Origin of the sequence: Delftia sp. WSY_7 (assembly GCF_043104845.1) — a bacterium.
Taxonomy (GTDB): domain Bacteria; phylum Pseudomonadota; class Gammaproteobacteria; order Burkholderiales; family Burkholderiaceae_C; genus Comamonas; species Comamonas tsuruhatensis.
In genome coordinates, this window is the sequence record NZ_JBICLB010000021.1 from 167,453 (window position 1) to 225,123 (window position 57,671).

Genomic DNA, 57,671 nt, shown 5'->3' on the forward strand with positions numbered 1-57,671 from the left:
CCACCAGCGGCTCCTTGTCCATGAAGGCGATGCAGCTCTTCTTGCCGTACAGCTCCATGCGAAACGGCTTGCTGAACTGCGACAGGAAGATGCTGCGGTTGATCAGGCCGATGGGGCGGTCGCCCTCCACCACGGGCAGGCTGGCCAGATCGCGGTGGCGCGTGAAGACCTCGAGCACCTTCTCGTTGGTCTCGTCGGCGGTCATGCAGGGGACGGGGGTGCACAGGTCCGCGGCGCTGGGTGGGCGGAAACGGGGCCGGGAATCGCTCAGGTAGGCGCGGGACTCATCCATGGAATGCACATCGCAAAATTGTTAGGGAATGTTACGATTTCCCTGTTTCAGTTTTGTGACGCGGATGGGCCTGAGGGGCAGGCACCTCTTTGGAGGACTGTGAGCCGACAGCCTTCGTCCTGGCGCGGCATGGCCGTTCGCGGCCTGGGGCTGCCGTCCATGCAGGCCATCGGGGTGGACAGGCAGCCTCGCTTCAGCTCAGGCCTTCGGCGCGCCGCCTGACCGCGTCCTCGTGCAGCGACTCGCTGAGCTGGTCGACCACGATGGACCACGACGCATCGGCCTTGAGCTGCTCGGCCAGGAACTGGCGCTGCGCATCGCTCCAGTAGGGCGCATCCACCACATCCACATCGGCGGCCAGCTGGTGCGCGCGGATGAAGTCGGCAATGGCCTGGTCGCTGGCATCCAGGCCCAGTTGCAGGAAGAGATTGGACATGCGGACGACGGAGTTGTTCATGGAGGCGTGTTCGGTGCGTGTGGGATCAAAGGGAGCCGGCGGGCCGGCTGCAGGAAGGGGCCAGGGCGCTATCTTCCCCGATTTGCAGGGCGCCGCAGGCCAGTTGCGGCAGCATGGCAGCGCGGGTAGGTGCAGGCTGACAGCCTGCCGCGCTCCGGGCCAGCGCGCGTCCGTCGACTGCCCCACTAGCATGGGGACATGAGCACTGCTTTCCCCGATCCCGCATGCCCGCCGACCTGATCGTGGCCCGCCCCGAAGGCCTGTACTGCGCGGCCGGCGACTTCTACATCGACCCCTGGCGGCCCGTGGACCGGGCCGTGATCACGCATGGCCACTCCGACCATGCGCGCGCCGGCCACGCCCATTACCTGGCCCATGACGACAGCGCAGGCGTGCTGCGCGCACGGGTGGGCGCGGACATCACGCTGCAGACCCTGCCGTATGGCGAAGCCATCGATCACCACGGCGTGCGCATCTCCCTGCACCCGGCCGGCCATGTGCTCGGATCGGCCCAGGTGCGGCTGGAGCATGGCGGCCGGGTCTGGGTGGCCTCGGGCGACTACAAGACCGAGGCCGACGGCACCTGCACCCCCTTCGAGCCCGTGCGCTGCGACACCTTCATCACCGAATCCACCTTCGGCCTGCCCATCTACCGCTGGCCCCGCCAGCCCGAGCTCATGGCCGACGTCAACGCCTGGTGGCAGGCCAACGCCGCCCAGGGCCGGCCCTCGGTGCTGCTGTGCTATGCCTTCGGCAAGGCCCAGCGCATCCTGCACGGCGTGGACCGCCGCATCGGCCCCATCGTCGTGCACGGCGCGGTGGAGCCGCTCAATGCCGTGTACCGCGCCGCGGGCGTGGACCTGCCGCCCACGCTGCGCGTGACCGACCCCGGCGTGGATGCACAACGGCTCAAGACCGCCCTGGTGCTGGCGCCGCCTTCGGCGCAGGGCACGCCGTGGATGCGCCGGTTTCCCGGCCATGCCGATGCCTTTGCCAGCGGCTGGATGCAGCTGCGCGGCACGCGCCGCCGCCGTGGCGTGGACCGGGGCTTCGTCATGTCCGACCATGCCGACTGGCCCGGCCTGCAGTACGCCATTGGCGCCACGGGCGCCGAGCGGGTCTTCGTCACCCACGGCAGCGTGGCCGTGCTGGTGCGCTGGCTGCGCGAGCAGGGCCTGGACGCCCAAGCCTTCCAGACCGAATACGGCGATGAGGACGAGGCTGCCGCCGCCCAGGCTGCACCGGACGAGGCGCCCGCCCCATGAAGGACTTCGCCGCCCTCTACCGCGCGCTGGACGCCAGCACCGCCAGCCGCGACAAGCAGGCCGCGCTGCAGGCCTATCTGCGCGCCGCCGCGCCTGCCGATGCGGCCTGGGCCGTCTATTTCCTGGCCGGCGGCAAGCCGCGCCAGCTGGTGCCCACCAAGGTCTTGAAGGAGCTGGCGCGCGAGGCGGCCGGCCTGCCCGAATGGCTGTTCGACGAAAGCTACGAGGCCGTGGGCGACCTGGCCGAAACCATTGCGCTGCTGCTGCCGCCACCCGGTGACGCGCACGACCTGGGCCTGGCCGCCTGGGTCACGGACCACCTGCTGCCGCTGCGCGGCATGGCGCCCGAGGCGCTGGCGGACACGCTGCGCATGCAATGGGCGCGGCTGGCGGCCGATGAGCGGCTGGTCTACTTCAAGCTGATCACCGGCGCCTTCCGGGTCGGCGTGTCGCGGCTGCAGGTCACGCAGGCGCTGGCGGCCGTCAGCGGCGTGGATGCCAAGCGCATCGCCCAGCGGCTCATGGGCTACACCCACATCGGCGCGCGGCCCGGGGCGGCCGACTACCTGCGGCTGGTGGCAGGCGAGGAAGAGGGCGATGACGCGCATTCGGGCGAAGCCCGTGGCCACCCCTATCCCTTCTTCCTGGCCCATCCGCTGCAGTTGCCGCTGGAGCAGTTCGACGCCGTGCTCGGCCCGCCGTCCCAATGGGTGGTGGAGTGGAAATGGGACGGCATACGCGCCCAGATCGTGCGGCGCGGCAGCGGTGACGCGCTGGGCACCTGGATCTGGTCGCGCGGCGAGGAACTGGTGAGCGAGCGCTTCCCCGAGCTGCAGGCCATGGGCGATGCCTTGCCTGCGGGCACCGTGATCGACGGCGAGATCGTCGTCTGGGCCGCGCAGCAGGGCGAGGCGCCCGCCCATGTGCGCCCCTTTGCCGACCTGCAAAAGCGCATAGGCCGCAAGACCCTGGGCCCCAAACTGCTGCGCGAGCTGCCCGTGGTGCTGCTGGCCTATGACCTGCTGGAGGAGGGCGGCCAGGACCTGCGCGCCTTGCCCCAGCATGAACGGCGCGCGCGGTTGGAGCAGCTGGTGGCCCTGGTGGCGCACCCGGCGCTGCTGCCCAGCCCCGTGCTGGCAGGCGACAGCTGGCAGGCCCTGGCCGAACTTCGCGAACAGGCCCGCTCCCTGGGTGTGGAGGGCATGATGCTCAAGGCCCGCGATGCCGCCTATGGCGTGGGCCGCACCAAGGACAGCGGCGTGTGGTGGAAGTGGAAGATCGATCCGCTGAGCGTGGACGCCGTGCTCATCTACGCACAGCGCGGCCACGGCCGTCGCGCCAGCCTCTACAGCGACTACACCTTTGCCGTCTGGAACGCGCCGCCCGGCACCGAGGGCCGCGCCCTCGTGCCCTTCGCCAAGGCCTATTCGGGCCTGACCGATGCCGAAATGGCGCGCGTGGACGCCATCATCCGCAAGACCACGGTGGAGAGCTTCGGCCCCGTGCGCAGCGTGCGGCCCACCCTGGTGTTCGAGCTGGGCTTCGAGGGCATTGCGCGCAGCGCGCGCCACAAGAGCGGCATCGCCGTGCGCTTTCCGCGCATGCTGCGCTGGCGCGAGGACAAGCCTGTGCAGGAGGCCGACTCCATCGATACGCTGGCGGCCCTGCTGCCGCACTCCGACCCGTGACCCACCCTTGACGCACCGCGCCATGGCCACCCGTTCCCCCCATCCCCTCGCCACCGCCTGGCTTGCCGCACGGGGCTGGAAGCCCTTTGCCTTCCAGCGCGCCGTGTGGAAGGCGCTGGTCCAGGGCCACAGCGGCCTGCTGCACGCCACCACGGGCGCGGGCAAGACCTATGCGGTCTGGCTGGGCGCGCTGCAGGCCTTTGCGGGCCCGCCGCAAACCCCGATGCCGGCGCACACCGGAAAACGAAAACCGGCCTCCGCACCGCTCACCGTGCTGTGGATCACGCCCATGCGCGCCCTGGCGGCCGACACGCTCAAGGCCCTGCAGACGCCCTTGCAGGCGCTGGCCCAGGGCCATCCCGCGCTGGCGCGCTGGACCGTGGGCGCACGCACGGGCGATACGGGAAGCGCCGAGCGCAGCGCGCAGTCGCGCCAGCTGCCCACCGTGCTGGTCACTACGCCCGAGAGCCTGTCCCTGCTGCTGGCGCGCGCCGATGCGCGCGAGCTGCTGGGCTCCGTGCGCCTGGTGGTGGCCGATGAATGGCACGAGCTGCTGGGCAACAAGCGCGGCGTGCAACTGCAACTGGCCCTGGCACGGTTGCGCGGCTGGAGCCCGCAGCTGTGCGTCTGGGGCATGTCGGCCACGCTGGGCAATCTGGACGAGGCCATGCAGACCCTGCTGGGCCTGGACGACCATGGCCAGCCGCGGCCCGGCGTATTGGTCCAGGGCCAGGTGGACAAGCGCCTGGTGGTGGACACCCTGCTGCCCGACCGGCCCGAGCGCTTTTCCTGGGCCGGCCACCTGGGCCTGGCCATGCTGCCGGCGGTGGTGCGCGAGCTGGAGGCGACGGCCGGCTCCACCCTGGTCTTTGTGAATGTGCGCTCGCAGGCCGAGCTTTGGTACAAGGCGCTGCTGGAGGCCCGGCCCGACTGGGCCGGCCTGCTGGCCATACACCATGGCTCTTTGGACCGGGGTGTGCGCGAATGGGTGGAGGCCGGGCTCAAGGCCGGCACGCTCAAGGCCGTGGTCTGCACCAGCAGCCTGGACCTGGGCGTGGACTTCCTGCCCGTGGAGCGCGTGCTGCAGATCGGCTCGGCCAAGGGCATCGCGCGCCTGCTGCAGCGCGCGGGCCGCTCGGGCCATGCGCCGGGCCGGCCCTCGCGCATCACCCTGGTGCCCACGCACAGCCTGGAGCTGGTGGAGGCCGCCGCCGCCCGCGCCGCCGTGCGCGCGCAGCAGGTGGAAATGCGCGCCAGCCCCCGCCAGCCCGCCGACGTGCTGGTGCAGCACCTGGCCACCGTGGCCCTGGGCGGCGGCTTCGTGCCCGATGAGCTGTATGCCGAAGTGCGCCGCACCGTCGCCTATGCCGGGCTGGCGCCTGCGGTCTGGCAGTGGTGCCTGGACTTCGTGCACCGCGGCGGCCCCTCGCTGGCCGCCTATCCCGACTACCAGCGTGTGCGGCCCGACGGGGAGGGCATCTGGCGCATGCCCGACGCGCGGCTGGCGCGCAGGCACCGCGCCAACATCGGCACCATCGTCAGCGACGCCAGCATGAGCGTGCAGATCCTGCACGGCGCGCGGCTGGGCAGCATGGAAGAGAGCTTTCTGTCGCGCCTGTCGCCCGGCGATGCCTTTGTCTTCGCGGGCCAGGTGCTGGAGCTGGTGCGCATCGAGGACATGACCGCCTACGTGCGCCGCGCCGCCAGAACGCGGCCCACCGTGCCGCGCTGGGCGGGCGCGCGCATGCCGCTGTCCACCGTGCTGGCCGACTTCGTGGTGCAGCAATTGGCGCTGGCGGCAGCGGGCGACTACCACTCGCCCGAGCTGCGCTGCGTGCGCCCCCTGCTGGAGGTGCAGCAGCGCTGGTCGGCCCTGCCCACGCCCGGCACGCTGCTGGCCGAAACCCTGCGCACGCGCGAAGGCTGGCATCTCTTCCTCTACCCGTTTGCGGGCCGCCATGCCCATACGGGGCTGGCCAGCCTGCTGGCCTGGCGTGCCGCGCAGGGCGAGACGGGTACCTTCTCCATCGCCGTCAACGACTACGGGCTGGAGCTGCTGAGCGCCACCGAGCGCGACTGGGCCGCCATGCTGCCCGAACTGCTGCGCGCCGAGCCGGCCCAGGCCGTGGCAGTGCCCGGGCGCGTGTCCGCCAGCCAGGCGGTCGCCACGCGCAACACCGCCAATGCGGACCGCCACTTGGACCAGGCCGCCGACGATGCCCACCTGGCGGGCGAGGACGCCCATCACGCCCGCCATGCCCTGCTGCACGAAGTGCTGGCCAGTCTCAACGCCACCGAGATGGCGCGGCGGCGCTTCCGCGAGATAGCGCGGGTGTCCGGCCTGATCTTCCAGAGCCACCCGGGCGAGCGCCGCAGCGCGCGCCAGCTGCAGGCCTCGGCCCAGCTGTTCTTCGAGGTGTTTCGCAAGTACGACGACAGCAACCTGCTGCTGCGCCAGGCCGACGAGGAAGTGCTGAGCCAGGAACTCGATGTCGCCCAGCTGCTGGCCGCGCTGCGCCGCATGCAGGCCCAGCAGCTGGTGGTGAGCGCGCTGCGCCGGCCCAGCCCGTTTGCCTTCCCGCTCATGGTGGAGCGCTTTCGCGAAAAGCTCACCAACGAGCATCTGGCCGACCGCATCGCGCGCATGCTGGCCCAGCTGCACGAGGCGGCAGATGCCGGCGGTGCAGCCAGCGAGCCGCGCACGCAGGACCTGGTCCCGCCCGATCCGCCGCTGCGTCCACGGAAAAAACCCAAGGCAGACCAGCCCCCCGCCGTGGACGAGGATACGGCCGCCGTGCGCCGCACGCTGGATTTCTCGCTGCAGGCCACCGACGGCCCCGAGGCCGATGCCGCCAGCCGCCGCCCGCGCCGCGTGCGCAAGCCCTCGCGGCCCTTGCCGCTGCTGTAGAACCATTGCACCGCTGATGAAAGGCCACGCACCGTTGCCAAGTCCTGTTTCCCCCGACGCCCTGGCCGGCAGCCTGGGCATGTTCCTGGCCGGCGAGCCCGTGCACCTGCTGGCCCAGCATGCGCTGTGGTGGCCCGCCCAGGGCACGCTGTTCATTGCCGACCTGCACCTGGGCAAGGCCGCCACCTTCCGCGCGCGCGGCATTCCCGTGCCGGCGGGCACCACGCAGGGCAACCTGGAGCGGCTATCGGCCCTTCTTCTGGGCCTGCCCGTGCGGCGGCTCGTGGTGCTGGGCGACTTCCTGCACGCGGCCGAGGCACGCAATCCTGCCGTACTGGCTGCACTGGCCCACTGGCGCAGCCGCCATGCGGCCGTGGAACTGGTGCTGGTGCGCGGCAACCATGACAGCCACGCAGGCGATCCACCGCCCGCGCTGGGCTTTGCCATCGTGGACGAGCCCTGGCACCTGGGGCCGTTCGCCGCCTGCCATCACCCCCCGCCGCCAACGCAGGACCTGCAGGCGCAGCAGGCCCGGCCCTGGCATGTGCTGGCCGGCCATGTCCATCCCGCCATCGTGCTGCGCGGCACCGGCCGCGACGCCTTGCGCCTGCCGTGCTTTGCCGTGCACGCTGGCTTTACCCTGCTGCCCGCCTTCGGCCTGTTCACCGGCATGGCCAGCCTGCCGCCCGAGCCAGGCCGCCAGCTCTTTGCCGTGGGCGCGGACCGGGTCTGGGCCGTGCCTGGGTGAGCCCAGGGATGTAATCGGGCGTAATTCTCCGCAAGGCCGTTGTTCCCTACAGTGACTCCCGCAGCAAGCGTGGCGGGACAGCAGGCAGTGCCCGGGGATGCCGCAGCGCTTTTCGTTCCACCAGGAGGAATGCATGGGCGTTCAACTCAATTTCTTCAACCAATCGAACGACGCGAACCACCCGCAGATCGTCATCTTCCAGAAGAACGTCGCCAGCGACCTCGATGCGCCTGCCGTGGCCTGGCGCGTCATCAAGTACTGCGGACAGGGCGACAACCATCCGTTCACCTTTCCGCTGGGCCTGCAGGTCGGCGCCAGCGACAGCCATGGCAACTGCACGCCGCAGCTGGAGGCGCAGTACGGCCAGCAGTTCCAGATGGCACCGTCCACCGCCGGCGATCGCCTGGCGCCCGCAGGCTACGGCGCCAGCTCCAAGGAAGTGCAGGTGCTCAACGCGCTGCCCCAAGGCGCCATCAACGCCAGCTGCTACAAGGACGGCAGGCTGCTGGCCGTCAAGACCGCGATTGCCCCCCGGCAAAAGGCCGTCTTCGAATTCAAGCCCAGCATCTGGATCGGCGTGGCCTCGCACATCCAGCAGGGCCAGATCATGAACTCGGCCATCGTCTCCCAGATGAACACCGAAATCTCCCTGCTGGGCATCTCCCGTGCCGACATCGTGATGCGCGGCGGCGGCTCGGGGGCGAATTCCCGCCCCTTCTCGTTCTCGCTGGAGAACGTCGTGATGTGCTGATGCAGGGTCGCGGCAAGGGGAGGGGGCGGAGAAGGGGTGGTGAGGGGGCGGAAGGGGACGGAAGGGGACGCAAGGGCCTGAGCATGACACCCTGATGACGGCTGTCACATCCCTGTCATGGACGCAGCCAAGAATCCCGCACTTGCCCGGCCCGCGCAGGCCACTTCCGCAGGTGCTTCCTCCTTCCCATGACCGATGCAGCCTCCCCCCTGGCACAGGCCCACGAAGACGCAGGCCTGATCTGCGGCTGGCGCTTCTTCAGTGACACACGGCAGTGCGTGCAGGCCGTGACGGCGCCATCCGCCGCGCAGTGGCTGGCCGATGCCGCAGCCCGGTCCGATGCGGGCCGGCGCGATTTCCTGTGGCTGCACTTCAACCTGACCCACACCCAGTCCCTGCGCTGGCTGCAGCGCCATGCGGGCCTGCCCGACGTGTTCTATGCCGCCCTGCGCGAGGGCCTGACCTCCACGCGCATCGAGCGCGCCGACGACAGCCTGGTCGCCGTGCTCAACGATGTGAACTTCGAGTTCAACTTCGATTCGGCCGACATCGCCACGCTGTGGATCTGCCTGGACGAGCGCCTGGTCATCACCGCGCGCACCCAGCCGCTGCGCTCTGTCGATGCCCTGCGCGACGCCGTGCGCCGCGGCGACAGCCCCGCCAGCACGGCCGAGCTGCTGGAGCACCTGATGCGCACCCAGGCCGATGTGCTGGTCAAGGTGGTGCGCGAGACCACGGCGCGCGTGGATGATATCGAGGACGCCATCCTGGCCCAGCGCTACCACCATCCGCGCGCCCACCTGGGCCGGCTGCGCCGCCTGCTGGTGCGCCTTCAGCGCCTGCTGGCGCCCGAGCCCGCCGCGCTGTTCCGCCTGCTGCAGCAGCCCCCCGGCTGGATGGGCGAGGAAGACCGGCGCGGCCTGGCCGCAGCGAGCGAGGAGTTCTCGCTCATGCTGCGCGACATGCAGACCCTGCAGGACCGCATCAAGCTGCTGCAGGAAGAGGTGGCCGCCGCCGTGAACGAGGACAACAGCAACAGCCTCTTCGTGCTGACCGTGGTCACCGTGCTGGCCCTGCCCATCAACATCCTGGCCGGCCTGTTCGGCATGAACGTGGGCGGCATACCGCTGGCCGAGCACGAGCACGGCTTCTGGATCGTGGTGTCCATCGTCGTCGCCTTCACCGTCATCGCCGCCTGGCTGGCGTTTCGCAAGAAGCGATACAGGGATTAGGGGACGTGTCAGGGAATCTTGCAGAAGAACTCGCAAAATATCTCGCACAAAACGGATTTCATCTATATAAATCAGCTGCTTATATAGGTGATCAATGTCGCAAGAATTCCTGCTCTACGACCATCCTGCCCAGATGGAGCCGCTGCTGCCGGGGGAACACAAGCTGGGCCCTTTGCTGGAGCTCTCCCATGACCTGATCAGGTTGGGTGAGCGGCTGGCCGGCCGCTACCGACCAGACACATTGCCAGGCCTGCGCCGGCTGCTTCGGGCGATGAACTCGTATTACTCGAACAGGATCGAGGGGCAGCACACCTTTCCGCTGGATATCGAGCGCGCCCTGCACAACGACTATGCGCAGGACGAAGACCAGGCCCGCCGTCAGCGATTGGCGCTGGCGCACATGGCCACTGAAGAGCAACTGGAGTACAGGTCCACGCAATGGACGAATGCGCAGGTCTGGACCCCCCAGATGCTGGCCGATATCCACCAGGACCTCTTCGCCCGTCTGCCCCAGGCCGATCTGGAGGCCGGCGCCCTTGGCGACGATGCCATCGAGCCGGGTCGATGGCGCACGCGGGAGGTTAGCGTGGGCAGGCATGCGGCGCCTGCAGCGGGGCAGTTGCCATTTTTTCTGGACCGCTGGTCGAGCTTCTACTCAGGCGTGCGCCGTGGCGAGTTGCAGTTGGTGGCCATGGCCGCTGCGCACCAGCGCCTGGCCTGGATCCATCCGTTCCGGGACGGCAACGGGCGCGTGGCCCGGCTGCATTCACATCTCGTACTAACCCACATGGGCCTGAGCAATGGTCTGTGGTCCCCCCTGAGGGGGTTCGCACGGTCGCAGGAGCGCTATTACGCCTTGCTTGCCGCCGCAGACGAGCCGCGCCGTGGTGACCTTGATGGCCGTGGCAATCTGACCGAACTGGGGTTGATCGACTGGATCGCATACGTGCTGGAACTGTGCATGGACCAAGTGAGCTTCATGGAGGGACTTCTGTCGCTGGACGGCATGAAGGAACGCATGGCGGCATGCCTTGCCTATGAGGAACGGGTGGTGCGCCAAGGCGTGCGCAGCGAGGCATTGCGCGCATTGCACTATCTTTTTGCGGCCCAGGCGGAGATGGATCGGGCCGACTTCAAGGCCATGCTGGGGTTGGGTGACCGGCTGGCCACCGCCCAGGTATCGGCACTGCTCAAGCGCGGCCTGCTGGAGACGGATTCACCGTATGGAAGAGTGCGCCTGGGCGTGCCGCTGCACGCCCTGCGTTTTTACTTCCCCCGCCTCTGGCCGGAAGCGGAGGCTGACTCGCTGTAGACGGCTCCTCTCAGGCCGCCACAGCCCTCGCCCCGAACGCCATCGCCCGCAGCCTGCCCAGCAGCGGCCACACCAGCATCAGCAGGGCCAGCGTGGTGATGGTGCCGGACAGGCCGTTGTGCCAGAAGATGCCCAGCTCGCCCTGGCTGGAGAGCATGCTCTGGCGGAAGGCGTCTTCCATGCGGTCGCCCAGCACGATGGCCAGGACCATGGGCGCCAGCGGATAGTCCAGCTTCTTGAACACGTAGCCGACCACGCCGAAGACCAGCATGAGCCAGATGTCCGTGGCATTGCCGTGCACGGTGAAGGCGCCGATGGCGCAGACCATGAGGATCATGGGCGCGACGATGGAAAACGGCACGCGCAGGATGGCGGCGAACAGCGGCACGGTGGCCATGACGATGACCAGGCCGGCGATGTTGCCCAGGTACATGCTGGCGATCAGGCCCCAGACGAAGTCCTTTTGCTCGGTGAACAGCAGCGGGCCGGGCTGCAGGCCCCAGATCATCAGCCCGCCCAGCAGCACGGCCGCCGTGGCCGAGCCCGGAATGCCCAGGGCCAGCATGGGCAGCAGGGCCGAGGTGCCGGCCGCGTGGGCGGCGGTCTCGGGGGCGAGCACGCCTTCGGGGTTGCCCTTGCCGAAGCTGTCGGGGTCGCGCGAGAACTTCTTGGCCAGCCCGTAGCCCATGAAGCTGGCCGCCACGGCGCCGCCCGGCGTCACGCCCATCCAGCAGCCCACCAGGGCCGAGCGCAGCATGGTCAGCCAGTAGCGCGGCAGCCGGGCCCAGGTCCTGAACACCACCTTGAGGTCGATGGAGGCCTTCTTGCCCTTGAAGGCCAGGCCTTCCTCGATGGTCATCAGGATCTCGCTGATGCCGAACAGGCCGATCACCACCACCAGGAAATCAAAGCCGCGCAGCAGCTCCGTGGAGCCGAAGGTCATGCGCAGGTCGCCCGAGATGGTGTCCATGCCCACGGCTGCCAGCAGCAGGCCCACGGCCATGGCGGCCACGATCTTGGCCTTGGGCTCCTTGCCCATGCCGATGAAGGAGCAAAACGTCAGGAAGAAGACCGCAAAGAACTCCGGCGGCCCGAACTGCAGCGCGAACGAGGCCACGACCGGCGCCAGGAAGGTGATCAGCATCACGCCCGAGATGGCGCCGATGAACGAGCCCGTGAAGGCCGTGGTCAGCGCGGCCCCCGCGTGGCCCTGCTGGGCCATGGGATAGCCGTCGAAGGTGGTGGCCACCGACCAGGCCTCGCCCGGGATGTTGAACAGCACCGAGGTGATGGCGCCGCCGAACAGCGCCCCCCAGTAGATGCAAGACAGCAGGATGATGGCCGAGGTGGGCGACATGCCGAAGGTCAGCGGCAGCAGGATGGCCACGCCGTTGGGGCCACCCAGGCCCGGCAGCACGCCGACCACGATGCCCAGCAGGATGCCCGTGAGCATCAGCCCCGTGTTCTGCCAGGTGGTGACGGCCGCGAAGCCGTGCGCGAGGTATTGGAGTTCTTCCATGGTGTTGCTCCGTGGCGGCGACAGGGGTCAATAGCCGAGCCAGGCTTCAAGCGGACCCTTGGGCAGGGGCACCTTGAACTGGATCTCGAAGACGTAGAACAGCAGCACGCTGGTGAAGCCCGACAGCGCCACGGCCTTCCACCAGGGATAACGGCCCGCAAACACCATGAAGCCCGTGATGAACAGCACCGAGGCCGCGTAGATGCCCAGCGGCGCGATCACGGCGATGTAGGCCGTCAGCGGCAGCAGCACCTGGGCCACGCGCCTGAGCTGCAGCCAGCTGGCGAACTGCTCCTGGCTGCGGCTGCGCAGCGCCTGCACGAAGACGGCGATGGCGCAGATGCCCAGCACGGCGCCCACGCGCAGCGGGAAGTAGCCGGCCTGCGGGCCGGTGTCGCTCCAGCCTGCGCCAATGCGCTGGTTGTCCCAGACCACGAGCACGGCCAGCGCCAGCAGCACGGCGGCCACGCCGTACTCCACATGGCGGCGGGACAGGCCGGGGGCCTGGGCTTCGGTGGCGGGGATGGATTCGGTGGCCGCGCCGGAGGGCTGGGCCGGGGCTGCTGCTGCCGCTGCCGCTGCATTGGAGGAGGGCGGGGCAAGGTGGATGGCGGTGTCCATGGCGCGGCTCCTCACTTGGCGGCGGCGGCCACGCTGGCCGACAGGAAGCCGGCCTTCTTCATGATGTCGAGGTGGCGCGTCTCGTCCTTGGCCAGGAAGTCCACGAAGGCCTGCCCCGTCATGTACTCGGGCTTGAGCGCGTTTTTCTCCAGGTACTCCTTCCACTCGGGCGTGGCCACTACCTTGTGCATCACGCCTGCATAGAACTGCGCCTGCTCGGGCGTGGTGCCGGGCGGCAGGAAGAAGCCGCGCAGCATGGTGTATTGCACGTCCAGGCCCTGCTCCCTGCAGGTGGGGATGTCCGACAGCGCCTGGCTGCCCGTGACCTTGGCCGTGTACTCGATGCGCTGCGTGTCGAACACGCACAGCGCCCGCACCTGGCCCGCGCGCCACTGCGCCATGGACTCGCTGGGGTTGTTGACGTTGGAGTCGATGTGCTTGCCCACCAGCTGGGTGCTGGCCTCGCCGCCGCCCTTGTAGGGGATGTAGGTGAACTTCACGCCGGCGGCCTGTTCCATGTTGGCGGTGATGATCTGGTCCTCGCGCTTGGAACTGGTGCCGCCCATCTTGAACTTGCCGCCGGCCTGCCGCGCGGCAGCCAGGTAGTCGGCGGGCGTCTGGTAGCCGGTCTCGGCATTGACCCAGAGCACGAACTGGTCCTGGGCAATCATGGCCACGGGATTCAGGTCGCGCCACTGGAAGGGCAGGGCCGTGGCCATGGGCAGGGTGAAGATGGCCGTGGAGGCCACCAGCAGCTTGTGCGGGTCGCGCGCCGAGGCCTTGACATCCAGAATGCCCTCGGCGCCGGAGGCACCGGCCTTGTTGAGGATGACCACGGGCTGCTCGATCAGCTTGTGCTTGGTGACGATGGCCTGGATCACGCGCGCCATCTGGTCCGAGGCGCCACCGGCCGAGAACGGCACGACGAGTTCGACGGACTTGGCGGGCTTCCATTGCGCCCAGGCGGCAGGGGCGGCGAGGGTGATGGCGGCGGTGGCGGCGAGGGTGGCGACGGCAGTTGCCGCCAGGCGGTTGCGGGGCGATGTCATGTCTCTTGTCTCCTGTTATTTCCTGGTATTGGTGCAATCCACGATCAAGGGGGCGAGCCATGTGCTCCGGCTCTGCCAAGGGGTTTCGGCGCGGGGCCGATGGGTTCAGGCGGCCTTGCGCAGCGCCCCGGTTGCGGCGTGGGCAGCGAAGTAATCCATGGACGCCTGCACGCCGCTGCCGGCCAGCCGGATGCCGGACAGCTTCAGCCCCATCTCCACGCCCGCCACCATGGCCAGCAGCGTGAGGTCGTTGCTGTCGCCCAGGTGGCCCATGCGGAACATGCGGCCCTTGAGCTTGCCCAGGCCCGCGCCCAGCGACAGGTCGAAGCGCGTGTGGATCAGGCGGCGCAGGGCGTCGGCATCCACGCCTTCGGGCGTGATCACGCCGGTGAGCACGGGCGAGTAGACCTGCGGATCGGCGCACTGGATGGGCAGGCCCCAGGCCTGGACGGCGGCGCGCACGCCGGCCGCCCAGCGCTGGTGGCGCGCAAACACCGTATCCAGCCCTTCGGCCAGCAGCATGTCCAGCGATTCGGACAGGGCGTACAGCAGGTTGGTGTTGGGCGTGTAGGGCCAGTAGCCGGTCTGGTTCATCTCCACGATCTCGTCCCAGGCCCAGAACGACTTGGGCAGCTTCGCGCTTTTGGCGGCCTCCAGCGCGCGTGGCGACAGCGCGTTGAAGCTGATGCCGGGCGGCAGCATCAGGCCCTTTTGCGAGCCGCTGATGGTCACGTCCACGCCCCATTCGTCATGGCGGTAGTCGGCGCTGGCCAGGCCCGAGATGGTGTCCACCAGCAGCAGGGCCGGGTGGCCCGCCGCGTCGATGGCCCGGCGCACGGCGGCGATGTCCGAGGTCACGCCCGTGGAGGTCTCGTTGTGCACCACGCACACGGCGCGGATCCGGCGCTCCGTGTCCTTGCGCAGCCGCGCCTCGATCAGGCCGGCCTGCACGCCATGGCGCCAGCCCGGCGCCTGGGGCAGGTGCTCATCGGAGCCGCCATAGGACAGGAACTCGGTGGACAGGCCCAGGCGCGTGGCCATCTTCTGCCACAGCGAGGCGAAGTGGCCGGTCTCGAACATCAGCACATGGTCGCCAGGGCTGAGCGTGTTGATCAGGGCCGCCTCCCAGGCGCCCGTGCCGGAAGCCGGATAGATCACCACCGGATGCCGCGTCTTGAAGACCTGCTGGATGCCGGCCAGCACCTTGAGGCCGAGCTGGCCGAACTCCGGCCCCCGGTGGTCGATGGTGGGCAGGCTCATGGCCCGCAGGATGCGGTCGGGAACCGGGCTGGGGCCGGGGATCTGGAGGAAGTGGCGGCCCGTGGGATGGTTGTCGAGCGTGAGCATGGTGCGTCCCTTTCAAGGAAATGCCAGGTCGGTCTGCGGGGGAGGGTGTTTGCGAATTTTTGCATTCAAAATTCATAAATGCCTTGGTGATAACCATGAATGCCTTGAGAAATGCTTGCGTAAAAATGAATGCAAAATTCATTCGACCAGGAGAATCCATGGCGGAGATCATCGAGATTTCGCGGCTTGCCCTGCATGACCAGGTGGCGGCGCGGCTGCGCACCTGGCTGGTGGAGGGGCGCATACCGCCCGGTGCCAAGCTCAACGAGCGCGCGCTGTGCGAGCAGCTGCGCGTCTCGCGCACGCCGCTGCGCGAGGCCATCAAGCTGCTGGCCTCCGAAGGGCTGGTGGACCTGGTGCCCAACCGCGGCGCCGTGGCCGTGCGGCTGGGCGAGGCCGATGTGCTGCAGACCTTCGAGGTGCTGGCGGGGCTGGAGGGCATGTCGGGCGAGCTGGCCGCGCAGCGCATCAGCGAGCAGCAACTGGCCGAGGTGCGGGCCCTGCACTTCGAGATGCTGGCCAGCCATGCGCGCCAGGACCTGTCCGGCTACTACCGGCTCAATGCGCTGATCCACTCGGCCATCAACCGCGCCGCCGCCAACCCCGTGCTGGCCGAGACCTATGGCCGCATCAACGCCCGCGTGCAGTCGCTGCGCTTTCGCACCAACCAGGACGCGGCCAAGTGGAAGCGCGCCGTCCAGGAGCACGAACGCATGCTGGAAGCGCTGCAGGCGCGCGATGCCGCCGCGCTGCGCCAGGTGCTGGTCGCCCACCTGGAGCACAAGCGCGACACCGTCATCGCCCTGCTCAAGGCAGGCCAGATCTACCCACGAACCATGAACGAATGAGAGCCGCCATGCTGATGGAATCCACGCACCGCCTTGCCGCTTCCCCCGACGACACCGTGCCCGCCCCCGGCACCGTGCTGCCGCCCGACGATGTCAGCCAGATGCTGGCGCGCCGCCTGCGCTCGGACACGCGCGGCCAGGTCCTGTTCGACGCCGCCTCGCGCGGGCGCTATGCCACCGATGCCTCCATCTACCAGATCATGCCGGTGGGCGTCTTCGTGCCCACCTGCGAAGAAGACATCGCCACGGCCCTGCAGATCGCCCGCGAGCTGAAGGTGCCCGTGCTGCCGCGCGGCGGCGGCACCAGCCAGTGCGGCCAGACCACGGGCGCGGCCCTGGTGATCGACAACAGCAAGCATTTGCGCAACATCCTCTCGGTGGACCCCGATGCAGGCACGGCCGAGGTCGAGCCCGGCCTGGTGCTGGACCACCTCAACGCCCGGCTCAAGAAGCTCGGCCTGTGGTATCCGGTGGACGTATCGACCAGCGCCCAGGCCACGCTGGGCGGCATGGCGGGCAACAACTCCTGCGGCTCGCGCTCGATTGCCTACGGCAACATGGTGCACAACGTGCGCGGCGCCCGCGCCTGGATGGCCGATGGCGAGCTGCTGGACTTCGGCCCCGTGGCCCAGGCCACGGGCCGCGCGGCGCGCATTGCGCAGTTCGTGCACGGGCTGGCGCAACAGCACCGCGAGGACATCCACGCCCACTGGCCCAAGGTCATGCGCCGCGTGGCGGGCTACAACCTCGACATCTTCGACAACCAGAGCGAGCGGCCCTACACGGCCGACGGCAGCGTCAACCTGGCCCATCTGCTGATAGGCGCCGAGGGCACGCTGGCCTACACGCGCTCGCTCACCCTGCAGCTCAGCGCGCTGCCGCGCGCCAAGGTGCTGGGCGTGGTCAACTTCCCCACCTTCCACGCGGCCATGGACTCGGCCCAGCACATCGTGAAGCTGGGCCCCACGGCCGTGGAGCTGGTGGACCGCACCATGATCGAGCTGGGCCTGGCCAACCCGGCCTTCAAGCCCACCATAGAGACCGCCCTCATCGGCCGCCCGGCCGCCATCTTGCTGGTGGAATTCGCCGGCGACGACCGCGCCGCGCTGCTGGCGCGGCTGCGCCAGCTGGTGGAACTCATGGGCGAGCTGGGCCTGCCCGGCAGCGTGGTGGAAATGCCCGAGGAAGCGGCCCAGAAAAACCTCTGGGAAGTGCGCAAGGCGGGGCTGAACATCATGATGAGCCTCAAGGGCGACGGCAAGCCCGTGAGCTTCATCGAGGACTGCGCCGTGCCGCTGCAGCACCTGGCCGAGTACACCGACGCGCTCACCGAAGTGTTCGCGCGCCACGGCAGCCGGGGCACCTGGTACGCCCATGCCTCCGTGGGCACGCTGCATGTGCGGCCCATCCTGGACATGCGCACCGACGGCGCGGCGCGCATGCGCGCCATTGCCGAGGAAGCGGCCGAACTGGTGCGCAAATACAAGGGCGCCTTCAGCGGCGAGCACGGCGACGGGCTGTGCCGCGGCGAGTGGATTGCCTGGCAGTTCGGGCCCGCCATCACCGAGGCCCTGCGCGCCATCAAGCAGCACTTCGACCCGGACAGCCTCTTCAACCCCGGCAAGATCATCGATACGCCGAAGATGGACGATGGCCGGCTGTTCCGCTTCGCGCCCGCCGACACCCCCCGGCCCTACCGGCGCATTCCCATCACGCCCGTGCTCGACTGGTCCGCCTGGAACGTGCAGGCCGACCCGGTCACCGAAGTCACCACGGCGCCCGGCACGGGCGGCGACGTCACCGGCGGCTTTGCCAAGGCCGTGGAGATGTGCAACAACAACGGCCACTGCCGCAAGTTCGACGCCGGCACCATGTGCCCCAGCTACCGCGTCACGCGCGACGAGCAGCACCTGACGCGCGGCCGCGCCAACACCCTGCGCCTGGCCATCTCGGGCCAGCTGGGGCCGGACGCCTTCACCAGCGAGGCCATGCACGACACCATGGACCTGTGCGTGGGCTGCAAGGGTTGCAGGCGCGACTGCCCCACGGGCGTGGACATGGCCCGCATGAAGGTGGAATTCCTGGCCCACTACAAGGCCCGCCATGGCCACACGCTCAAGGACCGGCTGGTTGCCCATCTGCCGCGCTACGCGGCCACGGCCAGCCGCATGCCCTGGCTGCTGAACCTGCGCAACCGCCTGCCCGTGCTGCGCCAACTGGGCGAAAAACTGCTGGGCCTGTCCGCCCGGCGCTCGCTGCCGGCCTGGCGCAGCGACACCTTCTGGCGCGCGCCCGAAGCACATACCTTTCTTGACCGCGACCAGGCCCTGGCCCGCGCGGCGGCCGGCGAGCGCGTGGCCGTGCTCTTCGTGGACACCTTCAACGGCACCTTCGAGAGCGAAAACGCCCTGGCCGCCGCCCGCGTGCTGCAGGCGGCCGGCTATGCGCTGCACACCGCCAGCAAGTCCACCAAAGAGGGCGGCGGCCACCACTGCTGCGGCCGCACCTACCTGGCCACCGGCATGGTCGAGCAGGCCAAGGCCAGCGCCGGTGCGCTGATCAACGCCCTGGCGCCCTTGGCCCGCGCCGGCATCCCCATCGTCGGCCTGGAGCCCTCCTGCCTGCTGACCCTGCGCGACGAAGCCCTGGTCATGGGCCTGGGCGAGCCTGCACAGGCCGTTGCCGCCCAGGCCCTGCTGTTCGAGGAATTCATTGCCCGTGAAGTGAAGGCCGGCCGCTTCGCGCTGCCGCTGCGCGCCGCCGGGGCGCCCATCCTCGTGCACGGCCATTGCCACCAGAAGGCCTTTGGCGCGGTCAGCCCCATCCTCGACGTGCTGCGGCTGATTCCCGGCGCCCAGCCCGAGCTGATCGAAAGCTCCTGCTGCGGCATGGCCGGCAGCTTCGGCTACGAGGCCAGCCACCACCAGGTCTCCATGGACATGGCCGAGGCGGCCCTGCTGCCGGCCATCCGCCAGCGCCCCGAAGCCATCGTCGTGGCCGACGGCACCAGCTGCCGCCACCAGATCGCCGACGGCGCGGCGCGCGAAGCCGTGCATGTGGCGCGGCTGCTGGAAAGCCTGCTGGATGCCCGCTGACTGCCCGCTGACCGCCATCCTCCATCCCGCACAAGACCAAGGCACTCCCATGAAGCACAAGCCCTGCCTGGACCTCCAGGACATCAAGGCCATCGCCCAGGCCGCCGAGGCGCATGCCACGGCGCGCGGCTGGGCCGTCAGCATCGCCATCGCCGATGACGGCGGCCACGTGCTGTGGCTGCAGCGCCTGGACGGCGCGGCCCCGGCCTCGGCCCACATCGCGCCGGCCAAGGCCCACGCCGCAGCACTGGGCCGCAAGGAAAGCCGGCTCTATGAGGAAATGATCAATGGTGGCCGTACCGCCTACCTGAGCGTGCCCGCGCTGCAGGGCCTGCTGGAAGGCGGCGTGCCCATCACCAGGGAGGGCCACTGCCTGGGCGCCGTGGGCGTCAGCGGGGTGAAGCCGGCCGAGGATGCGGAGGTGGCTCGGGCGGGGATTGCGGCGCTGGGGGCCGCGCCGCAGCGGTAGGGGCCCTGGGCTTCAGCGCGCCTTGCGCGGCTGCAGGGCCTCGGCGCGCAGCATGGCCAGCACGGCATCGCGCTTGTGGTGCAGGTGGGTGACCAGCAGCTCGCGCAGGGCCGTGGCGTCGCGTGCGCCCAGGGCCTCGATCATGGCTTCGTGCTCCTTGACGGCCTGCTTCCACTTGGCCGTGTCCAGGTTGGTGCGAAAGCGCAGCGACTGCACGCGGTTGTTGATGCGCTGGAAGGTTTCCGTCAGTACGGGGTTCTTGGCGGCGCTGTTCAGCGCCGAGTGGATGGCGGCATTGAGCCGGTAGTAGGCGGACACGTCGGCGCGCGCCACGCTGGCCATCATCTCGTAGTGCAGGGCGCGGATCTCGGCGAATTCCTGGTCGGTGATGCGCTGGGCGGCCAGTTCGCCTGACAGGCCCTCGATGCCGGCCAGCACTTCGAAGGCGTGCATGACATCGGCCTCGCTCAGCTTGACGGCGATGGCGCCGCGGTTGGGCAGCAGGTCGGCCAGGCCTTCGGCGGCCAGCAGCTTGATGGCCTCGCGCAGCGGCGTGCGCGAGACGCCGAGCTGCTCGCACAGCTCGCGCTCGTTGAGCTTGGCTCCCGGGGCGATGCGCCCCTCGATGAGCATGGACCGCAAACGGTCCGCCACCTGCTCGTGCAGCGCCGCCCGCGATATCTCGATGATCTCCGCCATCTAGCGGTCTCCTTGGCTGTTCCTGGCTGGTGGATGCCCCCGCCACAGGCATTGCGCCATGCGGGGCGGCGCCGATGTTAGCCGAGTTTGCATCCCCTGCGGGCCGCCGGGCGGGCGCACGCGCTGTCCCTGCCAAGCACTACAGGCTTTTCAGCAGGGGCCTACGGCCGGCGGAGACTCTTGATCCCACCATGGATGCCGATCCGACAGACCAACCAGGGAAAAACAATGGCCCAACCAGGAATCAGGCTGCAGATCCAGGTGGATCTTGCCTATGACATCCGCGATCCGGCCGGGGCCGACTTCGTGTTCAACATCCATGCGGCCCACACCTCGCACCAGACGGTGGAGAACGAGCGGCTGGTGCTCAGCCAGCCCGTGGAGCCCGACATTGCCACCGAGCCCGCCACCTCCACGCGCTTCATGCGCCTGCATGCCAACCCCGGCCCCCTGCACCTGACCTACACGGCCACCGTCTGCATCGCGCACCACCGGGAGGATCCGGCGGCGCTGGGCGAGGTTCCGGTGCGCTGCATCCCGCTGGAGGTCCTGCCCTACATCTACCCCAGCCGCTACTGCCAGTCCGACCGGCTGATGCAGCTGGCCTTCCGCAATTTCGGCCAACTGGCGCCCGGCTATTCGCGCGTGCTGGCCATACAGCAGTGGGTGCAGGAGCTGGTGACCTTCGCTTCGGCCACCAGCAACTCGTCCACCTCGGCCGTCGATACCCTGGTGGAGCAGGTGGGCGTGTGCCGCGATTTCACGCACCTGATGATCGCCCTGTGCCGCGCGCTGAACATTCCCGCCCGCATCGCCACCGGCACGGACTACGGTGCCGACCCTGCGCTGGGCCCGCCCGATTTCCATGCCTACGTGGAAGCCTACCTGGGCGACAGGTGGTACCTGTTCGATGCATCGGGCACGGCCATTCCCATGGGCTTCATGCGCTTTGGCACGGGCCGTGACGCGGCCGACGTGGCCTTTGCCACCATCTTCGGCAACGTGGTGGCCATGGCCCCCATGATCCAGACACAGGCCCTGGAAGACGAGCGCAGCCAGCTGCCCCGGCAGTGCAGCGAGGCGCTGTCGACCACCGCGCCTTCGCCCGCCGTGCTGTCGGGCTGCGCATCGTTTGGCAGCACGGCGGACCGAAGGAGCTTCAGGCAGCTGCCTGCCTGAGCTGCCTGCGCTGTGAAAGGCGCGCGGCGGCGGCTCTCAGAAGCGGTGCGTTCCCGTCACCGCAAAGGTGCGCCGCTGGCCGTAGAAGCAGTCGCCGCGTGCCAGGCACTGCGTGATCTGCACCTTGTCGGTCAGGTTGACCACGTTGAAGGCCAGGCGCCATGGGCCGGCGTCATAGGACACCATGGCGTCCAGCAGGGTGGCCGAAGGCGTGTCCACCAGGCTGGTGCCCGTCCACTGCGAACCCGTGTAGCGCACGCCCGCACCCAGGCTCCAGCCGCCGCGCCCTTCGCTGGCAAAGCGGTGCGTCAGCCAGGCCGACGCCGTGTGGCGCGGCACGCTGGTCACGCGCTGGCCCTGGTCGCCGCCATTGCTGCGCGAGATGACGGCGTCGGTGTACGCATAGGCCAGGGTGGCGTCCCAGTGGCGGGCCAGGCTGGCGGTGAGCTCGGCCTCGAAGCCGTTGACCTTGACCTCGCCGATCTGCAGGCTGTTGAGCGGGTTGGCCGGGTCGGTGGTCTTGCGGTTCTTCTCGCGCAGCGTGTAGACGGCGGCAAAGGCCGACAGGCCCTGGCCCGGCGGCTGCCATTTCACGCCGGCTTCCCATTGCTCGCCGCGCTGCGCCTTGTAGGGCGTGCCGTAGACGTTCACGCCGCCCAGCGGCTGGAAGGACTCGGAGTAGCCCAGGTAGGGCGCCCAGCCACCGTCCATCTGGTAGGTGGCGCCTGCGCGCTTGGTCCAGGCCTTCTCGTCCACGGCGGAGGCGGGACGGCCTTCGGTGTCCGTCTGCGCGCTGTCGTGGCGCAGGCCCAGGGTGGCGGTCCAGCGGCCCCACTTGATCTGGTCCTGGGCGTAGAAGCCCAATTGCTTTTGCGACACGCCCGGCTGGCGCACCAGCTGCGAGGCCGTGGGCGGCGTGAAGTTGCCGTAGACGGGGTTGTAGACGTCAAACGGCGCGGTCAGGCCGCGCCAGGTGGACTGGCTGGTGCTGTTGCGCTGCGCATCCATGCCGGCCAGCACGGTGTGCTCGGCCGTGCCCCAGCGCAGCTTGCCTTCGAGCTGCGTGTCGATCACCAGCATGCGCCCGCCGTTGACCTGCCAGGAGGCATCGCGGTAGACGCTGCGGTTGTCGGGGTTGAAGACCGGGCGCGCAGGGCGGCCCTGGCCGGGGATGGCGGTGAAGCTGGTGTAGATGGAGCGGTAGTCCACGTCGCTGATGGTGCGCCGCAGGTTCTGGCGCACGGTCCAGTCCGCGTTCAGGCGGTGGCTGAACAGGTAGCCCCAGGATTTGTTCTCTGTGTCGAACGAGTCCCAGCCGGGCTCGCCGATGAAGGTGCTGGTGGGAATCTGGCCGTAGGGGCTGGGCAGGCGCGTGCCCTGCCAGGGGAAGAAGCCGATCAGCGAGCCGCTCTTGTCCTTCTGGTAGAGCGCCTGCAGCGTGAGCGAGGTATCGGCGCTGGGCCTCCACGTCAGGCTGGGCGCGATCACCAGGCGGTCGTCGTTCACATGGTCCACCTGGGTGCCGCTTTCCCGGCCCACGGCCACCAGGCGGTACAGCCACTGGCCGTCTTCAGTGACGGCGCCGGTCAGGTCGGCGGCGATCTGCTTGCGCCCGTAGCTGCCCACCTGCACCTGCACCTCGCGCAGCGCCTCGGCCTGCGGGCGCTTGCTGGTGAGGTTGAGCACCCCGCCCACGCTGCCCTGGCCGTAGAGCACGGAAGAGGGGCCGCGCAGGAATTCCACGCGTTCCAGCGTGTAGGGGTCGGGGCGGCTGGTGTTGTAGGTGCCGTAGGTGCGCAGCAGCCCGTCCTGGTACTGGCTCACGTTGCCGCCGCGTGCCGAGAAGCTGTCCACCCGGCTGTCAAAGTAGTTGGACACCACGCCGGCGCTGTAGGCGGTGGTCTGGCGCAGCGTCTGCACGCCCTGGGCCTCGAACTGGTCGCGCGTGACCACGCTGATGGCCTGGGGCGTCTCTATCAGCGGCGTGTCGGTCTTGGTGGCCGAGATGGCGCGCTTGGCGGTGAAGCCCACCACAGGGCCGGTGGGATTTTCCTTCTCGGTGCCTGCGTTCACGGTGACCGGGGCGAGCGTGGCCTCGGGGACCTTGTCAGGCTGGGCCTGTGCGTGGGCTGCGCCGCACAGGGCAAGCAGGGCGGCATGCGCAACTGCCGTGCGCGAGAGTCTTTGGGTAAGCATGGTCAATGGTCGAGAGCTGGGAAACCTGTGCCGTGGGGCGTGCTCTGGGTGCGTCGGCGCTGCTGCCGGCCCTGGGGCCAGCAGCGCAGCCTGTCATGGCGGGTGCGGATTCTAGAATGACAATGGGAATGATTTCTTTTTCTTTTCATTTGTATGTAGCATGCAACGCATTGTTATCAATTTGATAGCGCAGAAGCTTGTTCTGAAGGGGCCTGTGGGTCGATGTGCAGGGCGGTGCGATACGCGTACGGTCTTGCTTGCGGGAAGTCCGCGCAGCGTGATAGCCCTCTTCGCGCCGGGGCGCCAACCGCCCCGGTCGCCTCAGGCCAGGGCGGCCTGCAAGGGGTTGCCTGGGTGTGAAACGGCCTCGGGCCACAGCCGACCGGCCGCCGCCTGCAAGGCTTGCACCAACTGCTGCGTATCCGTCTTGCCGGTGGCGTGCAGCGCTTCGGTCACGATCAGCGCGTTGACGGTGGATTCGCGCACTGCCGAGTGGCCGCTTTGGCGGTTGCACCAGCGCCGGGCGTGGGCGCGGCCAGCCGTGTCGGCAAAGATGATTTCGCCGGGCTCGGGATATTCGATCTCGCCCGAGAAGGTCTCGTAGACCTCGCTGCCGGTTGCGGGGCGCACCTGCAGGCAGCCGCTGATGCGGTCCAGGTCGAAGACGGCCACGGGAATGGCAAAGGCCACCGAGGCCGCATTGCACAGGTCCACCAGCGGATGCAGGCCCGGCAGATCTCCCTCCTTGCGCAGGCGGCGCAGCAGGGCCTCGGCGGCGCAGCGGTATTGCGTGGGCTTGAGGCCCATCCTGGCAAAGCCGCGCCGCCAGGCCTGGATGGATGGCATCTCGCTTTCCGGGGTGCAGGCCAGGTTCTGCCTGGCCTGTGCCATGAAGGGGGCGATCACGGCGTGTGCGGGCACGTCGGGCGACAGGCCGCGCAGCAGCAAGGTCTGCGTGGCCAGTTCAGGAAAGTCGCGGGGGATGGAGGGTGCGTAGGAGAACGGCAAGATCGGGCCTTGTGATTGGAGAGGGGATGTGATCCCCATCCTCGCCAGGCCGGTTTGCGTGGTCTTGAAGGAAATTGCAGCGCGTCACGCAGCGCAGGCCTTGGCTGCCCTGGCATAGAAGCCGGGCGCCATGCCGAAGCTGCGCACGAACAGGCGCGTCATATGGCTCTGGTCGGCAAAGCCGCTGTGCGCGGCGGCCTCGGCCAGCGGCATGCCGCTGGCGATGAGCCCGCGCGCCTGGTGCAGGCGCCGCTGCAGCAGATAGGCATGGGGTGTCATGCCCGTGGCGCGCGCAAAGGCGCGCAGGAACTGGTAGCGGCTCAGGCCCGCCTCGTGGGCCAGGGCGCCCAGGGTCAGCGGTGCACCGGGATCGTCGTCCATCCGGGCGCGGGCCAGGGTGATGGGGGCCGGTGCGCGGGGCGCCGGGGCAGGGCGCTGCAGCATGCCGCCCAGCAGTTGCAGCAGGGCTTCGTCCAGGTCCAGGGCGCCCGCTGGCTCGCCGCTGCCGGTCATCCTGCGGTACAGGGTCTGAAAACACGCGGCCAGGCCCGGGTCGCGCACGGCGGGCTGGCGGAACTCGAAGCCGGCCGCCGGCCCTGCGCCATCCATGTCCGCCATGAGCCCGGCCACGACCGATGGTTCCAGGTAGAGCATGCGCCAGGCCCGACCGCCGTCGCCCAGGGGCATGCCGTCATGCAGCTCGCCGGGGTTGACCATGATGAGGTCGCCGGCCCCGGCCTCGTACAGACCTCGTCCGCTGGCGGACTTCTGCGCGCCACGCTCGATCAGGCCGATCCCGTACTGCTCGTGGGTATGCCGCCCAAAGTGCCTCGCCGTGTCGGCGGCCACGGCCTCCACGCCTGCGCTGCGGCAGCGCAGCCAGCTGAAATGCCCATCCGTGGTCGAAACCATGCCGCAGCCTTTCCTACCCACCCTGGCGTGCCAGCGTGATCGCCAGGCCGGCCAGCCCCGCGCCTACCACCACGGGGATCACGCCCACCTTCCAGCGCAGCAGCGCGGCTGCCGCAGCCAGGCCCAGCAGTGCGGACGGCCAGTCGAAGGGACCCGTCCAGCCCTGGGGCCACAGCACGTGCCAGGCAAAGAACACGGCCAGGTTGGCGATGACGCCCACCACGGCGGCCGTGATGCCTGTCAGCGGCGCGGTGAAGCCCAGCCTGCCATGGGTGGACTCGATGAAGGGGCCGCCCAGCAGGATGAAGGCGAAGGACGGCAAAAAAGTGAAGAAGGTCACGATCAGGGCGGCGGCGGCGCCGGCCGGCAGCAGCGCATCGGGGCCGAACACCTGCGTGCTCCAGCCGCCCAGGAAGCCTACGAAGGACACCACCATGATCAGCGGCCCCGGCGTGGTCTCGCCCAGGGCCAGCCCGTCCATCATCTGCGTGGCCGTGAGCCAGTGGTAGTGGTCCACCGCGCCCTGGTAGAGGTAGGGCAGCACGGCGTAGGCGCCGCCAAAGGTCAGCAGTGCCGCCTTGGTGAAGAACCAGCCCATCTGGGTGAGCGCGCCCTGCCAGCCGAAGGTGGCGGCCAGCAGGCCCAGCGCCAGCGCCCACAGCCCCAGGCTGGCCGCCAGCACCTGGCTGAAAAAACGCCAGCTGAACCGTGCATGGGCCGGTACGGGCGTGTCATCGTCGATGACGGCCGGGCCGTGGCTGCCGCCGCCGTGGCCGTGCCCGCCTGCAGGGGCGAAGTGGCGCGGCGCCAGCCTGCCCCCCAGGTAGCCCAGTGCGCCGGCCGCCAGCACGATCAGCGGAAACGGCAGCTTCAGCGCGAAGATGGCCACGAAGGCCGCCGCGGCAATGCCCCACAGCCAGCCGTTGCGCAGGGTGCGCGAGCCCACGCGCCAGGCCGCCTGCACCACCAGCGCCGTCACGGCCGGCTTGATGCCGTAGAAGATGCCGGCAATGGCCGGCACATGGCCGAAGGCCACATAGATCCAGGACAGGGCGATGAGCAGCACCAGCGAGGGCAGCACGAACAGCCCGCCGGCCACGATGCCGCCCCAGGTGCGGTGCAGCAGCCAGCCGATATAGGTGGCCAGCTGCTGCGCCTCGGGGCCGGGCAGCAGCATGCAGTAATTGAGCGCATGCAGGAAGCGCCCCTCCGAGATCCAGCGCCGCCGCTCCACCAGGTCCTCATGCATGATGGCGATCTGCCCGGCCGGCCCGCCAAAGCTGATGCAGCCCAGCTTCAGCCAGTAGCGCAGGGCTTCGGCGCGGGTGGGGGCCACAGGGGCCGCGGGAAGGGGCGCGGGCGGGTTGGGTGTGGTCTGCAGGCTGGAGGGCATGCCGCAAATGTCTCATACGGCAGCCGCCCCCGATGCCTGAAGGCACCCGCGCTGCGCAGGCGCTACATCTGCCGCGCGGCCTGCTTGACCAGCACCGGCTCGGCCCGGTAGCTGTCCGGGAACAGGCGCTTGAGCTGCTCCACCTTGGGCAGGTCGTTGATGACGATGTAGGGATGGCGCGGGTTCTCGGTCATGAAGTCCTGGTGGTAGTTCTCGGCCGGGAAGAAGCTGGGCTTGTCCTCCAGCCGGGTCACGATGGGCTTGCCGAAGACCTTGGCCGCGTCCAGCTGGGCCACATAGGCCTGGGCGGTCCTGAGCTGCGCGGCGTCGGTGGCGAAGATGGCCGAGCGGTACTGCGGGCCCGTGTCCGGCCCCTGGCGGTTGAGCTGGGTCGGGTCATGGGCCACGGAAAAGTAGATCTGCAGCAGTTGCCCGTAGCTGACCTGGGCCGGGTCATAGGTGATCTCGACCGACTCCGCATGCCCGGTGCGGCCGCTGCTCACCGCCGAATACGAGGCCTGGGCCGCCGTGCCGCCGCTGTAGCCCGAGACGGCGCGCTGCACGCCCTTGACATGCTGGAACACGCCCTGCACGCCCCAGAAGCAGCCGCCCGCAAAGATGGCTTTCTGCGGCCCCTGGCCCGTGGCGGGCGCATCCTGCGCGGGTGGCGGAATGCGCACGGCCTGCTCGGCCGCCTGCAGGTTGCTGCCCTGCCACAGCAGGGCGCCGCCCAGCAGCACGGCGCTGCCGGTCAGCAGTTGGAGAAGGCCGCGGCGGCGGGGTGCGGTGGCGAGGGGGGAATCGTTGGTCATGGTGTCTCTCCGGTGAAAGTGAAGCGGCCAGGGATCAGCCAAAGGTGAAGGCATAGGCGGAGATGCCGGGGTCCAGGAATTCGATGCTGAAGGTGCGCTCGGCTGCGCCGCCGTCCTGGCGCACCAGCTGGTACAGGCGCTGCGCGGTCACGCTGCCGCTGCCGTCGGCGGCCACGTCCATGCCGCGCGAGGCGCCGGGCGCCTTGCCGTCGATCAGCACCTTGAAGCGCACGGGCTTGCCATCGCTGCCGGGGCCCAGCACCAGGTGCAGGTCGCGTGCCTGGAAGCGGTAGGTGATGCGGCCGGTGGCGCCGTCCAGCGTGGCGCTTTCCGGGCCCACCGTCCATTGGCCGCTCAGGCCCCAGGCGTTCAGCGGCAGGCGCTCGGGCGTGGCATAGGCGGTGGCCTGGTCGTGCACGGCGGCAGGCGTGGCGGCAAATTGCTCGGCGCGCTCATAGCCCAGGTAGGTCTCGTGCGAGCGCACGGCTGCCATGTCGGCTGCCTGCTGCACGCCCTTGGCCTGCACGTCGATCAGGTCCTGGTCCACCTGCTTCGATCCGGCTTCCTGCAGCAGTTGCTGGATCACGCGCTCGGACTCGGCATAGCCGCCTTCGCCAAAGTGGTGGTGCCGGATGCGGCCCTGGGCATCGATGAAGTAGTGCGCCGGCCAGTACTGGTTGTTGAAGGCGCGCCAGATCTTGTAGCCGTTGTCCACGGCCACGGGGTAGCTGATGCCCAGGTCCTTGATGGCCTTTTCCACGTTGGACAGCTTGCGCTCGAAGGCGAACTCCGGCGCATGCACGCCCACCACCACCAGGCCCTGGTCGCGGTACTTCTCGGCCCAGGCCTTCACATAGGGCAGGGTGCGCAGGCAGTTGATGCAGGAGTAGGTCCAGAAATCCACCAGCACCACCTTGCCGCGCAGTTGTTCGGCCGTCAGCGGGGTGGAGTTGAGCCAGTCGGTGGCGCCGTCCAGCGCAGGGGCCAGCCCTTCGTCCGGCAGGGCGGCGCGGGACGGGCCGCCGGCCATGCGCATGGCGCCGCCTGCGGCCATCATGGCCGGGCCAGCACCGGAGTCCGTATCCACGGCGGCCATCATTGCGGGACCGGCCTGCATGGCCATGGCACCACCCTCGGGCCTGCCGCTCAGGCGGTCCACCAGCCTTTGCTCCAGGCCGCCGGTGGAGGCCGTGGACACTTGCGCCAGCACGCCCGTGTCCAGCCCCAGCGCAATCGCGCCCACACCGGCCAGCATGGCCGCGCCCAGCCCGCGCCGCACCCATTCGCCCGCGCCCAGCATGCGCTTGAGCGCCGCAAACACCTTGCCGCCCAGCAGCAGGGCCGCCGCCATGGAGGTGGCCGCACCGGCCGCATAGGCCAGCAGCAGCAGGCTGGAGGTGGTGTTGGCACCCTGCAGTGCGGCGCCCGTGAGGATCAGGCCCAGGATGGGGCCGGCGCAGGGAGCCCACAGCAGGCCCGTGGCCACGCCCAGCAGCAGCGAGGCGCCGGGGCGGGCGCCACCGTCCGTGCCCTGGGCACGCTCGGACAGGCGCGAGCCCGCCGCCACCAGCGGCCGCGTCAGCCGTTCGGACAGGCCGGGCCACAGCAGGGTCAGCGCAAACACGGCGACCAGGCCCAGGGCCAGCCAGCGGCCGTATTCATTGGCGGCCACCACCCAGCCGCCGCCCACGGCGGCCAGCGAGGCCACCAGGGCGAAGGTCAGCGCCATGCCCGCCAGCAGCGGCAGGCCGCTTTTGGCGAAGGGCTGGTCGGCGCGTGCAAAGACGAAGGGCAGCACCGGCAGGATGCAGGGGCTGACGATGGTCAGCACCCCGCCCAGATAGGCCAGGACGATCAGCAGCATGGCGTGGCTCCCGGGTTCAGGCAGGCTGGGGCGTGAACGTCAGCGACAGTCCGTTCATGCAGTAGCGCAGGCCCGTGGGCCTGGGGCCGTCGTCGAAGACATGGCCCAGGTGGCCGCCGCAGCGGCGGCAATGCACCTCGGTGCGCAGCATGCCGTAGGCGCGGTCCTGGCGCGTGGCCACGGCCTTGTCCAGCGGCTGCCAGAAGCTGGGCCAGCCCGTGCCGCTGTCGAACTTGGTCTTGGAAGAGAACAGCGGCAGCGCGCAGCCCGCGCAGGCAAAGGTGCCCGCGCGGTGCTCCTTGTTCAGCGGGCTGGAGCCTGCACGCTCCGTGCCTTCCTTGCGCAGGATCCGGTACTGCTCGGGCGTGAGGCGGGCGCGCCACTCGGCATCCGTGTAGCTGACCTCGAAGACCTCGCTGGAGGCGGCCGCTGGCGCGCGGCGCGGGAACAGGCTGGCCGCCAGCACGGCGGTGGTGCCGGCGCCTGCAGTCCACAGAAGATGGCGTCTGGTGGTCATGGTGTGCTCCTGAAGGTTGCGTGCGTCTGAAAACGATGCGATGCCAGTCAGGTTAGGGCGCCGGCCTCCCGAAGTCCTCACGCAGAGTTCAAAGATTCGTGATAACTCCCGGCCCCGGTATTGCGCACAATGGCAGCCACTCTCGCCACTTCCAGGAAACCGCATCCGATGACCGCCACGCGCCGCGTACTTCTCGTCGAGGACGACGCCCATATCGCCGACCTGCTCACGCTGCACCTGCGCGACGAGGGCCTGGAAGTCATGCACTGCGCGCGCGGCGACGACGGCCTGCGCCAACTGGAGCGCGGCGGCTGGGACGCGCTGGTGCTGGACATCATGCTGCCCGGCGTGGACGGCCTGGAGATCTGCCGCCGCGCCCGCGCCATGGCGCGCTACACGCCCATCATCATCATCAGCGCGCGCTCCAGCGAGGTGCAGCGCATCCTGGGCCTGGAGATCGGCGCCGACGACTACCTGGCCAAGCCGTTTTCCGTGCTGGAGCTGGTGGCGCGCGTCAAGGCGCTGCTGCGCCGCGTGGAGGCGCTGGCCCAGAATGCGCGGCTGGAGTCCGGCAGCCTGTCCATTGACGGCCTGGCCATGGACCCCGTGGCGCGCGATGCCCGGCTTCATGGTGCCCGGCTGGACCTGACCCCGCGCGAGTTCGACCTGCTGTACTTCTTTGCGCGCCAGCCCGGCAAGGTGTTCTCGCGCATGGACCTGCTCAACGCCGTCTGGGGCTACCAGCACGAAGGCTACGAGCACACCGTCAACACCCACATCAACCGCCTGCGCGCCAAGATCGAGGCCGACCCGGCCCAGCCCGCGCGCATCCTCACCGTCTGGGGGCGCGGCTACAAGTTCGCCGAAGCGGGCGAGGGCGCATGACCATGAAACTGCGCCTGACACTGACCCAGCGCCTTTCCCTGGTCTTTGCCGTGCTGCTGCTGGTGTGCAGCGGCACCTCGGCCTGGATGCAGCTGCGCGCCAGCCGCATGCACGAGCTGGAAGTGGTGCAGGGCCTGTCGCGCGACGTGGCCGAAAGCATTGCGCGCGACGCCCAGCTGACCGACGCCAACGGCCTCATGCCCGGCGCCGTGCGCAGCTTCTTCAACCAGCTCATGCTGGTCAACCCCAGCGTGGAGGTCTACCTGCTGGACGCCGACGGCCGCATTGCCGGCCATGCCGCCCCCGACGGCCGCGTGCGCCGCGAGCGCGTGGACCTGGCGCCCGTGCACCGGCTGCTGGAAGGCGGCACGCTGCCCATCCTGGGTGACGACCCGCGCAGCGTCGAAGGCCGCAAGGTCTTCAGCGCGGCGCCGCTGCGCGTCAACGGCAAGGAAGTGGGCTTCATCTACGTGGTGCTGCAGGGCGAGGCGCATGACCAGCTGGTGGCGCAGGGCTCGGCCAACTCGGTGCTCAGCACGGCGCTGTGGTCCATCGGCCTGGTGGCGCTGCTGTGCCTGGTGGCCGGCCTGGTGGCCTTTGCGCTGATCACGCGGCCGCTGCGCCGGCTCACCGAAGAGGTGGCCGGCTTCGACATCCATGGCACCCCCCCGGACCTGCCGGCCCCCCAGCCCGGTGCCGCGCAGGACAGCCGCGACGAGATCGCCGTGCTGGACGCGGCCTACCGCCGCATGGTGGCGCGCATCGGCGAGCAGTGGCGCGCCCTCACGCGCCAGGACCAGGAGCGGCGCGAACTCATCGCCAACGTCTCGCACGACCTGCGCACGCCGCTGTCGTCCCTGCACGGCTACCTGGAAACGCTGCTGCTCAAGGACGCCGTGCTCGACACCACCGAACGCCGCCGCTACCTGGGCATTGCCCTGGCACAGAGCCAGAAGGTGGGCGAGCTGGCGCAAAGCCTGTTCGAGCTGGCGCGCCTGGAATACGGCTTTGTCCAGCCCGAACCGGAGCCGTTTTCCATGCCCGACCTGGTGCAGGACGTGTTCCAGAAATTCGAGCTGCGTGCCGAGGCGCGACAGGTGGCGCTGCGGGCCGACTTCCCAGCCCGCCTGCCCGTCGTCCAGGCCGACCTGGGGATGATCGAGCGCGTGCTGGGCAACCTGCTGGACAACGCGCTGCGCCACACCCCCGAAGGCGGCAGCATCCAGGTGGCGCTGGCGGCGGCGGGCAACGCCGTCGAAGTCACCGTGGCCGACACCGGCCCCGGCATCCCGGCCGATCTGCGCGAAGGCCTGTTCGAGCGCCCCTTCACCGTGGGCGGCGCCCGCCGCGGCGGCGGCCTGGGCCTGCGCATCGTCCACCGCATGCTGGAGCTGCACGGCTGCCGCATCGAACTGGTGGACCCGCCGGGGCAGGGGGCGAGCTTCCGGTTCGTGCTGCCTGCGGCCACGCAGGCAACGGGCGCCGGCGCCCGGCCGCGCCAGGGCTGACGCGGATCGTGGGTTAACCTTGTGCACAGCGCGCCCTCGAAGGCGCGGCATGCACAAGATCGTCAACTCGTTCCGAGGACCCACGCCATGTCAACGTCTGCATCTCCCGTTCATCGCCTGCCCGCATGGGTGCCGCTGCGCTACACCACGTTCTGCCTGAGCCTGGTCGGCAGCGCGGGGCTGCTGGTGGCGGCGCTGGTGTGGGGAGGGCTGTGGTGGTGGCTGGGCTTTGGCGTGTGCGCCGCGCTGGCGCTGCTGGGCGTGCGCGACATGACCCAGGTGCGCCATTCGGTGCTGCGCAACTACCCCATCATCGGCCACCTGCGGTTCCTGCTGGAGTTCATCCGGCCCGAGATGCGGCAGTACTTCATCGAGTCCGACCATGAGGCGCTGCCGTTCTCGCGCGCCCAGCGCTCCCTGGTCTACCAGCGCGCCAAGGGCGACCCGGACAGCCGCCCGCTGGGCACGCAGCTCAATGTCACGGCCCAGGGCTATGAATGGGTGAACCATTCCATGCAGCCCACCAGGCTGGCCTCGCATGACTTCCGCATCACCATCGGCTGCGCCGATGAAGGTGCCTCGCCCTGCACCCAGCCCTACAGCGCCAGCATCTTCAACATCTCGGCCATGAGCTTTGGCGCGCTGTCGGCCAATGCCATCCTGGCGCTGAACAAGGGCGCGAAGATGGGCGGATTTGCGCACGACACGGGCGAGGGCTCCATCAGCCAGCACCACCGCGTGCACGGCGGCGACCTGATCTGGGAGGTGGCCTCGGGCTACTTCGGCTGCCGCAACGACGATGGCACGTTCAGCGAGGAGAAGTTCATCGCCAATGCCACCGACCCGCAGGTCAAGCTCATCGAGATCAAGCTCAGCCAGGGCGCCAAGCCCGGCCACGGCGGCATGCTGCTGGGCGCCAAGGTCACCCCCGAGATCGCCGCCGCGCGCGGCGTGCCCGTGGGCGTGGACTGCATCAGCCCCTCCAGCCACAGCGCCTTCAGGACGCCGGTGGAGATGATGCATTTCATCGCCCGCCTGCGCGAGAAGTCGGGCGGCAAGCCCACGGGCTTCAAGTTCTGCGTGGGCCATCCCTGGGAGTGGTTCGCCATCGTCAAGGCCATGCAGGAGACGGACATCACGCCGGACTTCATCGTGGTCGATGGCGCCGAGGGCGGCACGGGCGCGGCGCCCGTGGAGTTCACCGACCACGTGGGCGTGCCGCTGCAGGAAGGCCTGCTGCTGGTGCACAACACGCTGATCGGCGTGGGCCTGCGCCACCGCATCAAGATCGGTGCGGCCGGCAAGGTGATCACGGCCTTCGACATCGCGCGCATGATGGCGCTGGGCGCCGACTGGTGCAACGCCGGGCGCGGCTTCATGATGGCCCTGGGCTGCATCCAGGCGCAGAACTGCCACACCGGCCACTGCCCCACGGGCGTGGCCACGCAGGACGCGGCGCGCCAGAAGGCCCTGGTCGTGCCCGACAAGGCCACGCGCGTGGCCAACTTCCATGACAAGACCCTGCATGCGCTGCAGGAGCTGGTGCAGGCGGCGGGCCTGGAGCACCCCTGCGACATCACGGCCCACCACATCGTGCGGCGCATCTCCGACACCGAGGTGCGCCAGCTCGCCAACCTGGTCCTGCGCGTGGAGCCCGGGGCGCTGCTGGGGCCGCTGGACAAGCAGCACAACGTGTTCAAGCTCTACTGGCCGGGCGCGCGCGCGGATACCTTCCAGTTCGTGCCGCCCACGCTCAAGCCTTCGGCACCGCAGGCCAAGGCGCAGGCGGCAGGCCAGCCCGCATAGGGACACCACGGCCGATCACGGGTTTTGACGGCACTCGGGGATAATGCGCCCCGAGCACTTTGGTCCACGACTGTATTTTTCTTTGTAAATGAAAACTATTTTGGTTCGCATTGCAGCTGCCGTCTTCGGCGGCTATGCCTTCACCTGGGGCTTCATCGCCCTGGGCGTGGCGCTGATGTTTGCCGCCGGAATGGAGTTCCACGATGCCGAGCATCTGGGCTACATCCTCGGCTTCCTGGTGTTTCTGACGGTGTTCCTCTGGGCCTTTGCGGCGCAGAGCCTCCCGCGCGTCTGGGCCGTGCTGGCCGGCGGCGGCATTGTCATGACCGGTTGCGCATCGCTGCTCCAGCAGATGCTGCTGCCCTGAATCCGGAGAACGCCCCATGTTCCAGAACTTCCGCCTCTCCATGGCCTGGCTGCACACCTGGTTCGGGCTTGCGCTCGGCTTCGTGCTCATGGCCGCCTTCTTCTTCGGCGCGCTGTCGGTGTTCGACCGCGAGATCGACCGCTGGGCCATCCCGGCCTCGCGCTTCGAGCCCACGCCCATGCCCTCGTACGACCAGATCCTCAAGCCGGTCTTCGAGTCCATGCAGCCCAACGCCCAGGCGCGCGATGCCATGCGCGGCGAGGTCAACGGCCCGCTGCCCGAGCGCTTCGACACGCCCCAGCGCTGGGGCGCCTACACCACCCACCGCGATCCCGTGCTGGGCCTGTTCGCCGGCTACGAGGTGCCCAACGCCAAGAAGCCCGAGACCCTGATCTGGGCCATGCGCACCATCGACCCGCGCAATGGCGAATCCCTGCCGGACGACCACCTCAAGATCGGCAGCCGCTTCTTCTACCCGCTGCACTACAGCCTGACGCTCAACTGGATGAACCTTGGCTACTGGATCGTGGGCTTTGCCGCGCTCATCATGCTGGTGGCCCTGGTCAGCGGCGTGGTCATGCACCGCAAGATCTTCCGCGAGCTGTTCACCTTCCGTCCGAAGAAGGCCACGCAGCGCAGCGTGCTGGACCTGCACAACCTCACCGGCGTGGTGGCGCTGCCCTTCCACTTCTTCTTCGCCTTCACGGGCCTGGTGATCTTTGCGGGCATCTACTTCCCCATCACCCATACCCAGCTGGAGCCCCTGCACGAGTTGCACGAGAAGATGGAGGCCGAGGAAACCGGCCTGCCGCACGACCGCGCCGGCGTGGCCGCACCCATGGCCTCGGTGGACGCCATGGTGGCCGAGGCGCAGCGCCGCTGGGCCGCCAAGGGCATGGCCGGCGACGTGGGCTTCCTGTCCGTCACCCATGTGGGCGATGCCAACGGCTACGTCAGCGTCTACCGCGCCGGCACCGACCGCATCGCGCTCACGGGCGAGGGCATCCACTTCAAGGCCAGCACGGGCGCCCTGCTGCGCGAAGATCCTCCGCGCACGGCCGTGGACAGCATCAACACCTTCCTCACCGGCCTGCACCTGCAGCACTTCCGCCACTGGCTGCTGCGCTGGCTGTACGTGCTGGGCGGCCTGGCCGGCTGCGTCTGCATTGCCACCGGCTTTGTCTTCTTCGTGGAAAAGCGCAAGAAGCAGCACGCCAGACAGGGTGTGCAGGGCGCGCGCGTGGTCGATGCCCTGGCCGTCACCACGGTCACCGGCATGCTGGTGGCCACGCTGGGCATGCTGATCGCCAACCGCCTGCTGCCCGAGGCCATGCCCCAGGGCTGGCCGGGCCGGGGCGACATGGAACGCTATTTCTTCTGGGCCACCTGGCTGCTGGCCATGGCGCATGCCTTTGTGCGCAGCGCCCCCGTGGCCCGGGGCCTGCCCAATCCTGCCTGGCGCGAGCAGTGCTGGGCCGTGGCCGCCATGGCCGTCACGGCCGTGCTGCTGAACTGGCTGACCACGGGCGACCACCTGTTCAAGACCCTGGGCGAGGGCTACTGGCCGGTGGCCGGCGTGGACCTGTTCATGCTGGCCAGCGCCGTGCTGGCCGTGGTGGTGGCGCGCAAGCTCAAGACGCGCGCCGCGCCCGCCATGCCCTCGCGCGCTGCGGAGGTGGCCCATGTCTGAGGGGCTGATGGACGCACTGCTGCTGGCCGCCGCCTTTGCGGCATCGCTGCTGGGCATGGCCTGGTTTGCGCTGGCCAAGGACGTGCACTGGGAGCAGGTGCACGGCGACACGCCCCAGCCCGATGGCAAGGTCAGGCTGCTGCGCTGGCTGGGCGCCTCAGGCCTGGCCGCCTCGCTGGGCCTTTGCCTGGCGGTGGACCATGCCTCCATGGCCTCCCTGGTCTGGATCATGACGCTGGCCGCCGCCGCCCTGGCCATTGCCTTCACGCTGACCTGGCGGCCGAGCTGGCTGCGCTGGCTGCCGGCCTGACGTTGGCGCGGGGGCCTCTGCGCCCGCTGCAGGCTCAGGCCTGCCTTTTCCTCATCCTGCGGCTGGCCAGATAGGCCATGCCGCACAGCAGCGCCAGCATGCCGCCCTTGCCCAGGCCGGGAACGGCCTGGACATTTCCGGGGCCGGCACCGGGCCCTGGGTCCGTGCCCGGACCGGGATCGGTGCCCGGGCCCGGGTCGGGAGGATCGGCAGCGATCACCTCGATGGACACGGCTGCCGGTGCGGCAGCGCTCTGGTGCCCGTCGGATACCGTGAAGGCGAAGGTATCGGGCCCCGAGTAGCCGGCCGCTGGCGTATAGACCAGCGTGCCCGTCTGGGGATCGAAGCCGCTGATGCCGCCATGGGCGGGGCCGGCGGTGATCTCGAAGCGCAGCGGGTCCGACTCGAAGTCCGTGCCAGCGAGGGTGATGGACAGCGCCGTATCCTGCGGCGTCGTGACGGCTTGCGGCAGCGCCACGGGGGCGGCGTTGGCCGCCATCGCGTTGGAAAAGCGCGAGGTGTCGCCGGTGGAAATCCGGGTGGCGGTCGCCGTGACAGCGGCCTGGTCGCCCGGGGGCATGGCGCCCTTGAACGCCAAGGGCGCATGGCCGGATGCATCGGTGGTCACGGTCTGCGAGCCCAGCAGAACCTTGCCGGCGGCGCGCTCCACCAGCCCGTCGGGCAGCCTGGGCGTCGAGAAATACTCGATGCGCATGCTCTCGTTGGCGACGCTGTCCAGCGTGCCGGACAGGCCGTCGGGCGTCACCGTGAGCAGCACCGGATCGGCAGGATCTCCGTTGGCCAGGCTGGTTCGTGCGATGCCTCCCTCGGTATTGCCGTAGATGGCATTGCCGAGCATGGAGACGCCCTTGACTTCGTCCCCCCGCAATCCCACGCCGAACAGCCTGTTGTGCGCAATCACGTTGGCATGTGCCGCGTCGTCACCGCCGACCAGGGTGTCATGGGCCTTCTGGAAAAATGAAACGCCTTCCCCATTGGGCAGGGCGGTTCCCTGGGGACTGACGCCCACGTAGTTGCCCTGCACGAGGTTGTTCTTGCCGGCGCCCTGGAACTGTATGCCGGACGCCTTGCTGCCACCGACGATGTTTCCGCGCACGGTGACCTCGTCCGAATCCTTGATGACGATGCCCCATTGATTGGGCAGCATGGTGCTGGCATCCAGGCTGGTTCCCACGATATTCCCGGCAATCAGGGTATTCGAGTTGCGTGCGGCGTAGTTTCCATTCAATTCAATGGCCGTTTCCTTGTTTCCGGCAACCAGGTTGCCGTCTTCAGGGCCTGTGCCAATGCGGTGTCCGCCTTTCGGCGAAAAGAATACGGCAATGCCTGGCCCATTGTTGGCAATCATGGCCGTGCCGGCTGCATTGGTCCCGACACGGTTGCGGGTCACCAGCGTGTGCGAGCCGGAAATGGAAATCCCGGATGAACCACCGGTTTCCCTGACATTGCCGGAGACGAGGTTGCTGTCGATCAGCGTGCCGGTAAATTCGGATGCCACGCTGATGCCGTTTCCCTGGTTTCCCAGCGCCACGTTGCCGGTGATATCGGTGCCTATGTAATTTCCTTGAATGATGTTTTCTGTACCGACGCCCGGCCAGGAAAGCCATATTCCGGAATTTTCCGCCGCGGAAATGACATTTCGCCCGCCAATATCCAGACTACCGATGCGGTTGCGGTTGCCGGAGTTGACAATAATGTTGCTGCGGTTGCCCATGGCGACCGTTCCCGATGCGTCAACGCCTATATGGCAGCCCAGCACGGTGTTGCCGTCGCCGGTCACCGCCAGGGCGGTGTTGAAGCCGCCTATTGCCAGACCGCGCACCGTGATGGCGCCTGCCAGCTCGAGCCCTGTACCGAACTCGGAGCTACCTGCCTGCAGCGTGATCAGGGGGCGGCGTGGCAAGTGGTCCTCATAGCCGGGTTGCGTGCTGGCGTCCACCGTGAGCGATGTGGCCGGTGCAATGGGCTGCATGAGGCTGCCATTCCAGTTGCTTTGGGTGACGATGGTCTGCTCTCCCCCCGCACCGATGCTGAACTCGATGCGGTTGTCGCCCCCTTTGCTGCGGTTGGCGTTGGCGTAGGTGATGGCGTCGCGCAGGGAGCAGGGTCCCAGGCCGGTGCTGGCGCACGGGCCGCTTGCGTCGGCGGCGCTGTCTACCACGACGGTCCATGCATGGGCCGTGGCGACACAGCCTTGCAAGAGCAACGCCAGGGCGAGCAGGCGCAGCGGCCTGCTTGCCGGCCTGGTAGTGAATCGTCGCCTGTATATCCTCATTGCCATTTTCTACTTTCCCTGAAAGAGGCTGCCGAAACGCATTCTGGATATTGCGCAATACAGGACGTGAAATAGCGCTGGCATTCTGCATGCGCGACGTCTGTGTTCAATATCACAGGGGTGGTCAGAAACGGAGCAGCCTTTGTCGATGAATCAATCCGGCAATGATCTCCAGGGCATCGGAATATTGGTTTAAGAATTTTCTTAAAGTGACAGGAATAATGGCATCTTCAAAGAAATTTGACGATTTTCCGATGGCGGATCGATGCTTGAAATCGCTCTTTGGCGAGGCGGCGTGCAAGAGGTTTCAGCATTAAGAAAATTCTTAGTCCAAATTCGCCCTTTGATTCCTAAGATTCGGCAATGCGCCAGTTTCAAGCTCTCTTGTTTTCTTCCAGATCGATACATCACAGGCTGTGCCTGTCCCTGGCACGGCGTGACTTGATGGCATTTGCACTGGCGATCATGGCCATGCTGGCCTGCGCCGGTCACGGCGGCAGGGACGACGCCGCCCCGGCGACGCCATCGCGCAGCCTCGGTCATGTGCCCGTGCGAGACATTCAGTTGTTTTTCATGGACCGATGTTTCCTGCTGCTGGACGCTGCGGTGGGGGCCACGCACGCAGCCATCCACACGCAAGCCGGTTATGCCTGGCCGTGGCGCGCCAGCGCAGCGCAGGGCCAGCCCGGGCCGCTCCATTCACTGATGCAGGCAGGCCGGGCGCTTCCCGAATCCCTGTTGCTGCGCAAATCCGCGAACCACGCCGGATGGCTTGCAGGCCGCTGGGAGCCCGCGCGGCAGCTGGTCAGGGCCCATGTCTGGCTGCTGCTGGGGTCCGTGTCGCTGGGACTTGCCTTCATGGCTGCACTTGCATGGTGCGTGCGCCGGCTGCGCCGCGGCGTGCCGACTTCGGCCTGGAGCCGGGCAGGCGCCTGCGCCGCCGGTGATGCGCTCTGCCGAAAGCTGCTGGACACGGCCCCTGTGGGCCTGGCGCTGGTGCGGTGCAGCGATCGCAGCCTGCTGCTGTCCAACGGACTGGCGCGGCAGTGGGTGTGCAGTGATTCTTCGTGGTTGGAGCATGCCGTTGCCGAGGGCGCGCAGCAGGACCGGCGCGAGCTGATGCTGGGAGACGGTCGGCTGGTGGAGGTCCGCACCACGCACACCAGCCACGCAGGCGAGCCGGTGGTTTTTTGCCTGGTCAGCGATGTGACGGCGCTCAGGCAGGCCCAGGCAGCGCTGGTCGATGCCAAGCTGCGCGCCGAATCGGCAAGCCAGGCCAAGACGCAGTTTCTGGCCACCATGAGCCACGAAATACGGACGCCGCTCTTTGGCATCCTGGGAACGCTGGAGCTGCTGGCGCTGTCCAGGGCTCCTTCCGAACAGACCCGCTACCTGGGGGCCATGCAGCAGGCGTCGGCCTCCTTGCTGCGCATCGTCAACGACAGCCTGGACCTGTCGGCCATCGAGGCGGGCCGGCTGCAACTGGAGGCCCATGCGTTCTCGGCCACCGAACTGCTCGACAGCGTGGCCGCGGGCCTGCTGTCGCGTGCCGAGCAAAAGGGGCTGCAGCTGTATGCCGTCTCCGATGTGAAAACGCCGCCCCTGCTGGTGGGCGATGCCTTGCGGCTGCGGCAGATCCTGGACAACCTGGTGGGCAATGCCATCAAGTTCACGTTCTCCGGCCATGTGGCCATCCGCCTGCAGGTCATGGGAGAGAGCGAGGAAGGCACCGACCTGCGGTTCCAGGTTCAGGACACGGGCATCGGCATCGAGCCGGAGCAGCAGCCCTTCCTGTTCGACCCGTACTTCCGTGCCCATGCGGCCACGCAGCAGCAGGTCCAGGGCGCGGGCCTGGGTCTGTCCATCTGCCTGCGCCTCAGCCAGGAGATGGGCGGGCGGCTGACGGCCGCCAGCCAGCCGGGACTGGGGACCTGCGTGTCATTCGAGCTGCGCCTGCCGCGCGAGAGCGCGGCAGGCTATGAGGCAGTGCCCAGCCTGTTGCCGCACACCGTCTACGTGGATGGCGCCATTCCGGAAGTCGTGCACAACCTGTGCGCCTGGCTGCGGCATTGGGGCGCCATGGCCCAGCCGTACCGGGAGCAGGTGCAGGGCCCCAATGAACAGGCGGTGCTGGTGCAAGCCTGGCCACGGTCGGTGCGCCGTCCGCAATGGACGGGCAAATGCGTTGTGGCGCTGGCGCCTGGCGAGGTCCCCCGCGAAACCCTGCAGGCCCGTGTGTGGGAAACCAGCGTGCCTGGCGTGCTGGCCGTGGGCCAGGCGCTGGGCATGGCCCAGCAGGGCATTGCGCCGGGCGCGCGCCCTGACCTGTACGCCGCCGTTCCCCAGGTCCACGAGCCGATGGGGCTGAGTGTGCTCATCGTCGAGGACAACCCCATCAACAGAATCATCCTGCGAGAGCAACTGCAGGTGCTGGGCTGCGAGGTCCAGCAGGCCAGCAATGGACAGGACGCGCTGTCCATGCCCGGCCTGCTCGAATTCGACGCCGTTCTCACCGACCTGCACATGCCGCTGCTGGACGGCCTGGCCCTGGCGCGTGCGCTCAGAAAGCGTGGCTACGGCCGCCCGATCGTCGGGCTGACGGCCAATGCCCAGCCGCAGCCGCAGACGCAAACGCAGACGCAGGCGCAAGGGCAGGGCGACGGACTGCCGGCCGGCTTCGACAGCCTGCTGTGCAAGCCATTCACGTTGGCGGTGCTGCGCACCACCCTGAACCACATCAAGCAATGCAGGACCTGATCCCATGCTGTCGACATTCAAAGTACTCATTCTTGACGACCACGCCCTGTGCTGCGAGCACACGCGCAGCCTGCTCATGGAGGCGGGAATCGTGGACACGCACATTGCCTGCAACGCACGCGATGCCCTGCAAATGCTGCGCGATGGCGGATTCCACCTCGTCATCACCGACCTGAAAATGCCCGACATGGACGGCCTGCAGTTCATCAATGAACTGAGCCAGCGCGGCCTGCATCCCATGCTCGTCATATCCAGCTCCTGCTCGCGCCGGTTGATGAACAGTGTCAGTCTCATGGCCAAGGAGTCCGGCTTTTCCGTCGTCGGGATGTTTCAAAAGCCGTTCGGTGCGGACCATGTCCAGGTCCTGGCCAGCCAACTCAGGTCCTTGCGTGCCTACGAGAGGAAAAGCGCTCCAGGCATCAAGGAACGGCCGATTTTCGCCAAGGCACACCTGATCCAGGCGCTGGAGGAGAAAACCATACAGGCCTGGTTCCAGCCCAAGAAATCCCTGCTCACGGGCCACACCGTCGGTGTGGAAGCGCTGGCACGCTGGAACGATCGGCAGTTCGGATTCATGATGCCGGGCTCGTTCATGTCCGCCATCCGGTTCCATGGCCTGGACCATGCCTTGCTGGTGCGGATGATGGAAGACGCCATGGCAGCGCACCTGGCCTGGCGCAGTTCGGGATATGTGATTCCCGTATCCGTCAACCTGCCGATACCGCTGCTGGACGATATCGGCCTGCCGGATGAGTTGCACGACATGGCGGCCCGGTGCGGCATCGCTGCGGAGAACATCACGTTCGAGCTGCTGGAGGACCAGGCCGTCGGCATACCCGCCAACTACTACATGTGCGCGAGCCGCCTGCGGCTCAAAGGCTTCGGCCTGGCCCAGGATGACTACGGGCGGGGTTACAGCTCGATGTACAGCCTCATCTCCACGCCCTTCACCGAATTGAAGATCGACCGGGCCTTCGTGGCCGGAGCCGCGGGTGACGAGGTGCGCACTGCGGCCTTGACATCGTCGGTGCAGCTGGGGCGGCAACTGGGCCTGACGGTGACGGCGGAAGGGGTGGAGACCACCCAGGACCTGGAGTTGCTGCGCAGCATCGGTTGCGATTGCGTGCAGGGATATCTGCTGTCCGCCGCGGTGCCCGCCAGCGAATTTGCCCTTATGCTGGCATGCGAACCCCGACACCAAGGCAACCCCACCTGACCCAAGCACGCAAGGCGTCCATGCCCGACTCCCCGTTCAGCAAGATCACACGCACCACACGCTGGCAGAACCGGGTACTGTTTGGAGTGCTTCCCCTTGCGATCTTCCTCATCGCCGTGCTGCTGTGGGGCTCGGAGAGGATCTTCGAGCAGGAGCAGGGCCGCCTGGCCTTGAACTTCTCCGCCATCGTCGGCTCGCTGGACGAGCAGGAGATCTTTCTTCGGCGGCTCAAGGGCCGCAACGAGTCCTGGAAAGCGCTGCCGGACCAGAGAGTAGCCACCATCGTCGACGTGCCCGCTCCTGCGCAGGCGGACTACCGCATGTTCCGTGGCCGCGAGGCCATCGGCGGCATTCCCTTTTCACTGCAATGCTCTGCGCGCGCGGCCTGCGACACGCTCCCGGACCGGCTTTTCTCGCTGGGCAGCTCCCTGGCCGCAGGCTATTCGTCCTTCTGGGCGGGCTCCTACTTCCCGGCAGCCGCTGCCTTCTTCACCAAGGAGGATGGGGCGATCAGCATCGGCGTGCCAGCCATCGACGTGCCCATCGGCAACGAGAGCGTCACGCAGGAAATGTTCGACAGCACGATTGCCGCCGTCAAGGCGCATCTGCGGGCCAGGGCCGCCGATGCCCGGCCGGGCGCCGGCTCCACGGCGCCGGCGCAGGAGATCGTCTGGTTCCGGTCGCCCCAGTTCCCGGAAAAGATGATCGGCATGGTCGCAGCCGGCTTTTCAAGCCATATCGATGCCGGCGACGAAGCCGCCACAAGCCCGATCTACGCCGCCATCCTTTTCAGCCGCCAGCGCATCAGCGCCATAGAAAGATCCATCCATACGCTGCCCAGGCATCTTTTCTGGCTGGAGCACCGGGATTTCGGCGTGCTCATGGGCACCGGCCCGGTGCCGCAGGTGGACGAGGCGGGGATGCGGTACACGCGCAATGGCCTGATCCTCAAGACCGAGGATGCCTCCGGCCGGTGGACCGGCTACTACCAGGTGGACTACGCCACCTTTTTCCAGGGCCGGCTGTTCGCCCCTTCTGCCGGCCTGGTGCTGGCCCTGCTGCTGAGCCTGCTGGCCGGTATTGCCTATACCCGCTGGTTCAACCGCAAGGTGATTGCGCCTGCCCAGGAAGCGCAGCGGGTCATCGTCGAGAGCAATCAATTCAACAGGACGCTGATCGAAACCGCCCCCGTGGCTGTCTGCCTTGTGGCCTACGGCAGCGGGAAAATCATCTTCAGCAACTCGCTGGTGCAGGAGTGGCTGCACTCGGCCGATGGCTACCTGCGCCCCGGTTCGCCGGAAAACAGGGCAGCGCTGGATGAAATTGTCCACGCCAGGGCCGCAGGAACCATGGAGCAGCTGGTCACCGCGCAGGGCCGAACGCTTTACGTGGCCTACGCGCCCACCCGCTACCTGGGCCAGGATGTGACGCTGTGCGTGTTTGCCGACGTCAGTGCGCGCGCAGAAATCGAGAGCAATCTGGAGCGGGCAAGAATCGCGGCGGACGAGGCCAACGAGGCAAAGTCCACCTTTCTGGCGACCATGAGCCACGAGATCCGCACGCCGCTGTATGGCGCGCTGGGCACGCTGGAGCTGCTGGGCCTGACCGAGCTCACGCAGCTGCAGCGCAAGTATGTGGACCGTATCGAAGCCTCCTCGTCCATCTTGCTGCAGATCATCAGCGACATCCTGGACACCAGCAAGATCGAGGCGGGCCAGCTGCAACTGGAAAAGGCCCCGTTCAATCCCCGGGAGCTGGTGCAAAACTGCACCAGCTCCTATGCCGCCATGGCGCAGCAAAACGGCCTGCTGCTGTTTTCCTGCGTGGACGCGCAGGTGCCCGAGTCGGTGCTGGGCGATGCGGTGCGCATCCGCCAGATCCTGGGCAATCTCATCAGCAATGCCATCAAGTTCACGGAGGCCGGCCATGTGATCGTCCGCCTGCGCAGCGTGCCGGGCACGGCCTCCCAGGTCCGGCTGGTGTTCGAGGTCTGCGACACGGGCGTGGGCATAGAAAAATCCCTGCATGGCGAGCTTTTCACGCCCTTTTATCTCGTCAAGAACAGCAGCCGCACGGCGCGTGGGGCGGGCCTGGGCCTGTCCATCTGCTGGAGCCTGGCCCGGATGATGTCCAGCTCCATCGAGGTCTGGAGCGAGCCCGGCCTGGGCAGCCGGTTCTGGTTCGAGCTGGGGCTGGAGACCGTCGCGCAGGAGGAGGAGGAGGCGCCCGAGCTCAAGGGTGCCCGGATCGCGGTGCGCACTCCCCACCCCGAGCTGACGGACAACATCTGTGCCTGGCTGCAGCGCTGGGGCGGCCAGGCCCGCGCGGCGGGCGCCGCCCCGGTGGCCGCAGACAAGGATGAACTGCTGCTGGACGTCCTGTTGCCGGCGGACAGCCCCGCGCCCGGATGGACCGGGCCGCACCTGAACCTTTCCTCGCCGGACAACCGGGGCATCGATGGGCACAACGTCCTGAGCATCGGCTTGGGCATTGCGCAAGTGCTCGGCGGCGCACAGCGCTCGGCCGGCTCCGGCTCCGATCTGCCCCTGTTCGACCTGCGCGTGCTGGTCGCCGAGGACAATCCCGTCAACCAGGTGACGCTGCGCGGCCAGCTCGAGAGCCTGGGCTGCGAAGTCACGGTCGCCGACGATGGGGAGGAGGCGCTGGCGCTGTGGGACATCAGCCCGCACGATCTGGTGCTGACGGACGTGAACATGCCCTACCTCAACGGCTACGAACTGGCGGAGCGGCTGCGTGCGGAGGGCGTTGCCTGCCCCATCGTCGGCGTGACCGCCAATGCCATGCTGGACGAGGAAAACCGCTGCCTGAATGCCGGCATGAATGCCTGGCTGGTCAAGCCCATCCCGTTGCGCACGCTGGTCCGCACCCTGGAGAAATTCGCGCCGAAAAAGCGGCTCCGTCCGGCGCCTGCCCAGGCCGATACCCCGGTGGGGGACACCCCGCAGCCTGCGGCCCTGTCGGAGCCCAACGTGCTGCAGACGCACAGGCAGGTCTTCGTGCAGTGCATGAACGACGACATCGCAATGCTGGCCCGTGGCCTGGATGAGCGCCGGCCCGACCTGGCCGCGCAGGCGCTGCATCGCATGCGCGGCGCCTTGCTGCTGGCCAGGATGCAGGAGCTTGCCGCGCGCACCCAGTCGCTGGAGGACCAGCTCCCGAACGGTACCCGGGAGCCCGGCCTGCAGGCAGCGCTGTCAGTCCTGCTGGACGACCTCTTGGCCGACCTTCGCGCCATGATGGCGCAATTGCCCCAGCCCTAACCCTTTGCTTGCGATCCCATGAAACTGAAACTGCGCATTGCTGTCGTGGACGACCACGCCGTGGTCCTGCTTGGCGTCAAGGACTTCCTGGAGCAGGACCCCAATCTCCAGGTCGTGGCCACGTTCAGCACGCCATCGTCCTTGATGCAATACGCCAGATCGAACCCGCTGGACGTGGTTCTGACCGACTACTCCATGCCGGGCGACGATGTCTATGGCGATGGCCTGCGCTACGTGGACTATCTGATACGCCACTTCCCGGACATCAAGGTGCTGGTGCTGACGACCGTCTCCAATCCCATGATCATCTCGGCCCTGTATGACGCCGGCGTCGCCGGTGTTCTGCTCAAGGAAGAGCCGCTCACCCAGATCATGGCGGCGCTGCAGTGTGTCCGCCTCAATGCCCGCTACTATTCGCCCTCATTCCAGGCCGACACGCCCAGGCAGGAGCGGTCCGTTTTCCTGGCCGAGCGCGCCAACAGCCTCTCGCCGCGCGAGTTCGAAGTCCTCAGGCATTTCGCCAATGGGGAGTCCATCACCGAAATCGCCGCACGGCTGCGGCGCAGCGTCAAGACCGTCAGCCTCCAGAAGAACTCCGCCATGCGCAAGCTGAACGTGGACAGCAACCAGGACCTGGCGGCCTTCTGCGCCGAGCACCATCTCTTCGACTGACCGGCCTGCGGGCTGCACAAGCCGGTCACCCTTTTAGCCCCTGGCCTTGCGCCTGGCTGCCGTCCTCGGCGTCCCCCTCGCCCAGGCGATAGTACGGTTCGGACGGCATCAGGCGAAACCCCAGAAGTGCCCCGCGCCGGCTTGTCTTCATCGCCAGGGGCGCCTGGCAATGCACGCAGCCATAGTTCACGAAATTGGCATCCTGCTCCAGCGAGTAAAAGCGGAACCTCAGTCCGGGGTGCGGCTTGGACAGGGATGTATTGCTCAGCAATTCGTAGCATGGGTCGCACAGTTTCTGGGTTGTTTTCGGCTGCATTTCTGGAAATAAAACGGATCGATATACCGCTGTCCAGTCTTGCCAGAACCTGCGCAATCCAGGTTAAGACGATTCTTATCGTCGGCTGTCATATCCGTTGCAATGAATGCCGCCGCCGGCGGCAATCCGGCAGTTTCCGCTGCTGTTGCAACACTTGGTTACTTCCTTGACCCATCTCAAATCCCCCAGGCGGCGGCGCCGATACGCTTCGGCCCATGAATCGCCACGGCTTGACTTGGGTCAGCCTGGCCTGGCACGCAGGCATTCCATGCCGATACCGCGTGCGCACACAACAGCGGCGCCCTACGCCGCACAGGAGATGCATCAATGCACATCGGCCAACGTTTCTGGCGCCGCCAAGGGCTGGGCACCAAACTGTCCATCACCAATTTCGTCTGGGTCGCCTCCATCCTGGGCCTGCTGGTCCTGGGCATTGCCTGGGATGTCAGCAAGTCCCTGCAGTCCAGGATGAACAGCGACATGCAGCAGGGCATACGGACGCTGTACAACTTCATCGAGTCCAACGACAAGGAGCTGCGCCAGCGCACCCAGTTCCTGGCCGACAGCCTGGCGCACAGCCTGCAGGGCACGCTCAGCCTGGACACCGGCGGCAGCGAGCCGGTGCTGAGCCTGGACGGCCAGCCGTTCAACGGCAACGATGCGCAGCTGCAGGCTTTCACGCGCAGCACCGGCGCCGTGGCCACCGTGTTCGCGGCCCAGGGGCAGGGCGACTTCGTGCGCATTGCCACCACCCTGAAGAACGACAAGGATGACAAGGGCGGGGCCGTGCTGGGCAGCCGCCTGGACCGCGCCCATCCCGCCTACGCCGCCATCCAGGCCGGCCAAAGCTACATGGGCCTGGCCCACCTGTTCGGCCGCCAGTACATGACGCACTACCGCCCGCTCAAGGACGCGGCGGGCGCCACCGTGGGCATTGCCTTCGTGGGCCAGGACTTCTCGCAACTGCTGGAGCACTTCAAGGACTCCATCCGCGCGCTCAAGGTCGGCCAGACCGGCTACTACTTCGTGCTCAACGCCGAAGACGGGCCCCAGCGCGGCCAGCTGGTGGTGCATCCCGCCATGGAGGGCAAGAACATCAGCGAGTCCAGGGACGGCGACGGCCGCTTCTTCATCCGCGACATGCTGGACCGCAAGCAGGGCAGCATCGCCTATCCCTGGACCAACCCGGGCGAGGAGCAGCCCCGCGACAAGCTGGTCGTCTTCAGCCACTACGCGCCCTGGAACTGGGTCATCGCCACCAGCGCCTACGTGGACGAATTCGTCTCCGAGACCCGCAGCCTGATCCTGCAGTTCGCCCTCATGGGCCTGGGCGCCGTGCTGCTGCTGTCGGCCGCGTGGTTCTGGCTCATCCGCCGCATGATCGTGCGCCCGCTCAAGCAGGCCAGCCACATGGCCTACGCCATTGCCGATGGCGACCTCACCTTGCGCGTGCACAGCGACCGCCATGACGAAATCGGCCACCTGCTGGAAGCCATGAACACCACCAGCACGGGCCTGACCCGCGTGGTCGGCAGCGTGAACGAACAGGCCCACAGCGTGGCCCTGGCCAGCGCGGAAATCGCCCAGGGCAACCAGGACCTGGCCGCCCGCACCGAAAGCGAAGCCAGTGCGCTGGAGCAGACGGCCGCCGCCATGGAAGAGCTGGGCTCCACCGTGGCCCACAACGCGGACCACGCGCAATCGGCCGACCGCATCACGCGCGAGGCCCAGCGCGTCGTCACCGAAGGCGGGCAGGCCGTGCGCAAGGTCGTGCAGACCATGCAGGGCATAGACGCCAGCAGCAAGAAGATTGCCGACATCATCGGCGTCATCGACGGCATTGCCTTCCAGACCAATATCCTCGCCCTCAACGCTGCCGTGGAAGCTGCCCGGGCGGGCGAGCATGGCCGCGGCTTTGCCGTGGTGGCCGAGGAAGTGCGCGCCCTGGCAGGCCGCAGCGCCGAGGCCGCCAAGGAAATCAAGCAGCTCATCAGCCACAGCGTCGCCGAAATCCACACCGGCAACCAGGAGGCCGCGTTTGCCGGGGAAACCATGGAACAGGCCATGGAGGAAATCCGCAAGGTCACCCAGCTCATCTCGGACATCAGCCACGCCAGCGCCGAGCAAAACAGCGGCGTCGCCCAGGTGGCCGAGGCCATCACCCACATCGACCAGACCACGCAGAAGAACGCCGCCCTGGTCGAGGAAATGGCCGGCGCCGCCGCAGGCCTGCGCCACCAGTCCGATCAACTGGTGCGCGTGGTCTCGGTCTTCCGGTTGCAGGGCGGCAGCAATGCCCAGGCACAGGCGGCGCCCCGTGCACCGTCGCTGGCGCCCGGCGCGGCCAAGGCATCTGTGCCCCAAGCCGCCCCGCCTGCCGTTGCCAAGCCTGCCACCCCGGCCGCGTCGGCTGTCTCGGCAAAACCGGCTGCCGCCAAGCCCATCGCCATGGCCTCCACGGCCGATGACGACTGGGACAGTTTCTAGGCGCCGCGCCCGCCTCAGTCGTGCCGCGCCATCAGGTCACGGCGGCGGCGCTCGTAGTAGTGCCGCTGGCACTCGGCCGCCTCCTGCCAGGCCTGCCTGTCGATGGCATCCTGCACATGATCCGGCAACGGCTGGGGCGGCGCAGCCGTTGCCAGCATGGCCTCCATGCCCTCCAGCGGCGCAAAGCCCAGGCAGGGCAGCTCGAACGGCAGCACGGGCTCCTGCGCATTGGCCAGAATGGACCCCAGCGCCCAACGCGCCATGCGGTCAAAGAACCCGTCAGGGTGCCCATGGTTCCAGTAGCGCGCCATCTCGGGCCCCGCAAACCGCATGGCGTCATAGGCATGCCTGGGGTTGTGGCGGGCCAGCTCCACCACCTCGCTGAACCAGATCTCTCCAATCCCGTAGTGCTCATGCCCGCTGTTCACGCGTGGCGGCACAAACCACTGAATGCGCTCCCCCTTCGCATTGCGCCGCGTGAAAGACAGGTCATCGCAGGTGCGGATGCGGCGCAAGACCTTGGGCGCAGGCCCCGGGATCAGACTCTGGGGCGGGTGCTTGGCATCGCGCCTGGGCTTGGTCTTGTACTTGGGTTTGCTGTCTTTGGCCGGGGCATCCTTGGCGCCCAGCACCTCGCGCTGCACCCAGCGCCGGAAGCGCTTGGCTTCAGGTGAGGGGCTGGCCTGGATCAGTGCATGCAAGCCGTCCGCGTTGACGGCCGCCACGGCTTCGCGCCTGGGCTTGCGGCCGGGTTCGCTGGCAAGGCGGACGGTGCAGCGCTGGTCCTCAGCGAGCTTGCCGGTGGCCAGCTTGTGGCGGGAGATTCCCAGGGCGGTGCACACATCCTTGGCCAGGAACCAGGTCACGCCGTTCTTGGAGAACGCGCGGATCGGGATGACGTCGAAGTGGAAGGTTTGGGGGGTGATGTCGTCTACAGGAATACCACGGACGGACGGGGTCTGCGTAGCCATGACTGGCCTCCTATGATTCGTTGGACTACCAACTTCGCCTCCTGTTGAGAGAGGCGGCCGGGTGCTTCAACACGGTCATAGGGCCGCCCGCAGATTTCCCCCGAAGGGTCTTGTATAGCTGCGCGCCACCCGGCCATAAGCAAGCCTTGCCCCGGAGCTCGGGGCAAGACGAAACGTATGGACGAAAAAAAGCCACTGGACTTACGGGAGTGACTTCCGCCTATGAGGTGTGTTGAGCACCGGGAGGGATCGTAGCAGGTGTGGGCATGCGAGAGCTGCCCAAAGCTGTTACGTAGGCGTGCTGGATGGAGGGTGCAGGGACGTGTTGAATGAGGGGCTTTGCAGTGAATTGCGAGGGCAACGTTTAGTTGTTCAAGGCCTGTGCGTCAGCAGTAGGCCATCGCAGGCGGTTGAACGACGGCTTCAGGCTGTGAGCGGTCTGTCGCCGGACGGCAGACTTGATGGGACAGCGCCACAAACCGGAGGTACCCATCAGCGGTCGTTCGTGTCGGCCTGCAATCGACCCGTTGGAGTCGTTCGAGCCGGCCTGACTAACGCCTGCTCTGCAGCGGTTGCTGTCGATTAACATCGCCTGGAATGCTCTCTGTAAGAATCATCTAGCAACAGTTCGGCGAGAGGCTGTGTGCATGAACGACGGCTAAATGAGATTCAGCAGATATACAACAAGCAAAGCACTGAAAAAAACGCTTTCCTCAAAGACAGAAGCCCATATGCCATATGACGAAGGACTGCCGCAGACCGGCGAATCGCAAGATATTGGACAAGACGCACACGACTGTCTGCGTGCAAATCGGCCTAAAGCTTGGCAGCTCACGGAGCTTTCCGGTGACAGTGACTTCGGATTCGATTTTCAAGTTCAAATCAGCGTGAAGCATCAGGTCGTCCATCCATTTCGCATTCAGCTAAAAGGCACACGCTCGCCACAGCGCAGCGTGGACGGGAGTTTCCTCTCCATCAATCTTTCCACCACAACGCTCCGCTATTTCGACAATACAGACGAGCCAGTGCTTCTGGTTCTGTGCGATCTGAGCGTCGATCCCGAGGATCCTCGCGAATGCAAACTCCACTACGTCTGGATTCGCGAGGAACTTAATCGTATCGAGATCGCTTCCATTCCTTTGGACCAGAAGGAGGCTGCGATTCGCGTGCCCACGGAAAATGTCTTGGATCGCACGACGGATCTGGTTGACGAGGTCCGAATGAGACATCGTTTATCGCGAGTCGGGCATGCGCTGGAAACTAGTGTCGCAGGGATGGATCCATCGCTGCTTTCGGAGGATCGAGTCATCATGGTGGAGTCGATCACGAGAAACATTGGCACCCGGAGCATCGTCTTTGCCCAAGCCCTCGCTGAGCCTGCCACCGAGGTTTGGATCAACCCTCCGCGAGGTAGCTTGACTTGGTTGCTCACAGAAGCGAAATCCGCAGTCGCTGTGGGTCATGTTGAAAAATGCGCGGACCTGCTCCATCGGGCTTCAGAGCATTTGGAGCCTTCGTCGGCGATAGAGAAAGCCGAGTACTGGTACCTGACCGGCCGGCTCTGCGGTGTTCGAGGCGACGAAGTTGGTGCTTCGCGCGCGTTCAAGAGTGCCGCTGAGGCGCAGCCGCAGGCCAAGCACTGGGCGGCCTGGGCCGAGACCGAGTTACGCAGGCGGTTCAGAGCCGACCAAGACCAAGACTATTCAGACATACTCGACGCGCTGCCTCTGGACGCGGATCCAGCAGTGCTCGGCATCAAGGTCCGCCTCCTCGCCGCCAGCCGCAAGCGCGAAGAAGCCATGGCGCTACTTGACACGTTCGGAGGGGCTCATAGCCTAGCGGCGCGGGCGGTGGTCGAGACCATTTTCTCGAATCCCGAGCTGGCGCTACAAGCTTGCATCGACGGTATTGCTTTAGAAGAGAAGCGGGATTCGACCAGACTGTTGTTTCTGATCTTGCGAGCGAGAGCGCGGTTCAACCTCGCACTGAGGAGTGCGCGTAGGGGGGGGGCGAGCGCTTGGGACTCGGAGGATGAGGTCCTTCCGTCTTCGGGCCCTATCGGGGTTGATGCGGAGGCACTGCGAGAAGCGTGGACCGACATCGAAGAGGCCGTCTCTGCCTTGGAGGAGATCAGATGGGTGTCAAACGCCGAACTCGTGATCGACATCTGGATAGCGACGGCAAGCATGCTTGGAAAACAGGAGCAGATTCTCGCCCGGGTGTTGGCCGCAGCGCGTCAGAGGTCACAACAAGCTGAGCTGCAATTTGCAGCAGAGACGCTCGCGGCTCAGTGCGGGGACTTCCAGGCTGCCTTGGAGGCAAACGGCCGGCTGCCCGACAGCGAAATGAAAGTCCTTCGCCGCGTTTCTTTTCTGCACCAGTTCGGCAAGCACCGTGACTGCGTGGAGCTAATGGTGGCAAACATCGACACAGTCGGTCGCTCACATCAGCTGTTTGCTCCAACGTTGGTGCTGGCTACCCTGTCGGCCGACGCTATGGCCAGGGATCCCCTTGTCAAAGCTTGGCACGACATATTGCGCCTTGGTAACGCAGAGTACCAAGCATATGCCGCGAACCTAGACTACTTGCTCGCCCGTCGCAGGAACCAGTTGCAACGCGGCGAGGCTCTGACTGATCTTGCCCGCATTGACGAGCGGCTTGGACATCCTAAACCGACTACGTTGCTTCTATTCCAAGAGCTGGACCTAGGTTCTGAATCCCAGGCTAATCAATTTCTGTCAGTGGCAACGCGCGTGCGCTCGACGAGCCGCCTGTCCCCAAGAATCGCTGTGAAGATTGGAGCTGCCTTGGCCACCGTGGGGCGGTGGAGCGATTTACTCGCCTTGTGCGAGGAAGCCTGCCGAGAGTTTGAGGTCACAGGGCGGATTAGAGCGTTCCAAGCGTTAGCGCTCGACCAGGTGGGCCGGTCCAACGAGGCGAGGGCCATTCTGGAGAGAATGCTCGAAGGTGGTATTGAAGATGAATTCGCATTAAACACCTATGTGAATATTATGGTTCGCTGGGGATTTACTGAGAAGGCAAAAGCAGCAGTTGAGTTGATATTGGAGCAGGCTCACTCGACGGGACAACGCATCGAGTGTGTGCGTATGCTATATATCCTAGAGCAAAATGCGAACCCCACTAGCCCTCAGCTCGTCGACCTTGCGTTTCGCATGGGCTCGCTAACCTCCAGCGAGGACGAGCGTGAGGAGGGCGTGTTTCTGACCATGGTCATCGCTGCCACAAGCTTCGATTCGGCGGTGCTGAGCGATGCTCGGAGGGGTGAGTTCCAGACGCGCGCGAACGCCTTTTTCGAACGGTTCCCCCAATCGAGAATTCTTCGCCAAGTGCAGCTCCCGACCGAGGCCGGGGCCGAGGAGATGCTGCGCGCAATGAAGTCGGCAATTGGAATTTCGGAAGAGCGCGAGCAAAAACGTGCACTGCTCGAAGCTCAACTCCAAAGCGGAGAATTATCCTTGCCTTTCGCGTGGCGTCCGCGCTTCGCGCTTGCAAATGTGCAGGATGTCGCGCATCTTTGGGAACTGGCCAAGCGGTCAACAGCAGATGAAAGGATGTTCCACCTGAGCATGATCCACGGGCAGTGGGAGCAGCGGCGTGCTGAGGTCTTCCGTTCAAGAACGCCTCTGTTTGATCTACTCACTCTCTTCGTGCTAGAGGACCTCGAACTACTCGACAAGATCTTCGAATTCTTCCCCAAGATCGCGGTCTCACAAGCGATCTTAGGCGAGCTGATGAACATGTCGCATCCGTTCTCTGGAAGCATCTTTCGCAAGCGATGCATCGATTTGCAAGATCGGCTCCGCCCGCACCTTGCACAGATTCTTCAACCCCGTGAGGCTTCCTCAGAGGATGAACTGCACGTGCCCGGCTCATCGCGCGAACTGAAGAGCCTTGCGCGTACTGGCGACTACATCCTCTACTCCGACGATGCAATGCTGAGAATTTGGATCTTGGAGGACGAGTTTGCCACTGACGGAATGTGCACGTTGGACTTGCTTTGTGGATTGGAGGAAGCGGGCCTGCTGACTATGGAAGAGGTAGCAATCAAGCTAGCTCGACTCTGCGACTGGCGAGTAGGTATGCAGATCCAGTTAAAGCATCAGCTTGCGCTCATTCCGGAAGCGGTGTATGTTGCGCCTCGCGTTTTGGAGGCCTCCAAGTTGCTTCGCGGCATTGAATCATTCATGTCGCTGGCCCGAGGGATGTGGGGGCCGCCCAGGGACTTCACAGGAGTACTCAATCACGTTGGAGCCGTTGTCCGACTGTTGGTTCAGGATCCCAACGTGCCAGAAGTCGCCATTGGTGCCTTTGTCGTGGTCTGGATCGATCACGTAATTGCGCGGCCCGATATGTCACTACCCGTGCTTCAACTGGCGGCGCTCATCGTTGTGGATGTTGTGGTGGCTGAGAAGCTACCAATACAGGCGGCCAGCCGGCTTTGGAAAATCTACTTCGGCGTAGTCGAGACGGTGCACGGCGCGCTGGACCAGAATACTTATTTCACTGCGCTCGCCAGTGTCGCGCAAAATGCGGGGGCTTTGGATAAAAGGATTGCCGAGGAGGGAATCACTACCCATTCAACAATCGGCAAGCGGCTAATGATGGGTCTTGAATTGAATTCCGATGAGTGGGTGGCTTTCGCCGCAGCTTACATCCACGGGCGCAAATGAAGTATCCGTCTCGCAGGGGGAAATGGCTGTTTTATCAGGTCTCGGTTCAATCGTCGAACCGATAGCATTCTTAGAAGCTTGAGCTTTGGCTGGAGACGTCGGTCGTCGATGACCGCTGATGGGAGAGCATGCGACCCTTTCGATACGGAGGCGGCTTTTGGGCTGCTGCCGGTCGGACACTCTCATAGTAGCCGGCTCCGCAGCGGATGCCGCAGTCGATGCCGGCTCTCATAGTTCTCGGCCTCGTTCGACCCGTAGGTGGCGCAGAAGGACGAGCTGACAGTGGGAAGGGCGGCGCCGGCCACAGCGCGAAGCCCACGGTGTCAACGCCAAGGAACTCCGAGTCCCCGCGCCTTCAGAACTTGAGGCCTCCTCATCCGTCAGTCGTCCGCGTCTTCCTTGGCATCATCAGAGCCCTCTCTCAGAAACTCGTACATATGGTCGAATAGTTCGTCGCTCGATTCTTCGTACCGAACCTGGAGGTCGTAGTAGAGTGCGCGGATGGCAGAGAAATCTTCGAGCCTGACGCGTCGCGAGTAGGGCTCTGCGTAGGTCTCGAGGTCCGAGTCTGAAGAACGGTCGAGACAGGTCGCGATTGAGCCATCGCCAAATCGCTCCTCGAGCGCCAGCATGCGAGCGTCGTTCTCGAAAAAATCCTCTGGCAATACGTCAGACGAATTTTCAAGAGCCCAGCAGATGCACCCAAGAACGAAGTACAGCTGCTTCGGCTGGTAGCTGGCAGCGTTGGCTCGCGCTTGCTTGCGCACGTAGTCTTCTTCGCTCAGATGGCGGTCGACCACAGCAGCGATGGTGGTCTCCGGCATGCGCAGAAATGCGAGAATTTCCCTTGGCCCTATCACTCGAACTTGCTTCAGCTTGGTGAACTCGTTCGTGATACCCGCGATGCGTTTGGCGTGTTTTGTGGCGTCCCCACACAACAGGATGTAGTAACGCTCGAGGCCGCTCTGGTAGGAAGTGGTTGTATCGACAAACCCGGCCTTCAGTTTCTGAGCAAGCAGGTTGTCACGGTCCTCAAGCTCGGCGTGTGACTTGATTTGGAGAACGAAAAACTTCTCCGGCTCATCCTCTTTCTCCGTCCCTTTCAGAAGCACATCCACGCCGTTGTCACGTGGACCCTGCGTCATATACGAGATGTGCTGATATTTGTCGAACGCGCTCAGCAGCACGTCAATCTTGTCCAGCACCGTCCGGCAAATGTCGTCATGAGACAGCGCAGCAAACTCCGCAGTCTCGGACGACTTGACTTTGTGATACCGGAGCAGTTCTTCGAGGAGGGACGCGGGCTTCATGACGCCTATCGTAACCGCTGGCTATACGAGGTATAACATCGGAGGCCGGCGAGAGCTGCAACCCAATCAGGCGACACAAACGGCTCAGATCAGCCTGTAGTCGTCTTCCGGAGGGCGAAAGCTGGCGTCCGCTCTTGCCCAATCGCGGCCTCCCGTGCACGACCTTCCATCGGCCGCAACCGCAGCAAAGCCGACACCTGACGGCTAAGGCCGAACGACTGCAGCGGGTAGCGGGTTCAACCGGCCAACCCAACACATTCGTCAAACCTCAACCGGCTTGAGTCGCTTTACAGCGCCCGCACCGGAATGCAGATGTCGCAGCAGAACTCGCCGGTGTCGGCATCCATTGCGGTGGCCGCAGAAAACATCTCAAAGCAAGGCCGGTCGTCGCATTGCATTCCGCTGGACGGCATCCATTCGCGCGTCAGCCACATCCAGGCGTTGGCCAAGCCCTCGGGTTTTCCTTTGAACCTTGCCACGGCGTAGCGGCCGCCCGGCAGGGATTGGGTGTCCACCTGGCCGCTGGCGACGAAATGCGCGGGGACTTCCACGCAGGCGTCATAGCGGCATTTGTTGGCGGGTGTGAGAGAGGGGTCGTCATAGCCTATGCCGTAGCACGTTTGATCGCTGAGGCCATTGGAGTGCATCCACGGCGCAATGGTGCCTCGCCAGAATTGGCCTATGGCTGGCCCATAGGGGCCGATCAAGCGCTGATAGGCGACATGTGCTTTGGGTAGATCAATGATGCGTACGTCCATGGCGATTTCTTCCTTCAGGTGACAAGAGCCCTGAGGTTCGCCGAACGCGCGCGGGTCTTCCTGATGGAGATTGCCGACGACCTGATCAGGATTGCTCTGCTGGCTGCCTGGCGGCTGCCCGATGGCGGCCGCCTGGGTTTTCAGCCGCTCAAGCGTGGTGGAGCGCCAG

42 protein-coding genes (2 of these 42 running past the window's edge) are annotated in these 57,671 nt (G+C 66.9%); 23 read left to right on the forward strand and 19 right to left on the reverse strand.

Annotated elements, in window-relative coordinates:
- On the reverse strand, positions 1-292 hold the start of the coding sequence (locus ACF8ME_RS09805; RefSeq protein ID WP_392416200.1) for a SpoIIE family protein phosphatase. 941 nt of this gene lie to the left of the window's left edge; 292 of the gene's 1,233 nt are visible here — the first part of the coding sequence; it begins with the start codon at positions 290-292; its stop codon lies off the left edge, out of view.
- A 193-nt stretch (positions 293-485) separates the two neighbouring features.
- The gene (locus ACF8ME_RS09810; RefSeq protein WP_017404395.1) at positions 486-749 is read right to left on the reverse strand and encodes a DUF2789 domain-containing protein; all 264 of its coding nucleotides are present in this window, start codon (positions 747-749) and stop codon (positions 486-488) included.
- A 224-nt stretch (positions 750-973) separates the two neighbouring features.
- Between ACF8ME_RS09810 and ACF8ME_RS09815 the strand changes: the two genes are divergently transcribed.
- The 7 genes from ACF8ME_RS09815 to ACF8ME_RS09845 all read left to right on the forward strand — a co-directional run bounded on the left by ACF8ME_RS09815 (position 974) and on the right by ACF8ME_RS09845 (position 10,653).
- Positions 974-2,014, forward strand: coding sequence for a ligase-associated DNA damage response exonuclease (locus ACF8ME_RS09815; protein WP_392416202.1), 1,041 nt, complete (start codon positions 974-976; stop codon positions 2,012-2,014).
- Complete coding sequence (locus ACF8ME_RS09820) at positions 2,011-3,702, forward strand: ATP-dependent DNA ligase (RefSeq protein ID WP_017404397.1); 1,692 nt, start codon at positions 2,011-2,013, stop codon at positions 3,700-3,702. The genes ACF8ME_RS09815 and ACF8ME_RS09820 overlap by 4 nt, the downstream gene beginning before the upstream one ends.
- 22 nt (positions 3,703-3,724) lie before the next feature.
- Positions 3,725-6,610, forward strand: a complete 2,886-nt coding sequence (locus ACF8ME_RS09825) for a ligase-associated DNA damage response DEXH box helicase (RefSeq protein ID WP_392416204.1) — start codon at positions 3,725-3,727, stop codon at positions 6,608-6,610.
- Positions 6,611-6,626: 16 nt separating this feature from the next.
- Positions 6,627-7,358 carry a ligase-associated DNA damage response endonuclease PdeM gene (gene pdeM, locus ACF8ME_RS09830; protein WP_374005420.1) on the forward strand — a complete coding sequence of 244 codons (732 nt, stop codon included), beginning with the start codon at positions 6,627-6,629 and terminating at the stop codon, positions 7,356-7,358.
- Between the two features lie 133 nt (positions 7,359-7,491).
- Positions 7,492-8,109 (forward strand): hypothetical protein, encoded by a 618-nt coding sequence (locus ACF8ME_RS09835; RefSeq protein WP_016448183.1) that lies wholly within the window; start codon positions 7,492-7,494, stop codon positions 8,107-8,109.
- A gap of 188 nt (positions 8,110-8,297) precedes the next feature.
- Complete coding sequence (locus ACF8ME_RS09840) at positions 8,298-9,341, forward strand: transporter (protein ID WP_016448182.1); 1,044 nt, start codon at positions 8,298-8,300, stop codon at positions 9,339-9,341.
- 94 nt (positions 9,342-9,435) lie between these two features.
- Complete coding sequence (locus ACF8ME_RS09845; protein WP_013802964.1) at positions 9,436-10,653, forward strand: Fic family protein; 1,218 nt, start codon at positions 9,436-9,438, stop codon at positions 10,651-10,653.
- Positions 10,654-10,663: 10 nt separating this feature from the next.
- Here the strand turns inward: ACF8ME_RS09845 and ACF8ME_RS09850 are convergent, their stop codons facing one another.
- The 4 genes from ACF8ME_RS09850 to ACF8ME_RS09865 form a co-directional block, all read right to left on the reverse strand.
- Positions 10,664-12,172: a tripartite tricarboxylate transporter permease gene (locus tag ACF8ME_RS09850; RefSeq protein WP_392416207.1), complete on the reverse strand. Its 1,509-nt coding sequence runs from the start codon at positions 12,170-12,172 to the stop codon at positions 10,664-10,666.
- A gap of 27 nt (positions 12,173-12,199) precedes the next feature.
- A complete protein-coding gene (locus tag ACF8ME_RS09855; RefSeq protein ID WP_160855659.1) occupies positions 12,200-12,793 on the reverse strand; it encodes a tripartite tricarboxylate transporter TctB family protein in 594 nt (197 codons plus the stop codon).
- A gap of 11 nt (positions 12,794-12,804) precedes the next feature.
- Entirely contained in the window at positions 12,805-13,842 is a 1,038-nt protein-coding gene (locus ACF8ME_RS09860) for a tripartite tricarboxylate transporter substrate binding protein (RefSeq protein ID WP_071955152.1), read from the reverse strand.
- 105 nt (positions 13,843-13,947) lie between these two features.
- Positions 13,948-15,189, reverse strand: coding sequence for a pyridoxal-phosphate-dependent aminotransferase family protein (locus tag ACF8ME_RS09865; RefSeq protein ID WP_392416210.1), 1,242 nt, complete (start codon positions 15,187-15,189; stop codon positions 13,948-13,950).
- Between the two features lie 158 nt (positions 15,190-15,347).
- Between ACF8ME_RS09865 and ACF8ME_RS09870 the strand changes: the two genes are divergently transcribed.
- Genes ACF8ME_RS09870 through ACF8ME_RS09880 form a run of 3 tightly spaced genes read left to right on the forward strand, consistent with a single transcriptional unit; the run spans position 15,348 to position 19,601 of the window.
- Complete coding sequence (locus ACF8ME_RS09870; RefSeq protein WP_012204897.1) at positions 15,348-16,037, forward strand: GntR family transcriptional regulator; 690 nt, start codon at positions 15,348-15,350, stop codon at positions 16,035-16,037.
- Positions 16,038-16,045: 8 nt separating this feature from the next.
- On the forward strand, positions 16,046-19,132 hold the full coding sequence (locus tag ACF8ME_RS09875) for an FAD-binding and (Fe-S)-binding domain-containing protein (RefSeq protein WP_392416212.1): 3,087 nt from the start codon (positions 16,046-16,048) through the stop codon (positions 19,130-19,132).
- Positions 19,133-19,181: 49 nt separating this feature from the next.
- Entirely contained in the window at positions 19,182-19,601 is a 420-nt protein-coding gene (locus ACF8ME_RS09880; protein WP_392416214.1) for a heme-binding protein, read from the forward strand.
- A 12-nt stretch (positions 19,602-19,613) separates the two neighbouring features.
- Here ACF8ME_RS09880 and ACF8ME_RS09885 read toward each other — a convergent pair whose 3' ends face one another.
- Positions 19,614-20,300 (reverse strand): GntR family transcriptional regulator, encoded by a 687-nt coding sequence (locus ACF8ME_RS09885; RefSeq protein ID WP_392416216.1) that lies wholly within the window; start codon positions 20,298-20,300, stop codon positions 19,614-19,616.
- A 228-nt stretch (positions 20,301-20,528) separates the two neighbouring features.
- Between ACF8ME_RS09885 and ACF8ME_RS09890 the strand changes: the two genes are divergently transcribed.
- Positions 20,529-21,479: a transglutaminase family protein gene (locus ACF8ME_RS09890; protein WP_016453703.1), complete on the forward strand. Its 951-nt coding sequence runs from the start codon at positions 20,529-20,531 to the stop codon at positions 21,477-21,479.
- Between the two features lie 36 nt (positions 21,480-21,515).
- Here the strand turns inward: ACF8ME_RS09890 and ACF8ME_RS09895 are convergent, their stop codons facing one another.
- From ACF8ME_RS09895 to msrB, 7 genes are all read right to left on the reverse strand, one after another.
- Positions 21,516-23,675 carry a TonB-dependent siderophore receptor gene (locus ACF8ME_RS09895; RefSeq protein ID WP_212645916.1) on the reverse strand — a complete coding sequence of 720 codons (2,160 nt, stop codon included), beginning with the start codon at positions 23,673-23,675 and terminating at the stop codon, positions 21,516-21,518.
- A gap of 321 nt (positions 23,676-23,996) precedes the next feature.
- Complete coding sequence (locus tag ACF8ME_RS09900; RefSeq protein WP_392416218.1) at positions 23,997-24,683, reverse strand: B3/4 domain-containing protein; 687 nt, start codon at positions 24,681-24,683, stop codon at positions 23,997-23,999.
- An 84-nt stretch (positions 24,684-24,767) separates the two neighbouring features.
- Entirely contained in the window at positions 24,768-25,595 is an 828-nt protein-coding gene (locus tag ACF8ME_RS09905; protein WP_392416220.1) for an AraC family transcriptional regulator, read from the reverse strand.
- Positions 25,596-25,608: 13 nt separating this feature from the next.
- Positions 25,609-26,988 (reverse strand): chromate efflux transporter, encoded by a 1,380-nt coding sequence (chrA, locus tag ACF8ME_RS09910; protein WP_392416222.1) that lies wholly within the window; start codon positions 26,986-26,988, stop codon positions 25,609-25,611.
- 62 nt (positions 26,989-27,050) lie between these two features.
- Complete coding sequence (msrA, locus tag ACF8ME_RS09915) at positions 27,051-27,800, reverse strand: peptide-methionine (S)-S-oxide reductase MsrA (protein ID WP_392416224.1); 750 nt, start codon at positions 27,798-27,800, stop codon at positions 27,051-27,053.
- A 34-nt stretch (positions 27,801-27,834) separates the two neighbouring features.
- Positions 27,835-29,664, reverse strand: coding sequence for a cytochrome c biogenesis protein DipZ (locus ACF8ME_RS09920; protein ID WP_392416226.1), 1,830 nt, complete (start codon positions 29,662-29,664; stop codon positions 27,835-27,837).
- Positions 29,665-29,680: 16 nt separating this feature from the next.
- On the reverse strand, positions 29,681-30,181 hold the full coding sequence (gene msrB, locus ACF8ME_RS09925; protein ID WP_392416228.1) for a peptide-methionine (R)-S-oxide reductase MsrB: 501 nt from the start codon (positions 30,179-30,181) through the stop codon (positions 29,681-29,683).
- A gap of 168 nt (positions 30,182-30,349) precedes the next feature.
- Between msrB and ACF8ME_RS09930 the strand changes: the two genes are divergently transcribed.
- From ACF8ME_RS09930 to ACF8ME_RS09955, 6 genes are all read left to right on the forward strand, one after another.
- A complete protein-coding gene (locus tag ACF8ME_RS09930) occupies positions 30,350-31,066 on the forward strand; it encodes a response regulator transcription factor (RefSeq protein ID WP_016448168.1) in 717 nt (238 codons plus the stop codon).
- A gap of 2 nt (positions 31,067-31,068) precedes the next feature.
- Positions 31,069-32,574: a sensor histidine kinase gene (locus ACF8ME_RS09935; protein ID WP_392416297.1), complete on the forward strand. Its 1,506-nt coding sequence runs from the start codon at positions 31,069-31,071 to the stop codon at positions 32,572-32,574.
- A gap of 87 nt (positions 32,575-32,661) precedes the next feature.
- The gene (locus ACF8ME_RS09940) at positions 32,662-34,380 is read left to right on the forward strand and encodes an FMN-binding glutamate synthase family protein (protein WP_034364403.1); all 1,719 of its coding nucleotides are present in this window, start codon (positions 32,662-32,664) and stop codon (positions 34,378-34,380) included.
- An 88-nt stretch (positions 34,381-34,468) separates the two neighbouring features.
- Positions 34,469-34,747 (forward strand): hypothetical protein, encoded by a 279-nt coding sequence (locus ACF8ME_RS09945; protein WP_016448165.1) that lies wholly within the window; start codon positions 34,469-34,471, stop codon positions 34,745-34,747.
- 16 nt (positions 34,748-34,763) lie between these two features.
- Entirely contained in the window at positions 34,764-36,437 is a 1,674-nt protein-coding gene (locus tag ACF8ME_RS09950) for a PepSY-associated TM helix domain-containing protein (protein WP_392416230.1), read from the forward strand.
- Complete coding sequence (locus ACF8ME_RS09955) at positions 36,430-36,747, forward strand: DUF3325 domain-containing protein (protein ID WP_336694101.1); 318 nt, start codon at positions 36,430-36,432, stop codon at positions 36,745-36,747. Before ACF8ME_RS09950 ends, ACF8ME_RS09955 begins: the two co-directional genes overlap by 8 nt.
- 34 nt (positions 36,748-36,781) lie before the next feature.
- Here ACF8ME_RS09955 and ACF8ME_RS09960 read toward each other — a convergent pair whose 3' ends face one another.
- Positions 36,782-39,049, reverse strand: a complete 2,268-nt coding sequence (locus ACF8ME_RS09960) for an Ig-like domain-containing protein (protein ID WP_392416231.1) — start codon at positions 39,047-39,049, stop codon at positions 36,782-36,784.
- A gap of 567 nt (positions 39,050-39,616) precedes the next feature.
- On the opposite strand from ACF8ME_RS09960, the gene ACF8ME_RS09965 reads away from it, so the two are divergent.
- Genes ACF8ME_RS09965 through ACF8ME_RS09980 form a run of 4 tightly spaced genes read left to right on the forward strand, consistent with a single transcriptional unit; the run spans position 39,617 to position 46,969 of the window.
- Positions 39,617-41,800 (forward strand): ATP-binding protein, encoded by a 2,184-nt coding sequence (locus ACF8ME_RS09965; protein WP_392416233.1) that lies wholly within the window; start codon positions 39,617-39,619, stop codon positions 41,798-41,800.
- Between the two features lie 4 nt (positions 41,801-41,804).
- Positions 41,805-43,016 (forward strand): EAL domain-containing protein, encoded by a 1,212-nt coding sequence (locus ACF8ME_RS09970; protein WP_392416235.1) that lies wholly within the window; start codon positions 41,805-41,807, stop codon positions 43,014-43,016.
- Positions 43,017-43,036: 20 nt separating this feature from the next.
- Positions 43,037-46,297 (forward strand): response regulator, encoded by a 3,261-nt coding sequence (locus tag ACF8ME_RS09975; protein ID WP_392416236.1) that lies wholly within the window; start codon positions 43,037-43,039, stop codon positions 46,295-46,297.
- A gap of 18 nt (positions 46,298-46,315) precedes the next feature.
- Complete coding sequence (locus ACF8ME_RS09980; RefSeq protein ID WP_034392317.1) at positions 46,316-46,969, forward strand: response regulator transcription factor; 654 nt, start codon at positions 46,316-46,318, stop codon at positions 46,967-46,969.
- A 25-nt stretch (positions 46,970-46,994) separates the two neighbouring features.
- Here the strand turns inward: ACF8ME_RS09980 and ACF8ME_RS09985 are convergent, their stop codons facing one another.
- The gene (locus ACF8ME_RS09985) at positions 46,995-47,240 is read right to left on the reverse strand and encodes a hypothetical protein (protein WP_392416238.1); all 246 of its coding nucleotides are present in this window, start codon (positions 47,238-47,240) and stop codon (positions 46,995-46,997) included.
- 372 nt (positions 47,241-47,612) lie between these two features.
- Here ACF8ME_RS09985 and ACF8ME_RS09990 point away from each other — a divergent pair, with 372 nt between their 5' ends.
- Positions 47,613-49,772 carry a methyl-accepting chemotaxis protein gene (locus tag ACF8ME_RS09990; RefSeq protein WP_392416239.1) on the forward strand — a complete coding sequence of 720 codons (2,160 nt, stop codon included), beginning with the start codon at positions 47,613-47,615 and terminating at the stop codon, positions 49,770-49,772.
- A 14-nt stretch (positions 49,773-49,786) separates the two neighbouring features.
- On the opposite strand, the gene ACF8ME_RS09995 is transcribed toward ACF8ME_RS09990, so the two are convergent.
- Entirely contained in the window at positions 49,787-50,743 is a 957-nt protein-coding gene (locus tag ACF8ME_RS09995) for a Bro-N domain-containing protein (RefSeq protein WP_392416241.1), read from the reverse strand.
- Positions 50,744-51,474: 731 nt separating this feature from the next.
- Between ACF8ME_RS09995 and ACF8ME_RS10000 the strand changes: the two genes are divergently transcribed.
- Positions 51,475-55,434, forward strand: a complete 3,960-nt coding sequence (locus ACF8ME_RS10000) for a DUF4365 domain-containing protein (protein WP_392416243.1) — start codon at positions 51,475-51,477, stop codon at positions 55,432-55,434.
- Positions 55,435-55,814: 380 nt separating this feature from the next.
- Here ACF8ME_RS10000 and ACF8ME_RS10005 read toward each other — a convergent pair whose 3' ends face one another.
- Together ACF8ME_RS10005 and ACF8ME_RS10010 are read right to left on the reverse strand one after the other, a co-directional pair.
- The gene (locus ACF8ME_RS10005) at positions 55,815-56,744 is read right to left on the reverse strand and encodes a hypothetical protein (protein ID WP_392416244.1); all 930 of its coding nucleotides are present in this window, start codon (positions 56,742-56,744) and stop codon (positions 55,815-55,817) included.
- Between the two features lie 287 nt (positions 56,745-57,031).
- Positions 57,032-57,671, reverse strand: the 3' portion of a protein-coding gene (locus ACF8ME_RS10010; RefSeq protein WP_392416245.1) for a GyrI-like domain-containing protein. Its footprint extends 341 nt past the window's final position; the window shows 640 of its 981 coding nt (coding positions 342-981); its start codon lies off the right edge, out of view; the stop codon is at positions 57,032-57,034.

What these genes read in the sequence shown, in the direction of transcription:
- ACF8ME_RS09810 (WP_017404395.1), bottom strand. Translation starts at nt 749, where the DNA reads ATGAACAACTCCGTCGTCCGCATGTCCAATCTCTTCCTGCAACTGGGC.
- ACF8ME_RS09815 (WP_392416202.1), top strand. Translation starts at nt 974, where the DNA reads ATGCCCGCCGACCTGATCGTGGCCCGCCCCGAAGGCCTGTACTGCGCG.
- ACF8ME_RS09820 (WP_017404397.1), top strand. Translation starts at nt 2,011, where the DNA reads ATGAAGGACTTCGCCGCCCTCTACCGCGCGCTGGACGCCAGCACCGCC.
- ACF8ME_RS09825 (WP_392416204.1), top strand. Translation starts at nt 3,725, where the DNA reads ATGGCCACCCGTTCCCCCCATCCCCTCGCCACCGCCTGGCTTGCCGCA.
- pdeM (WP_374005420.1), top strand. Translation starts at nt 6,627, where the DNA reads ATGAAAGGCCACGCACCGTTGCCAAGTCCTGTTTCCCCCGACGCCCTG.
- ACF8ME_RS09835 (WP_016448183.1), top strand. Translation starts at nt 7,492, where the DNA reads ATGGGCGTTCAACTCAATTTCTTCAACCAATCGAACGACGCGAACCAC.
- ACF8ME_RS09840 (WP_016448182.1), top strand. Translation starts at nt 8,298, where the DNA reads ATGACCGATGCAGCCTCCCCCCTGGCACAGGCCCACGAAGACGCAGGC.
- ACF8ME_RS09845 (WP_013802964.1), top strand. Translation starts at nt 9,436, where the DNA reads ATGTCGCAAGAATTCCTGCTCTACGACCATCCTGCCCAGATGGAGCCG.
- ACF8ME_RS09850 (WP_392416207.1), bottom strand. Translation starts at nt 12,172, where the DNA reads ATGGAAGAACTCCAATACCTCGCGCACGGCTTCGCGGCCGTCACCACC.
- ACF8ME_RS09855 (WP_160855659.1), bottom strand. Translation starts at nt 12,793, where the DNA reads ATGGACACCGCCATCCACCTTGCCCCGCCCTCCTCCAATGCAGCGGCA.
- ACF8ME_RS09860 (WP_071955152.1), bottom strand. Translation starts at nt 13,842, where the DNA reads ATGACATCGCCCCGCAACCGCCTGGCGGCAACTGCCGTCGCCACCCTC.
- ACF8ME_RS09865 (WP_392416210.1), bottom strand. Translation starts at nt 15,189, where the DNA reads ATGCTCACGCTCGACAACCATCCCACGGGCCGCCACTTCCTCCAGATC.
- ACF8ME_RS09870 (WP_012204897.1), top strand. Translation starts at nt 15,348, where the DNA reads ATGGCGGAGATCATCGAGATTTCGCGGCTTGCCCTGCATGACCAGGTG.
- ACF8ME_RS09875 (WP_392416212.1), top strand. Translation starts at nt 16,046, where the DNA reads ATGCTGATGGAATCCACGCACCGCCTTGCCGCTTCCCCCGACGACACC.
- ACF8ME_RS09880 (WP_392416214.1), top strand. Translation starts at nt 19,182, where the DNA reads ATGAAGCACAAGCCCTGCCTGGACCTCCAGGACATCAAGGCCATCGCC.
- ACF8ME_RS09885 (WP_392416216.1), bottom strand. Translation starts at nt 20,300, where the DNA reads ATGGCGGAGATCATCGAGATATCGCGGGCGGCGCTGCACGAGCAGGTG.
- ACF8ME_RS09890 (WP_016453703.1), top strand. Translation starts at nt 20,529, where the DNA reads ATGGCCCAACCAGGAATCAGGCTGCAGATCCAGGTGGATCTTGCCTAT.
- ACF8ME_RS09895 (WP_212645916.1), bottom strand. Translation starts at nt 23,675, where the DNA reads ATGCTTACCCAAAGACTCTCGCGCACGGCAGTTGCGCATGCCGCCCTG.
- ACF8ME_RS09905 (WP_392416220.1), bottom strand. Translation starts at nt 25,595, where the DNA reads ATGGTTTCGACCACGGATGGGCATTTCAGCTGGCTGCGCTGCCGCAGC.
- chrA (WP_392416222.1), bottom strand. Translation starts at nt 26,988, where the DNA reads ATGCCCTCCAGCCTGCAGACCACACCCAACCCGCCCGCGCCCCTTCCC.
- msrA (WP_392416224.1), bottom strand. Translation starts at nt 27,800, where the DNA reads ATGACCAACGATTCCCCCCTCGCCACCGCACCCCGCCGCCGCGGCCTT.
- ACF8ME_RS09920 (WP_392416226.1), bottom strand. Translation starts at nt 29,664, where the DNA reads ATGCTGCTGATCGTCCTGGCCTATCTGGGCGGGGTGCTGACCATCGTC.
- msrB (WP_392416228.1), bottom strand. Translation starts at nt 30,181, where the DNA reads ATGACCACCAGACGCCATCTTCTGTGGACTGCAGGCGCCGGCACCACC.
- ACF8ME_RS09930 (WP_016448168.1), top strand. Translation starts at nt 30,350, where the DNA reads ATGACCGCCACGCGCCGCGTACTTCTCGTCGAGGACGACGCCCATATC.
- ACF8ME_RS09935 (WP_392416297.1), top strand. Translation starts at nt 31,069, where the DNA reads ATGAAACTGCGCCTGACACTGACCCAGCGCCTTTCCCTGGTCTTTGCC.
- ACF8ME_RS09940 (WP_034364403.1), top strand. Translation starts at nt 32,662, where the DNA reads ATGTCAACGTCTGCATCTCCCGTTCATCGCCTGCCCGCATGGGTGCCG.
- ACF8ME_RS09945 (WP_016448165.1), top strand. Translation starts at nt 34,469, where the DNA reads ATGAAAACTATTTTGGTTCGCATTGCAGCTGCCGTCTTCGGCGGCTAT.
- ACF8ME_RS09950 (WP_392416230.1), top strand. Translation starts at nt 34,764, where the DNA reads ATGTTCCAGAACTTCCGCCTCTCCATGGCCTGGCTGCACACCTGGTTC.
- ACF8ME_RS09955 (WP_336694101.1), top strand. Translation starts at nt 36,430, where the DNA reads ATGTCTGAGGGGCTGATGGACGCACTGCTGCTGGCCGCCGCCTTTGCG.
- ACF8ME_RS09960 (WP_392416231.1), bottom strand. Translation starts at nt 39,049, where the DNA reads ATGGCAATGAGGATATACAGGCGACGATTCACTACCAGGCCGGCAAGC.
- ACF8ME_RS09965 (WP_392416233.1), top strand. Translation starts at nt 39,617, where the DNA reads ATGGACCGATGTTTCCTGCTGCTGGACGCTGCGGTGGGGGCCACGCAC.
- ACF8ME_RS09970 (WP_392416235.1), top strand. Translation starts at nt 41,805, where the DNA reads ATGCTGTCGACATTCAAAGTACTCATTCTTGACGACCACGCCCTGTGC.
- ACF8ME_RS09975 (WP_392416236.1), top strand. Translation starts at nt 43,037, where the DNA reads ATGCCCGACTCCCCGTTCAGCAAGATCACACGCACCACACGCTGGCAG.
- ACF8ME_RS09980 (WP_034392317.1), top strand. Translation starts at nt 46,316, where the DNA reads ATGAAACTGAAACTGCGCATTGCTGTCGTGGACGACCACGCCGTGGTC.
- ACF8ME_RS09990 (WP_392416239.1), top strand. Translation starts at nt 47,613, where the DNA reads ATGCACATCGGCCAACGTTTCTGGCGCCGCCAAGGGCTGGGCACCAAA.
- ACF8ME_RS09995 (WP_392416241.1), bottom strand. Translation starts at nt 50,743, where the DNA reads ATGGCTACGCAGACCCCGTCCGTCCGTGGTATTCCTGTAGACGACATC.
- ACF8ME_RS10000 (WP_392416243.1), top strand. Translation starts at nt 51,475, where the DNA reads ATGCCATATGACGAAGGACTGCCGCAGACCGGCGAATCGCAAGATATT.
- ACF8ME_RS10005 (WP_392416244.1), bottom strand. Translation starts at nt 56,744, where the DNA reads ATGAAGCCCGCGTCCCTCCTCGAAGAACTGCTCCGGTATCACAAAGTC.